Genomic DNA, 56,471 nt, shown 5'->3' on the forward strand with positions numbered 1-56,471 from the left:
CCTATGCCTGGCAGAGCCTGCTGGACGCAGATGCGCACCTCACCGGCGGATCGGATGCGCCGGTCGAGCAGGGCGATCCGCGGATCGAATACTATGCCGCCACGGCACGCGCCGACCTCTCCGGTTTCCAGGGTGCGAACTGGCATGCCGAGGAAGCCCTGTCGCGCAGCGATGCGCTGAAACTCTTCACGCTCTGGCCTGCCTATGCCTCCTTCCGCGAGGACGAGCTGGGCTCGATCGAGACCGGCAAGCGGGCCGATTTCACGGTCTTCTCCGCCGATATCATGACCATCCCCGAAGCGGAGATCCTCGAGGTCGAGCCGCTGATGACGGTGGTCGAGGGCGAGATTGTCTGGGAGCGCGCGGAGTAGGCGGCACAGACGGTCCTTCCCCTTGATGGGGAAGGTGTCCCGAACGGACGGAAGGGGTGAACCCCGGTGTCTGCCTTTTCAAAGGCCTCGCTCCCACCCCATCCACCACGCCTGCGGCGTGGTCCCCCTTCCCCATCAAGGGGAAGGATGGCTGCGTGGACCTACTCCGCCACCGCAAACGCCATCAGCAGGGTACGCTGGCGGTTGGAGAAATTGTCGTCGGAGATGATCAGGACCAGGGTCTCGCCGCCGCGTTCGATGACAGCGATGCCCTCGAAATTGTCGACGGGCAGGGGCGGGTCGATCCGGCCAAGCGTTTCCGGGGTGATCGCCGTCTGTGACCCGGCCTGCGGCACCGGGAAGGCGATGATGCCGATCCGGTTGCCGGTTGCGCGTGAATAAAAGCGCTCCACAGCGTAGATCGTGCCGTCGTGGGCGGCCATGCCGGTCAGCCCGAAAGAGGGGCGCGAGTGCACGCTGTGGCGCTGCCAGCCCGTGTCGCCGTCTACCCACAGGGCGTGACCCAGTCCCAGATCGGTCGGGTATTCCACGCCCATCATCAGGCGGCCCTCGTCTGTGCGAGCCAGGGATTCAAGGCCGCGATTGTCCGGCAGGCCGGACAGGGCTTCGGGGATATTCATTGTTTCGGGCAGGGCTCTGTCGCGGGCCGACCAGTCCTCGCCCAGCGTATAGGTCAGCACGCGGTGGCGGCGCTCGAAACTGACCGCGTAGCGGCCATCGCCCAGCGCCGTCAGGCCCTCGCTGTCGCCGGAACGGCCCTCGAAATGCCGGCCATCGCTGTCGCGCACGGGTGAGATGGAGAGGTCGCTGAAACCGGTCAGCGTATTTGTCGTATCGTCCCAGGCCAGCGTGCCGGTGACCCACCAGGCGCTGTCGGAGAGTGCGAGAAGGCGAGTGCCATCGGTCGAGACTTCCAGCGCTGACAGGCCCCCGAAGCGTTCATCGTCCGATGCCAGGACGAGCCCGCCGCGATAGGCCAGCCGGCCCAGCGCGGCCTGCTCTTCCGGGCCGGCTTGCAGCGGCAGGGCGGCCGCGGTCACCGACTGGGCATGGGATGCCGGCTGCAGCGCCAGAATGAGGACGGCTGCGAAAAGACTGGAACGCATCATGTGAAACTCCTCAGCGGCCGCCGGCCAGGGAGGCCCGGTCGCCGCGCTTCAGGCCCGATGTCGCGGTTTCACTCCGGCTGGAGAAACGCGCCCCCGGGCCGCCATCCTCTTCGAACAGGGAGGCTAGCTGGTCGGTCATGGCGCCGCCGAGCTGTTCGACGTCATTGATGGTAACCGCGCGGCGATACCAGCGTGTGACATCATGGCCGATACCGATGGCCAGCAGTTCGACTTCCGAACGGTTCTCGATCAGGGCGATGGTCTCGCGCAGATGGCGTTCCAGATAGCCCGGCGAATTGGCCGACTGGGTGCCGTCATCGACCGGCGCACCGTCGGAGATCACCATCATGATGCGGCGCTGTTCCGGCCGGGCGCCCATGCGCTTCCAGGCCCATAGCAGGGCTTCGCCGTCGATATTTTCCTTCAGGAGGCCCTCGCGCATCATCAGACCCAGATTGGTACGGGCGCGGCGCCAGGGCGTGTCGGCGGACTTGTAGATGATGTGGCGCAGATCGTTGAGCCGGCCCGGATGCGGCGGCTTGCCTTCGGCGAGCCATTGCTCCTTCGAGCGGCCGCCCTTCCAGGCCTTCGTGGTGAAGCCGAGAATTTCCGTCTTCACACCGACCCGCTCCAGCGTGCGGGCGAGAATGTCGGCGCAGGCGGCGGCGACCATGATCGGCCGGCCGCGCATGGAGCCGGAATTGTCCAGCAGCAGGGTGACGATCGTGTCGCGGAATTCGGTATCGCTCTCCTGCTTGTAGGACAGGGGCAGGGTGGGGTCGGCAATGACACGGGCCAGGCGCGAACCGTCCAGCACGCCTTCCTCGAGATCGAACTGCCAGGCGCGTTCCTGCTGCGCCATCAGGCGGCGCTGCAGGCGGTTGGCCAGGCGGCCGACAACCTGGTCGAGCCCTTTGAGGGCATTGTCGAGATATTTGCGAAGCCGTTCCAGCTCGTCCGCATCGCACAGATCCTGGGCCTGGATGACCTCGTCGAATTCGCGGGTGAAGACCTTGTAGGCCTTGGCATCGCCTTCGCCGGAAGGTTGCCAGTTGGGCCGCATCGCGGTCTGGGCGGCGCCTTCATCATCCATGGCGTCGACGCGTGTATCGGCGTCCTCGCCCTCGGCATTGATCTCTTCCTCGTCGCCGGCCGTGCCCGAGGCGTCCGGCGTGTCAGGCTGTTCGCCGTCCTTGCCGTCATCCTGCTCGTCCTCGCCGGTGCGCTGTTCGCGGTCGACGCCCTCATCGTCATCGTCCTGGTTTTCCGACTGTTCGGGATCACCGCCCAGCTCGTCGGCCAGGTCGAGATCCTCGATCACGGTGCGCAGGAGATCGGCAAAGGCCTGCTGGTCGCCGGCATTGCGCGCCAGGGCGTCGAGGGATTTGCCGGCAACGGTTTCCAGCTGGTCTCGCCACAACTTCATCAGCCCGTCGGCTTCCGGCGGGGTCGGCCGGCCGGTAATCCGCTCGCGGACCAGCATCGCCACGGCCTCTTCCATCGGTGCGGCCTGGCGGTCCTCCACGCGCTGCCAGCCCTTCTGACGGCAGCGGGCGATGAGGGCGGCGTCGAGATTGTTCGCCATGCCGCGCATATCGCGGGCGCCAAGGCTTTCCACGCGGGCCTGCTCGGCTGAATGGAAGATCGCGCGCGCCGTCGCGCCCGGCGGCAGGGCGCCGAGATGGGCCGCTTCGTCATGATGGGCCAGGCGCAGCGCCAGCGCATCGGCGCGGCCGCGCACGGCTGCTGCTGCGGCGGCCGATGGCTCGGGGCCGGGATTGGGCAGCACGATGCGTCCGCCCGACAGACCGGCAATCTCGCCGCCATAGCGGACGTCGAGATCCTTGTCGCCGGCGATGGCGCGGGTGGTGATGGCGAGGGCGCGCTTGAACGCGTCCGGGTCTCTGGGCGGCTGGCTCATAAGCGCAACCTAATCCATCCGCACGAAATTGCGAGGGCGGCAAAGCGTCCGCCTGCATGGCATTTCAGCGGAACCGGCACCGCCGCCACGCGTTTTCAGAGTACCGGTTGTTTCACAACCTGAAAGGAGGCCCGGTCATGACCACGGTTGATTTTGAAAAAGCCCTTCTGGACCCGGCAGGCACATTCGGCGAGCCGGAAAACGTCCTGCGTAGTGACACGCTCTCGCGCGAGCAGAAGAAGGAAATTCTCGAGCGCTGGCAGCATGATGCCGAGGAGCTGGTCGTCGCATCCGGCGAGGGCATGCCCGGCGGCGGCGAGAACCAGCTACGCAAGGTCGGCAAGGCGCTGGACGATGTTTGAGGCGGCATAATCCATGAGCAGGCCGGAAAGGAGTTGATAACCACATCACGGCATCATGGCCGGTGGAGGCCGGAAAAGCGGGCCCGACAGGTGGCGAGACAAAAGGCTGGATGACCTATTCGGTCCATTCCATGGCCAGTGTGAACTCTGCGCTGCAGCATATGGACATGCTGCAACGGGATAGTGTGAAAGTGCACACCCGTATCGCGACAGGGCTCAAGATTGGCAGCGCGAGCGATGGCGGCGCGATCTGGGCCCTGGCCCAGGGCATGCGCGCGTCCAATGGTGCGCGCGGCGAGGCGCTGACCTCGATGGATCTGGCCACCGGCGTCGTGGAAACGGCGCTCGCCGCCGCTGAAGGCATTTCCGATCTGATGGTTGAAATGCAGGGCAAGCTTGTCGCCGCCACCGACACTTCGCTCGACGAACAGGGCTGGCGCACCCTGATGAATGATTTTGTCGCCCTGGGTAATCAGGCCCAGCACCTCGTCGCCAACGCATCCTTCAATGATATCAACCTGCTCGAAGCCGGGGCTGCCGATATCTCGGTGCTGGTTTCGGAAAACCCCAACGCCCAGATGGCCATCGCCGCGGAAGATCTGAGTGATGGCGGCGGGATTTTCGACTCCACCCTGCCGGCCAGCCTGCCGCAAACCGATGCCAGCGGCCTCGCCACCCGGCCCGACGCATCCATGGTGGCAGATTTCGAAACCTCGATGAACGCGGTCAACGCCTCGATCTCGCGCCTGGGCGTCAGCCTGAAGACGCTGGAGATCCAGCGCACCCTCCTGGTCAAGCAGATCGACGTGACCGATGCCGGTATCGGCAGTCTGGTCGACGCAGATCTCGGCCGGGAATCGGCCAAGCTCAGGGCGCTGATGGTGCGCGAGGAGCTGGGCATGCAGGCGCTTGCGGTTGCCAATGAGGCACCGCGCACCATCCTGCGTTTCTTCCAGTAGGTTCTGCTAGCCGTCGACCCGGCCGCCCTGTGCATCGATCACGGGTGTGCCGTCTTCCAGCTCGAACGGGCCAGAAGGCCAGGTCTCCAGCAGGTCAAGCACGCTTGGGCTGGGCCGGCACAGACGCACACCGCGCGGGGTGCACACGATGGGCCGGTTCACCAGAACAGGATGTTCCAGCATGGCGTCGAGGATCAGTGCGTCGGACACGCCGGGCTCGAGCAGGCCCAGCTCCGCCGCCGGCGATTTGGTTTCCCGCAACGCCTGGCGCGGCGTCAGGCCGGCGGCTGCAAACAGGCCGAGCAGTTGCGGCCGCGTCCAGCCGGTTTGCAGATACTCGATCACGACCGGGTCTTCGCCCGCGGCCTTCACGATCGCGACGACATTGCGCGATGTGCCGCAGTCCGGATTGTGATGGATGACGATCATGGCGCGGGTGTCTCCGGTCCGGGGAAATGGCGGCGGGTACGGTTGGCGAAGGCGACCAGCGACAGCATGACCGGCACTTCCACCAGCACGCCGACGACAGTCGCCAGGGCTGCGCCGGAGTTCAGGCCGAACAGGCTGATCGCGACGGCCACGGCCAGTTCGAAGAAGTTGGATGTGCCGATCATCGCGCAGGGTGCGGCAACAGGGTGCGGCACGCGCCAGGCCCAGGCGGCGCCATAGGCGAGGGCGAAAATCCCGTAGGACTGGATCAGGATCGGTACGGCGATCAGCGCGATGAGGACCGGCCGCTCGACGATGACCTGGCCCTGGAAGCCGAACAGCAGGACCACTGTGCCCAGCAGGCCGAGGATCGAGGCCGGCTTGATGCGCGTGGTGAAGCGGTCGACGGCGGCCTCCCCGCCCTTGCGGACAAGCAGGGTGCGCATCGCGATGCCGGCAATCAGCGGGATCACGACATAGAGCGCGACCGACAGGATCAGTGTCTCCCAGGGTACGGCAATGTCGGTCACGCCCAGCAGCAGGGCAACGATCGGCGCGAAGGCGAACACCATGATCGCGTCATTCACACTGACCTGGGCGAGGGTGTAGGTGGCGTCGCCGCGCGTCAGTTGCGACCAGACGAAGACCATAGCCGTGCAAGGCGCCGCGCCCAGCAGGATCAGTCCGGCAATATAGCCGTCAGCCTCGGCGGGCGGGATCAGTCCGGCAAAGACGTGTTTGAAGAAGGCCACGCCGAGAAACGCCATGGTGAAGGGCTTGATCAGCCAGTTCACCACCAGGGTGATGACCAGGCCCTTGGGCCGCTCGCCCACGCGCTTGAGACTGCCGAAATCGACGGCGATCATCATCGGCCAGACCATCGCCCAGATCAGCACCGCCACGGCGAAATTCACATTGGCGTATTCCAGGGCCGCGAGGGCGGAAAACAGGCCGGGGACGATCTGTGCCAGCCCGATACCGGCCAGGATGCACAAGGCGACCCAGACGGACAGGTAGCGTTCAAACACACTCATTGCGGGCAGTTCTCCATTATCGGTGCAGCCCTCGCCGCAGCCATGGGCCCGGCAGGCAGATTGTCCGGACCGTATTCACCGGGAGGCCGGAAATGGCAAGTTTCAATTCTATAGTTCAACGATAATTGAAATGTTGAGGCGGGCAAGCCGGTTTTCAGACCGGCACGATCCCGCTGCAAACTCAGCCGGCGGGGGCCGTTCCCGGGCGCAGATAGGCGAACATGTGCGCCACATAATCGGCCTTGCCCAGCTCCACGCCTTCGCTGCGCAGGATCGTGTAGGCCGTCATCACGTGGAAGTAGAATTGCGGCAGGGCCCAGTCGCGCGCATAGCTTTCGCCATCTTCCAGGTCGAAGGCGATACCCATCGGCAATTCCAGCGCAAGCGGCTGGCCGGCGCCGTCGTCCAGCGCATCGGCTGCCAGGCTGTCGAGATAGGCGAGCGCTTCGTCGATCCGCGCAAGAGCGTCGGCCAATGTGCCGGGATTTTCGCCGCCCTGCCGGCCTTCGTTGAGCAATGTGTCCATCGCGTCGGGGAAGCTCTCGTGGCGCAGCCGGCGGCCGCCCTCATGGACTTGCAGGCAGGCAAAGCGGATCTGGGTCGACAGGGGAAACATGTCCGGTGCGAGACGCGCCGTCAGCAGGGCGTCGGCATTGCCCGTCTGTTCTTCGGCCTTGCGCAGCCAGGCCGCCAGCGCGGTGAGCATCTGCCGGTAGGTCGGCAACAAGAGATCGCTTAACGTCATGCTTGGCTCCCCGCCATTGTGATCAATAGCGGGGACCCTGCCTCCGGTGCGCGCCGGGCGTCAACAAGACCGTCAATGACTGCGGGGTCAGGCTGCCGAGCTTTCAGCCTTGATCGGCGCTTCCGGCAGGTCTTCGGCAAAGACGCGCTGATAGAATTCCGCGATGGTCGGACGTTCCAGCTCGTCGCACTTGTTCAGGAAGGTCAGGCGGAAGGCCGCGCCCAGATCGCCGAAGATCTCGTAATTCTCCGCCCAGGTCAGCACGGTCCTCGGGCTCATCACCGTGGAGATGTCGCCATTGATGAAGGCGTCGCGGGTGAGGTCGGCAACCTTCACCATGTCGGCGACCATCTTCTTGCCGTCCTCGCTGGCGGATAGTGTCTTCATCTTGGCCAGCACGATGGCATTCTCGGTTTCGCGCGGCAGGTAGTTCAGCGTGGAGACGATGGACCAGCGATCCATCTGGCCCTGATTGATCTGCTGGGTGCCGTGATAAAGGCCCGTCGTGTCGCCCAGCCCGATCGTGTTCGTCGTTGCGAACAGGCGGAAGAAGGGATGCGGCCGGATCACCTTGGTCTGGTCCAGCAGGGTCAGCGAGCCGGAGGCTTCCAGCACGCGCTGGATGACGAACATCACGTCCGGACGGCCGGCATCATATTCGTCGAACAGCAGGGCGACGGGGCGCTGCAGCGCCCAGGGCAGGATGCCTTCCTGGAATTCGGTGACCTGCTTGCCGTCGCGCAGCACGATGGCGTCCTTGCCCACCATGTCGATCCGGCTGACATGGCTGTCGAGATTAACCCGGACCATCGGCCAGTTCAGCCGCGCGGCAACCTGTTCGATATGGGTCGACTTGCCGGTGCCGTGATAGCCTTGCACCATCACGCGGCGATTATAGGCAAAGCCCGCCAGGATGGCCCGCGTGGTCGCCGGATCGAACACATAATCGGGGTCGGTTTTCGGCGTGTGTTCGTCCGCCTTGGAGAACATCGGCACGTCAAATCCGGCATCGAAGCCGAACAGGGCCTGTGTGTCAGCGGTCGTGTCGGGGGCAGCCAGGGGGAAGTCTTCGCTCATCGAACCGGTCTTTATCGTTGCGCGCCTCGGGGCAGGAGATGCCTGACGCCTGGATTTGATATTGACAGGTATTGCAAGGCCGCACCGGCTTCAAGTCAATGCGGCGAACACAGCCGGGGCGGCAAATTGCCCCGGTTGTCTGCCTCTTCCCACGCGTCGCGGGAACCGGTGCGCGCTTCACCGCCGCCTGAGTGTTCACGAGGTTAGGGTTCAGGCGATCTGGCGGGCGAGTTCCTCGACGCTGTGGGTCGAGCTTTCCACTTCGCGGGTGGCGGCGTCGATTTCATGGATCGCTTTGGAAATATCCGTTACGCCCTCGGCGACGTCCTGCATGTTGCGGGACATGTCCGAGGTGACCGATGTCTGCTCCTCGACGGCGGCGGCGACAGCGGTCGACATGCTCTCGACTTCGGAGATCGTGTTGCGGATCGAGGAGATGGCATCGGCGGCGCGTTGCGTTGCGCCCTGGACTTCGGCGACCTGCGCCGAGATTTCTCCGGTCGCCGCGGACGCCTGGTTGGCCAGGCCCTTCACTTCGGATGCAACGACGGCGAACCCCTTGCCGGCTTCGCCGGCGCGGGCCGCTTCGATGGTCGCATTGAGCGCAAGCAGGTTGGTCTGTTCGGCGATGGCGGTGATCAGGTTGACGATCTCGCCGATGCGCTGGGCGGCTTCGGAGAGGGTGCGGACCGTGGCGTCGGTCTTGTCGGCCTGTTCGACGGCTTCCCGGCTGACCTGGGACGCACGCGACATCTGCTGGCTGATCTCGGCGGCCGAAGCGGACAATTCCTCCGCCCCCGAAGCGATTGATTGCACACCGGTTGAGGCCTGCTGCGCGGCGGCGGCCACGCTGGCGGTCTGCGAGGAGGTGTTCGAGGCGGACCGGGAGATTTTCTGCAGATCCGCCGCGATCGAGCGCTGGGCGTCGGTGCGGCGATGCCGTTCGCTCACCTCGGCGGTGATATCGGTCGCGAACTTCACGACCTTGAACGGCTTGCCGTCCATGTCGAGAATCGGATTGTAGCTGGCCCGGATCCAGACATCGTGCCCGTCCTTGGCGACCCGGCGATACTCGGCGGCCTGGAACTCGCCGCGCGCCAGCCGGGCCCAGAAGTCCCGGTAGCCGGTGGTGTCGCGCTCGTCCTCGGCGACGAAAATCCGATGGTGCTGACCCTGGATCTCGTCGAGCGTATATCCAAGTGTCTTCAGAAAGTTGTCATTCGCCGTCAGGATCGTGCCGTCCAGATCAAACTCGATGATCGCCTGGGACTTGTCCAGTGCGGCCAGTTTTCCGTTCACTTCGGTATTGGCCAGTTTGCGCCGGGTGACATCGGTGGCGAACTTGACCACGGCATAAGTGCGTCCGGAGGCATCCTTCACCGGGTTATAGCTTGCCTGGATCCAGACGGGACGTCCGCCCTTGCCGACGCGCTTGTATTCGGCGGCCTGGAAGTCGCCGCGGGCCAGCTTCGCCCAGAAGTCCCGGTATTCCTGGCTGTTCGCGTCGCCGGGTTCTACGAACATTGAATGGTGTTTTCCCACAACCTCTTCCAGCTCGTAGCCCATGGCGTCGAGAAAATTCTGGTTGGCGGTGATGATCTTGCCCTCGGGCGTGAATTCGATCACGGCTTGGGACTGGGTAACGGCGTGGTAGTGATTGGCGACGCCGCCCTTGCCCTTTGCGAAGTTCCACATGTCGAGTCCTGCCCCTTGTGATCGCCGGCGCTGATATGTTCAGGGCACTGAACGGCTTTTTGAGATCAATTTGAGCGGATTTCGAATGAAGTCTGTGAACAAGGTGTTAATGAGAAAGTGAAAACAAGAAACGTATTTAATGGTAAAGCATTGGTTCGAGAAAATTTGTATTCAAAATCAACATATTGCGAGGGTTTTGGGGTGCTGGTGGCTGAAATGGCGTCGCTCTAATATTGTACTAGTATACTGGAAGTGATCCAAAAATATCTATTTGTGCAGGTTTTGAGGCGTGCTGCACCTTTAGATTAAAATGAGTCAAAAAAACGCGCCCGGCTCAGGCCATGCCCGCATTCTTGAGGATCTGGTAGGCGGCGATCACGCGGCCCAGCTGTTCCTCGCTCGAGCGGTCACCGCCATTGGCGTCCGGGTGAAAACGCTTCACCAGCTCGGCATAGCGCCGCCTCACCTTGGCCGGTTCGACATCGGCATCCAGCCCCATCGTCTCCAGTGCCTTGGACTGAAGACGGCCCATCGACTTCTCGCGCGGGGCTTCCTTGTGCGGATCTCGGCGGTCGCCGAACATGCCGAACGGGTCTGTGAAACCGTCGGCAAAGTCGCGGCTGGCGCGCTGGGCCTTCGAGCTTGCCGAATGCGTATTGCGCCAGCCCCAGGTCGGCCGGTGTCCATAGGCGGCGCTGTCGCGGAAGGACTGGGCCGCGTTTTCGCTCATGCCCTCGAAGAAATTCCAGGACTTGTTGTATTCCGAGGCGTGCGCCTGGCAGAACCAGTAGAAATCGTTCAGCCGGTCATTCGCCTTGGGCGCGCGGCTGTCGCCATGCTTGCGGCAGCCCGGCCACTCGCAGACACGCTCCTCCGGCGCCGGCTCGTCCTTGGGCGGCTTGATGCGGATATCCTTGAACCGCGGTTTGTAGTCGTAGGCGCCAGACATGAGGCCGATTATGGGCATGCGTCGGTAAAGCGGCAATGAAATGCCTGTTGAAATTTGCGTCAGCGCGCAGCCTGGCCGCTGCGAAAGGCGTTCACGCCAGATTGACAGGCGACAGGGGCTCGGCTCCGCTACGGTCCAGAGACCGGGTATCGTGATCCGGTGATCAGCGCCGGAGACCGCCATGACACTTCACGTCCCTTCCTTCCTGGCCGCCCTCGCGGCTGGCGGTCTCGGTCTGACCGGTTGTGCGACCCTGCAGCAGGCGGCTGACACCGCGGCCCTGTGCGCAGGCGATGGGGCAAGTCTTCACGCGGACTTCTCGACCGCTGGCCAGCATCGCTGTCTCGTGCGCCCGGACGGTGCCTTCATCGTGCGCACCGACCCGGAAGTCGCGATTGCGCCGCGCATCAATCCCAGCCCCTGGTTCGCTTTCGATATCGAGCGCGAGGAAGCGGGGTCCATGGAGATCGTGCTGGACTATGGCGGCTACAGCCATCGCTACGAGCCGCGCATCCTCCGTCCGGGCGAGGACTGGCAGAGGGTGGACCCGGCCCGGGTTGAGGTTCTTGCGGAGGATAATCGCGCGCGCCTGACGCTCGACCTGCCCGCCGGCCGCACGCGGATTTCCGCCCAGCCCACCTACACGCCGGATGATGTGGCCGGCTGGTCGGCGGCTTTTGCCGATGCGCATGGTTTCACCGCTGTCGAGTACGGCCGCTCGCTGGAAGGCCGGCCGCTGGAGGCGCTCGTCGCCGGACCCGCCGATGCCGGCCGCCTGCTGGTCGCGCTGACCCGCCAGCACCCGCCGGAATATTCCGGCGGCCGCGCCTTCGAGGCTTTCGCGACAACGATCGGCGAGGCCCATGACGGCGGCGCACTGGACGGCTATCGCCTGGTACTGGTGCCGCTGGCCAATCCTGACGGTATGGCGAACGGCCACTGGCGCCTCAACTCCGGCGGCATGGATCTCAATCGCGACTGGTTCGAGGCCGGCCAGCCCGAGATCGCTGCGCTTCAGGCCCTGATCCGCCGGGAGGCCGGGGGGCGCGATGTCGAGGTCTTCCTCGACTTCCACTCCACCCGCCGGACACTGGTCTACAACCCGCCCGCCGGCATTGCTGCGCGTGGCGACGGACTGATGGCCGAGATGGCGGCGCGCTTCGCAGCTGCGCTCGACCCGCAGCCGGACTGGGTCGAGGGTCATAATGCCGATGCCGGCACGTCCAAGGCCTGGTCGCTGCAGACCTTCGGTGTGGCAGGGTTGACGGTCGAGCTTGCCGACGAGGCCTCCGTCGAGGAGAGCCATACGGTCGGGCGGCTGGCCGCCGAAGCGGTTCTCGCAATCGCCGCGGGGCACTGAAGCCGTGCATGGCATGGAGGCGTGCCGCATGCTTATGCTCGGCCGCGTCCAGACTCGCGGAGTATTGCCATGTCCATGAAGGACACGATCAAGGCCCGGCTCGAAGCAGCCCTCTCGCCGCAACAGCTCGATGTGCGCGATGACAGTCATCTGCACGCGGGACATGCCGGCGCGCGGCCGGGCGGAGAAAGCCATTTCACCGTCGAGATCGTGGCGGAGGCCTTTGCCGGCCGCTCCCGGGTCGAGCGTCACCGCCTGGTCAATGAGGCCCTGGCCCGGGAGCTGGCCGGGCAGATCCACGCCCTTGTCATCCGCGCCCGCGCGCCCGGAGAATAATCGCGCCAGAGCGTTGAATTGACATGAGGGCGCGCTAGCTTGCCTGCCGGTAACCGGCAATAGCGAGGTCTCCTCTGCATGCGCATGTCCCGAGCGGTTTTTCCTGCAATCGGCGGGCTGGCTTTCCTGCTGGCCGGTTGCAGCACGGCTTTTGAAACTCCGACCACCCTGTCGAGCGATGCGCAGCTCGTGCCGGGCGAGCGCCGCCTGGTGCCGGTGATGGAATATGCTGACGGTGAAGCGCTGGCCGGGCTGTCGGCACTGCACTTGCCGCTGGTGGAAATCGCGCCCGGAGCCGAGGTCGATGGCGATCTGGACGGTGCGCGCCTTGATCGCCTGCGCGCGGTCCTGTCCAAGGAAATCTGCCAGCGTTTCGCGCGCGGCGGCTTTTCCGTGCTGCCGGAACCGGAAGAGGGCGCCGCAACGGCACGTTTGAGTGCAGCTGTGACGGGGCTACGTCGCAATAATGTGGCAACTACGGGGCTGTCACGGGTGATCGGCACAGCCGTTCCGGGGCCGCTCAATCCGCGCGTGCCGATCGGCATCGGCGCGCTGGGAGCGGAGGGCGAAATCCTCGCCGAGGACGGAACCCAGCTCGCCGCGATCCGCTGGGCATCCCAGAACCATCTCGCCTCCGGCGGCGGTTTCACCACCGTGCTCGACGGCCCCGCGGCCTTCGGCGATCTGGCCGACGCCAATGAACTCGCCAGCATCTTCGCCGATGCCTTCGGCGATCTCGTCGTCGAGGCAAGGGTCGGCTATGAGATCAGCGAAGGCGAGACACCGCGCGGCACGTGCGACGCCTATTTCGACCAGATCGGCCAGGAAGAAGGCGACGCTGCGGAGGCCGCCGGTTAAAGCGCGTCCAGCTCGTCCGGACTGACCGAGACCCGCAGCCTGGTGATCTGGTTGCGGCGGCGTTCGACGACTTCAAAGCGTGCACCGTGGAACTGGAAGACCTGGCCGCGTTCCGGGATCGTCTGGGCTTCGTGGATCACAAGGCCGGCGATGGTGACGGCTTCCTCGTCCGGAAGCTCCCAGTCCAGCGCGCGGTTGAGATCGCGGATCGGCACCGCCCCGTCGACCAGCCAGGAGCCGTTCTCATTGTCCGGCTGGATGCCTTCCACGGCGATGTCATGCTCGTCCTCGATGGCGCCGACAATCTCCTCGAGAATGTCTTCCAGCGTGACCAGCCCCATCAGCGCGCCATACTCGTCGACCACCAGGGCGAAGTGCTCGCGCTTTTCGCGGAAGGCGTTGAGCTGGTCGAGCACTTCGGTGGTTTCCGGCACGAACCAGGGCTCGCGGCGCAGCGCGTCGATATCGATCACCGAGGCATCGCCATCAGCTTCGTGCAGCGCGCGGGCAATGTCGCGCACATGCAGGATGCCGACGATATTCTCGGTGTCCTCGCGGTAGAGCGGCAGGCGGGTGTGCGGGCTGTGCAGCGCCTCGGTGACGATCTCTTCCGGCTTCTTGTCGGCATCGATCATCAGGATCGACTTGCGGTGGACCATGATGTCGTCGACCGTCAGCTCGCGCAGATCGAGCACGCCGCCCAGCATGTCACGGTCATCCTTCACCACGCCGCCTTCCTCATGGTGCAGGGCGATCGCGCCGCGCAGCTCGTCATGGGCAGAGAGGACCGGGCCTTCCACATTGGCGCCGAAGATGCGTAGCGTACCGCGCACCACGACCTGAACGGCCCGGACCACCGGCGCGAAGACTTTCACCGCCAGCAGGATCGGCCGCGCCACGGTGAGGGCGAAGCGGTCGGGATTGGACAGGGCGTAAGTCTTGGGCAGGACTTCCGCGAAGATCAGCACCGTGAAGGTCATGATCAGCGTCGCCCACAGCACCGAATTGCCGCCCAGCAGGTCCTCGAACAGCTGGCCGGCAATCATCGAGGCAGCGATATTCACGAGGTTGTTGCCCAGCAGGATCGAGCCGAGCAGGCTCTCCCCGTCGCCGATCAGCTTGTTCACCACGGCCGCGCCGGGATGCTTGTCGCGCTCCATCTGCAGCATGCGGGCCCGCGAGGTCGCGGTCAGCGAGGTTTCGGATCCGGAAAAGAAGGCGGACAGGCACAGAAGGCCGATAATCATCAGCACCGGGCCGATCAGGGTCCAGTCGAGGCTCATGAGAGCTGGGTCTCCACAAAGCGTTGCAGGTCGGTCTCGTCGGTATCGCGATCGATGAAGGCCTCGCCGATACCGCGCGCCAGGACGAGGGCGATACGCCCGTCCCGGTTCTTCTTGTCATCGCGCATGCGGTCGATCAAGCGTTCCGCATCCCAGCCGGTATGGGCCAGCGTTTTTGGACTGTCGGGCAGGCCCGCCGCGCGCAGGTGTGCCCGCACCCGGTCGGCATCCGCGGCCGGGCAAAGCCCTTTGTGAACCGAAAAGCCGAAGGCGAGGGCGAGGCCCGCGGCGACGGCTTCGCCATGGCGGATCTTGTCCTTGGGCGCTTCGGCCTCGAAAGCGTGGCCGAAAGTATGGCCGAGATTGAGCAGGGCGCGGGCACCGGCCTCGCGCTCGTCTTCGGCGACAATGCGCGCCTTGAACGCCACGGCCGCGGCGACGGCTTCACTCAATGCTGCGCCGTCGAGGGCGGCCTCGCCTGCTGCCTCCAGCCGGTCGAACAGCGGCCGGTCGCCGATCAGGGCAGCCTTGACGATCTCGGCATAGCCGGCGCGGCGTTCACGCAGGGGCAGGCTGGCCAGCAGGTCGGCATCGGCGATCACCAGGCGCGGCTGGTGGAAAGTACCGACGAAATTCTTGCCATGGCTGGTATTGATGCCGGTCTTGCCGCCGACCGAGCTGTCGACCTGCGAGAGCAGCGTTGTGGGGATCTGGATGAAGTCGACGCCGCGCTTGGCGATAGAGGCGGCAAAGCCGGTGAGGTCGCCGATCACGCCGCCGCCGAGTGCGATGACCGCCTCGGAGCGTTCGATATTGCGGTCGAGCAGGGTATCCACGAGGTGCTGCAGGCCGGCCCAGCTCTTCGTCGTCTCGCCCGGTTCCAGAACGATCGGATCAGCGCGCAGCCCGGCGCCTTCCAGCCAGTCGGACAGGGTTTTCAGGTGCAGGCCCGCAACCGTGCGGTCGGTCACCAGAATGGCGCGGCCACGCGGGAAATGCGCGGCGAGCCGTGATTGTGCGGCCCTCAGGGCGCCCGCTCCGACCAGCACGTCATAGCTGCGCTCGCCCAGCCCGACGGACACGGAAAGTATGTCGCTCACGCCTCGGCCTCCCGGGCGTCCAGTGCCCGCATGATCAGGTCCAGTGTCGTCTGATGCGATCCGGCGGATGCATCGACATGGATGTCCGCTTCTGCATACGCGGGTGTGCGGGCATCGAGCAAGCGCTGCAGAACGCTGTGCGGGTCCTGGTCGCGCAGGAGCGGGCGGGTGTCGCGCCGTGATACGCGTTTGACCAGCGTGTCGACATCGGCCTGAAGCCAGACCGACACGCCCTTTTCCTTGATGCGCGCGCGCGTGTCCGGATCGACGAAGGCGCCGCCGCCGAGGGCGATTACCATGGGCGGTTCGTCCAGCAGGCGGGCGATCACCTTGCGCTCGCCATCGCGGAAGGCGGTCTCGCCGAAATCGTCAAAAATCTCGGAAACCGAACGCCCTGCGGCGCGTTCGACTTCCTCGTCGGCATCCCGGAATTTCAGGCCGAGCGCCTTGGCCAGCCGGCGGCCGACCGTGGTCTTGCCGACCCCCATCAGGCCGATCAGCACGATGGGACGATCCGTTTCGAGAGTTCGCGTCATGCCTAGCGGTATAAACGGTCTGGAAATCGCCGCAATCACGGTTAGGCTCCGCACGGAGGTCCGGTGCAGCCAATCGCACCGGTTTCAAACATCATGGAGTAGGGCGAATGCGGGGTTTCCTGATTGGAGTGCTGGTTGTCGGCGTGCTGGTTCTGGCCGGCTTCGGGACACTGGCCGTGATCGCAAATGGGCTGGAACCCACCCGGGAGAGTGTACGTGTCGAGTTGGAAGACAATTTCCCGCGCTAGCCTGCTGGCAGCGCTGCTGGGCGGCACCGCCCTGGCTCAGGATCCGATCGAGGTGGAGCGCCTGGACGCGCTCGATCCGCTGGAAGTCGGCCTCCCCGGCGCTGCGATGAGCAACCGCCTGTGGGCGGGCACTGACCGTGCGATGGCGCAGGCCGTCCTGTCGCGGCTGCCGGCTGCCGAAGGAGAGGGCTATAGCAGCGAAACCCTGGCCGAGATCGCGCGCTCCGTGCTGGTATCGGGTGGCCGCCCGCCCGCCGGCGGACGCGGCGATGCCGAGCTTGCGGCATTGCGGATCGACCGGTTGCTCGCTGCCGCCGGTGCCGATGACACCTTCGACCTGCTCGAGCGCATACCGGGTGTAAACCGCGCACCGGCCCTGGCCCGCTGGCATGCCGAGCTGGCCTTTGCCACCGGCAATGCCGATCGCGCCTGCCGCACGGCCGACGCGATGACCCAGGGCCGCGAAGACGCCTACTGGCTGCGGGTGCGGGCCTACTGCCTGGCGCTCGACGGCCGCGATGGCGCAGCTGAGCTGACGGCCGAGCTCGCGCGCAGCCAGGAAGCCGATGCGGGTTTCGAGGCGCGCCTGTTCGCCATCATGCTCGATACCCCGCTGGATGCGGATGCGCCCGCTGCGGACAATGGTCTGGAATGGGCGATGAGCCGGGCCCTTCACACGCCGGGCGAACCGGCACCCGTCCTCGACCAGACCGCGCCGTCCTGGCTGCGCGAGCTCGCTCATCACGGCATGGAGCGGCGCTCGTCCTCCAGCGAAGATCCGATGGCGCTGTTTGTCGCCGCCGGTTCGATGGACGGCATGGAGCGCCACCATGCTCTCGAGGAGGTCATCGCCCAGGGCTATGACCGCGAGCTGGCCGGTCAGGCGTTGGGGCTGATGCTGGCGGATACGGGCGGCGGTGCCCGCTTTGTCCATGTCGCGCGCCATCACGGCCGCGAAATCGAGACCGTGCCGATCACACGCGTGACACTGGAACGCGGCTATGAGATCGCCCTCGCCGCGCTACTGGTCGGTGAGACCGGCCTGGCGCGCGAATGGCGTGATGCGCTGGTTAGTGGCCCCGCCCGTCCGCAGCCTGCGCCGGGTTTTGGTCCGGCCGGTCCCGACATGGACGGCAAGCCGTTTACCACTGGTGAGCCCGCGCCGATGTCGCTGCCGCCGCAACCGGAATGGACACCGCCCAGCCCGCGCCGCATGGTCGCGCTGGACATGGCGATCGCGATTGCCGGCGACGATCTGCGTGGTGGCACTTATGAGGCCGTGCAGGCGGCCTGGTTCGAAGCGCATGGCCCGGCCGTGGCGACCGACATGCTGGCCCTGACCCGTCTGGGCGCGCCGGTGCCGGAAGGTTTGCGCCCGATGCTTCTTGCGCAGGAAGCGGCGGCGACGCCGGCCGGTCTTGCAGCCATGGATGCCGCCGTACGGGCCGGCGCCCGGGGCGAGGCCGCCTTGCTGGCGATCTCTGTCCTGGCCGATCCGGCTACGGCCGGCAATGCCGACGCGACGGCGCGGGCGATTGCCGCACTCGATGCGGCCGGACTGCGCCGGGCGGCCTTGTCGGTCTTGCTGGAGCGGGTTGTCAGGTCGGCCCTGTGAGCGCCAACCGGGACATTGCGCTTTTCCTGGACATGATGGCCGCCGAACGCGGTGCTGCATTCAATACGCTGGAGGCCTATCGCCGCGATCTCGACGATATCGCGGACCGGCTGGCAGCCCGCGGCACAGCCCTGGCCGACGCCTCGACGGCGGACCTTGAAGCTATGCTGGCCGGGCTGGCCGCGGACGGGCTGTCGGCCTCCACCGCAGCGCGCCGTCTGTCGGCGATGAAACGCTTTTACCGGTTTCTCCTGTCAGACGGACGCCGGGGCGACGATCCGGCGGCGGCGCTCAAGGGGCCGAAGAAGGGCCGCAGCCTGCCCAAGGTGCTCAGCGAGGCAGATGTCGACGCGCTGTTCGATGCGGCCAGCCGTATCGACGGCGCGAATGGCGTGCGTACCCGCGCCCTGATGGAAATCCTTTATGCTGGTGGTTTGCGGGTCAGCGAACTGGTCTCGCTGCCGCTCAACGCCTTTGTGCGGGCCGAACGCTGTATCCATGTCACCGGCAAGGGCGGCCGCGATCGCCTCGTCCCCCTGACGCCGAATGCGCTGGAAGCCGTCGACGCCTACAGGGCGGTGCGCGAGACGCATCTGCCGCCCGATGCCGGCCGTGCCAAGCGGGCCCAGCGCTTCCTCTTCCCGTCCCGGACTGCAAAGAGCGGCCATATGACACGCGAGCGGTTCGCCCAGATTCTCGGCGATCTGGCGGTTGCGGCAGGGCTTGACCCGGCGAAAGTGTCGCCGCACGTGCTGCGACACGCCTTTGCCACGCACCTCCTGGCGCGCGGGGCCGATCTGCGCAGTGTGCAGATGCTGCTGGGGCATGCGGATGTCTCGACGACACAGATCTACACGCACGTGCTGGACGAGCGGTTGAAGACGCTGGTGCAGACAGCACACCCGCTGGCACGCGGCTCCGGCGGCGACTGACTGAGTTGACGTATGCGTAAGCACGGTCACGAAGGCTTGTGACCGTCTCACTAGCTGGCTAGGTTGCCGGCTCCTTTTTGCGTTCACAGGCGTTGGCAGGGCATGTCCGACCCCACACGTACCTATCTCGATTTCGAGCGGCCGCTGGCCGAACTGGAAGCCAAGATCGAAGAGCTGGAGTCGCTGGCCGGATCGTCCGGCGAGGATTCGCCCGACACGGCGGAAGAGACGGCGCGCCTGCGTCACAAGGCGAATGAACAGCTCGCTGCGCTCTATTCCAAGCTCGATCCCTGGCGCAAGACGCAGGTAGCCCGGCATCCGGAGCGCCCGCATTTCCGCGACTACCGCAAGGCGCTGATCGAGGATTTCGAGGAGCTGTGCGGTGACCGCCGTTTCTCCGAGGACGCGGCCATTGTCGGCGGCCTGGGCCGTTTCCGTGGCCGTTCGGTCGTGGTGATCGGTCACGAGAAGGGCCACGACACCGAAACCCGCATCAAGCACAATTTCGGCATGGCGCGCCCGGAAGGCTATCGCAAGGCGATCCGCCTGATGGATATGGCAGAGAAGTTCGACCTGCCTGTGCTGACCTTCGTCGACACGGCCGGTGCCTATCCGGGCCTCGGCGCGGAAGAGCGCGGCCAGTCCGAGGCGATTGCGCGTTCGACCGAGCGCTGTATCAATCTGGGCACGCCGCTGATCTCCACCGTCACCGGTGAGGGCGGGTCCGGCGGCGCCGTGGCGCTGGCCTCCGGCAATGTCGTGATGATGCTGGAACACTCGATCTATTCGGTGATCTCGCCGGAAGGCTGTGCCTCGATCCTGTGGAAGGATTCGGCGCGGGCCAGGGACGCCGCCGTCGCCATGAAAGTGACGGCGCCGGACCTTCTGGAGCTGAAGATTGTCGACGAGGTGATTCCCGAGCCGATCGGTGGCGCACACCGTCACCCGGCCGAGATCATGCGCGCGGTCGGCAATGCGATCGAGAAACACCTGATCGCACTCGACGGCCAGTCGCCGGAAGCCCTGCGCAAGCAGCGCCGCGAACGTTTCCTCGCCATCGGCCGCATGGAGAATGGCGGCTAAGTCGGAGCGATTGCTTCCCCCCAACTTGTCATCCCGGATGGATGCCCGGCCCTGGGGCGGGCGTAAGTCCGGGACCCATAATCCCGGTGCTTGTCCAGCTGTCGCTGATATCCAGCCTGCTTGCGGGCGGCATTGGCGCGTATGGGTCCCGGCTCCACGCCCCGCCTGCGCGGGGCATTTGGCCGGGATGACAATGAAGGACCTCAGGAAATCCGCTCGCCCTCGCCACGCCGGCTGACCCGCATCGGAACTTCATTGTCCGGCTGCAGGGTGATGCGCATGACCGGTCGTGGATCGCGCGGACCGTCGAATTCGAAGCGCACGCGCCGCAACAGGCAGGCGAGCACGATCACCATTTCCATCATCGCGAAACGCGCGCCGATACACACGCGCGGGCCCAGGCCGAAGGGCAGGTAGGCGTCGCGCGGGATCGCCTTGCCGGCCTCGCCCAGGAAGCGCTCGGGCCGGAAGCTGTCGGGCTCGGCCCAGATATCGCGCTGGCGGTGCAACAGCCAGGTCGAGACGAGCACGTCGGTCTTGGCGGGAACCGGCAGGCCGGCGACGATATCCCACTCCCGCGAGGTGCGCGCCAGCATCGGGGCGGACGGGTAAAGGCGCAGGCTTTCCTTGATGACAGCCTCGGTCCAGGGCAGCGCCCGCGACCATGTCGCCGGATCGGTATCGTCCAGCGCGGCGGCGTCGATCTCCGCCTCCAGCCGGTCGCGGACATCGGGCGCGCGCGATAGCAGATAGAGCGTCCAGGCCAGCGAACGGGCGGTCGTCTCATGTCCGGCTGCGAGGAAGGTCAGCAGATTGTCGGTCACGGCGGTATCGTCCAGCCCTGCGCCCAGCAGCAGGTCAAGGAAGTCCGGGGCGCGGCCGCTTTCCTCGGGCGAGGGGGCTGTCCGGCGCTGCGCGGCGACGGCGGCGACCTGGCGGCGCAGATCGGCGATGACCCGCCGCGACTTGCCCTGGCCGATCCGCGGGATCCAGCCGGGCAGGTGCGCGAGATCGAAAGGATGCGGAATGCCGCTGATCTCCAGCAATTGGTGGATGCCCGCCGTGAAGCGCGCCTTGTCCAAGGCCTCGTCGCCGGAGAACAGGGTCTCGATCAGCACGTCCAGCGTCAGGTCGACCATGGCGTCGGACACCGCAATGGTGCGCCCGTCGATCGCTTCGAACGCTGCGGCGGCGTCTTCGCACACCTGCCGGATCTGCGGCGCGAAGGCGTTGACTTTGCGCGGGGTGAAAACCGGTGAGACCGCCTTGCGCGCCTTGCTCCAGGTCTCGCCCTCGGCGGTCAGCAGCCCGTCGCGCAGGAAGGGTTTCAGCACCGCTTGTCGCAGCGGGTTCATGGTGAAATTGTCCGACCGCGTGACGAAGCAGTGATGGATGGCGTCCGGATCGTTGACGATCAGGCTGGAGCGCCCGAGGAAGCGGAAAGGGGCCATGCGAATGGAGAAATGGTGCTCGCCCCAAATCTCCAGCGGATTGCGCCGCATCGCCCGGAAATAGGTCCAGTAGTCCGACGGGCGCAGCTTGCCGACGCCGCTATAGACGGCATAGGGCGGTTTGGGCGGCTGGAAGACCTGGTTCATCGCGTTCTCGCCTGACATTGTCCTCAGTCTAGTGCGACAGGAGCGCGCCGCCCATGCGCGAAAGGTCGCGGCTTGCTACTGGCTGGCCCACACGATGCGCGCCATCCAGTCCAGCTCGGTCAGAGCCAGCTTACGGTCCGGCCGGGCGGGGTTGAGGGCGTGCAGCGTCAGCGCTTGCACGGTCTGGACGCCCAGCCTCCAGGCACAGATCGCCCCGCTGCGCTCGCGCACCACGACGCGGTCGCCTTCGCGCGGTGGATTGCCGGGTGTGACAACCAGGCGGTCACCCGCCCGATAGACCGGTTCCATCTCGTTGCCCTCGACGGTGAGTGCATAGGCCTTGTCGAAGGCCAGACCGGGGAAGGGGATGTGGGCCCAGCCCTCGCCGCGTGGCAGGCCGCCGGCATCGAAAGCGCCTGCACTGTCAGCCAGGCTGTGAGTTCTCAGATTGTCCGCCCGCGACCGGCCGGCCACCAGATCGGCAAAGCCGGAAAAGTCCATATGTGCGGCGGCGAGGGCCTTCGCGAGGCTCTCGGTCGAGGGCCAGCGCGGTTTCTCGCCATCGCGGGAAAAGCGCTTGGAGGGGTTGAAAGTGGTTGAGTCCAGCCCGGCGCGGCGCGCCAGCCCGGACGGGCTGGTCTGGGCGTGGGCCGCCAGGCGGTCGATCCCCCGCCAGATCTCTTCGTGCGTGAACATGGCCCGAGTTTAGTGCGGCGAGCGAGTTTGGGAAAACGCGAAGCGGCTTGCAACCGGAGAGCGCCTGCCCGGATTGATATACACGTAAAAGGTGCATTATATAATATATGTACGCAATCCGGGTGTTCGGGAGTGCTGATTGCGGATCGGTTTGAAGGTGAAAGCAGCAGCGCCGGGCCAGCGGCGCGCCCGGGGAGGATGGGCCACCCCGACCGAGGCGAGAGGCCTCGCCTTCAGATTGGAGTGATGTCATGTGGCCTATACCACTTAGCGTCACCTTGGAAACGAAAAAGACCCGGACGAGCTGGCACGTTCGAATCCGGGTCTTCATCATGATCTAAGGAAAGTGGGCGGGCCGTGAGGCTCGTCCGCACTCCAATTCCCAATTTAGCATCTGCGAACCGGATCGCAATTGCCGCCCGGCCTTGCCACGTCTGGCGGGCAGGGCTACCCCGTCAGGCATGATATCGAAAACCGCATACCGACTCGCCGTGCCCGAACGCTGGGCGGCCGTCATGATGGAGGGCGCCTTTTCCGGCGACCCCCACGACGTCGCTGACGGTTTCATCCACCTGTCTGCCGCCGACCAGGTCGAGGGCACGCTGGTCAAGCACTACAACGAGCATGAGCGCCTGCTCCTCGTCGAGATCGACCTGGAAGCACTCGGCGATACGGTGAAATGGGAAAAGTCGCGCGGCGGCGCGCTTTTCCCGCATGTCTATGGCGTTATTCCCGCCAGTGCGGTGCGGGGCCTGCGCCATGTGCGCCGCAATGATGAGGGCGACTGGGTGCTGCCCGCCGATCTGGAGCGAAACTGATGCTGCACGACAAGGCGACACACTGGCTGAAAGGGCTGGATCCGGAGCGTGCCCACAGGCTGGGCATTCTCGGTCTCAAGGCCGGGCTGGGGCCCCGGCAGCGCGGCACAGACGATCCGCGTCTGGCGACGCGTCTTGCGGGGATCGACCTGCCCAATCCGGTCGGTCTCGCGGCGGGGTTCGACAAGAATGCCGAAGCGCCGGATGCGCTGCTCGCCATGGGGTTCGGCTTTGTGGAATGCGGCGCTGTCACGCCGCGGCCGCAGGATGGCAAGCCGCGCCCGCGCATCTTCCGCCTCGAGGATGACCAGGCGGTGATCAATCGCATGGGCTTTCCCAATCAGGGGCTGGCCCGCTTTCGCGGTCATCTCGCCAGCCGCGCCCGCCGGGGCGGTGTCGTCGGCGTCAATATCGGCGCCAATCTCGATAGCGAGGACCGCATCCCCGACTTTGTGACCTGTTTGGAAGCCCTTCAGGGACTGGCGCAATTCTTCACGGTCAATGTCTCTTCGCCCAACACGCCCGGCCTGCGCACGCTGCAGTCGTCCGGCGCGCTGGACGACCTTCTTCATGCAGTGGCGGCCGTCGGCAGCTCGGCGCCGGTTTTCCTCAAAGTGGCGCCGGATATCGATGACAGCGAAGCCGGTGTGATGGTCGAGGCCGTCGCACGTCACGGTCTGGATGGCGTTATCGTCTCGAACACGTCCATCCTGCGTCCGGAAAGCCTGAAGAGTGCGAATATGGGCGAGGCCGGGGGATTGTCGGGCCCGCCAATCTTCGAGCGTTCGACGCAGCTGGTGCGGCTGTTCCGCGAGGCGGCGGGGCCGGACCTTGCGATCATTGGCGTAGGCGGTGTCGACAGTGCCGACGCCGCCTATGCGAAAATCCGCGCCGGCGCCAACGCGATCCAGCTCTATACCGGGCTTGTCTATCGCGGCCCCGGCCTGGTGCAGCAGATCAAGACCGGCTTGGCCGAGCGGCTTCAGGCCGACGGTTTTGCTTCGGTGTCCGAGGCTGTCGGCGCAGGCTGAAGCCGGCGTTCCAGCGCCGGATAGGCGGCGGCCAGAGCGGCGCCGCGCGCCACGTAGAATACCAGGAAGGCCGCCCAGACGCCGTGATTGGCGAACATTGGCGACAGGATCGCATCGGCAGCCAGGTAGACGGCAACGGCCGCAAGACCGGCGTTCCGCAGGATCTTGCCGCTTGTTGTGCCGATGAACACCCCGTCCATCAGCCAGGCGCCGGCGCCCAGGAAGGGCACGATGGCGCACCAGGGCAGATAGGCTTGGGCGGCGGCGCGTGTATCGGCATCGTCGATCACCAGGGCCAGCGCGTCGGCGCCGAACAGGAAGGTCAGGACTGCGAAGACCGCGCCCGCGGCGAACATGGGCTCGGCAGTCAGGCGCACGGCCCGGCGCAGGGCGGGCAGGGATTTGCGTCCGAAGGCACGCCCGGCCTCGGCTTCGGCGACGAAGGCGAAAGCATCGAGCACGAAGGCCCACAGCGAGATGATCTGCAGGAGCACGTGATTGCCGGCCAACGGCGCCGTGCCTTGGCGGGCGCCGGAATTGGCGAACCAGGTAAAGCCGATCACCAGTGACCAGGTGCGGATCATCAGATTGATGTTGACCTGGAACATCTCGCGCAGTGCGCCCGGCTCCATCAGCCGGGCACGGTCGGTTGCGCCATCGGCCCAGCCGCCCTGCTGCCGCAGCGCCAGCGCCACGAAAATCAGGCCCACGACAAGGCCGACCCATTCTGCGATCGCCGTCGCGGCGCCAACGCCGCCGGGACCATAGTCCAGGCCCAGGACGAACCACAAATCCAGTCCGATATTGGTCAGCGAGAAAACGACATAGAGGGTCAGTGTGGCGCCGTTGCGGCCCAGCCCGATCAGCCAGCCGGACAGCGCGAAGGCGCCCAGGGCCGCAGGCGCCCCCCAGGCGCGTGCAAGCAGGTAGTGTGCGCCTTTCTCCTCCACATCAGCCGTCCCCTGGAGAACGGCGAAGCCGCCCCAGGCAATCAGGTCGCGCAGGATGAGGAGTGCAAAGCCCAGCAGGCCGGCGATGGCGAAAGCCCGTATCAGGATGCGCTGTGTCTCGGCGGTATCGTCCGCGCCGTCGGCCTGGGCCGTCAGCCCGGTCGTGCCCATGCGCAGGAAATAGAAACTCCAGTAAAAGACCGAGAAGATTGCGCCGCCCAGCGCCACACCGCCCAGATCGGCCGTCTCACCGGACAGGCCGAGGACAAAGGTATCCGTAACGCCGGCCAGCGGCACGGCCGCATTGGCAAAGACCAGTGGCCAGGCGCGCTTGAGAACATCGGTACGGGTGAGGGGCGCGATCGACATGCCGGGCAACTAGCGCGTTTCCGGCGTGAGGGGAATTGTCTTCGGGCGTAGAGAAAGCGTTGCCCGGCCGGGAGGTGGCCGGGCAACGAGCGGGTCGCCTAGTGTTCGGAGCTGGCGACCTGGTTCTCGGCTGTGGCCAGGGTGGTGACGCCGCGGCGGGCGTCCAGTTGGGCCATGGCGTGTTCGGTGGTGGCTTCGATGCATTCCCGCAGTGTGTAAGCGCGCAGCGGGTCTGACATGACCTGTTGGCGGCAAACCTGTTCGGCGGCTTCGCTGATGCGGGTTTCGAGCCGGGCGAGGCGGGCTGCATCGTTCAGGTCGGCATCGGTGACCTGGACCGCGATGCTGTTGACCGGCTGCGATGCGAAGGCGGCGGGCGCTGCGAGGGTGATCGCAAGGGCGGCGATGGCGGTGCGGGTCATGGTGAAGCTCCAGTCGGGATAGCGTTATGCGCGAATGAATGGCCTTGACGTTAGTTACATTATGGCGCTTGAACCGATTGTCCACGGCGACGCAGCAAAAATTGCCGCAGTGCAGCAATTCAATAATGCATGATCGTTCAGTGGCTGCGGGGTGTGGGCGCGCAGAAGGTCCCCGAGAACATATCGCCGGCAGACACGCCTTACGATGCCGCGGGTCGGCGATAGCGGCGCTGGTGGCCTGTCCGTATCGCCGAGCTTGCGATGCTCGACTGTGATCTCGATTGATTGGGGCGGTCAGAGGGCGTGCGACGCGGGTGCTCAGAGCAGGGTCGGTACCATCGCGGTGGGAGAAACTCCAAGTGTTGAAGTCTCCATGAAAGTGACGTCCAGTTTCGAACGATCGCAGAGAAATTACAGGACAGGAAAGCTGAGTCCGGAGAGCCGCGGGTCTGTCGTGTTTGTGTTTCGTGTACGAAATCGTGTTTGAGTGCGCCGGGCGACGGTATCCCGTTCTTGTTTGTCTTTCGCCCAATTATGGATCGCGCAAATCCGTTACTGTACCCGGCAACGGACGGGTTACTGGTTGTCAATGGCCTCCGCGAACACGCGGTCTCCGGAACGCGGAGCCAGTTCAGCGATCGGATAGCCGAGCTGCATCTCGACATTTTCGCGGGCGTTGCGCTCGCATTGCTTCTCGCGAGTGAATGCTGCGAGCGTCCGCTGTCCACGCCTGTTGCAGATTGCGCGTATCTCGCGCTCCAGGCGGTCGTGCAGGGCCGAGCGATTATCGGGGGCGCCGAGTTCGTGGGCCTGGAAAGAGACGACGGTGGTCGGCGCTTCGCTTTCCTGCGCCTGGGCCGCAGCGGCAGCAATAAGTACTGCCGATGCTGAAATGAGTGTGCGAACAACCATGTTGGGGCCTCCCTTGGGTCGGCGGGCTCACACCTTGTGAGCCGCATGCCGCAGGAGGATGGTCGCAATTGTCATCTGACGGTGGCGTGGCCTGTATCCTAAACCTGTGAAAGCTCGCGTTCACAAACTGTCCTCGCGGTAATCAGCAGGTCAGTCGCACCACCAGAGAAAGGCAGCGGAGGCGGGCCGCGAAAGCAGCCCGCCTCCGGCGGTCGGATCAGTTAGCGGACGCTTCAGCGGCGGCCGGGCGCAGGGCCGGCGTAGCAGACTTGGCCCGGACCGAAGCGAGTGCGTCGGCGATGGTTTCAGCTTCGCAGCGGCGCTCGGCCTGGCGATCGGACAGGAGGCGCGAGTCCATTTCGCAGACGCGCTCGGCAGCGTCGGCGATGCGGGTTTCGAGCTCACGAATACCTTCCGGGCGGGTCAGGTCGCGCGCGTCATAGCGGACTTCGACGCGGCGGGCTTCGTTGGCGAAAGACGGGGCGGTGACGGCGGTCACGAGGGCGGCGGCGAGCAGAACGCGGATCATGTGGGGTCTCCAGAGCGGGGCGTTTCGGGGTCAGGCGCCAGCGTTTGCCGGTGCGGCGTCCTCTTCGCGTATCTGCGTCTCAGGGACGTGACAGATCGCACCTCACGCGTGCAGGCCCGCCATGCGGAAGCGCTGTGACCGCTGACACGGGGCCGTCATCGAAACCTGTCTTGTGTTTCCGGATGGTTCGGCCTCAGCGGGCGTGTGACCCAGGCTCACTGCTTTCCGGCGTGATCAGGAAGTGGCCGTGCAGGGTTGCGACCGGCGCGTCGGTGCGCCCCTGCCACGCCTCAGCGCGGACATTGGCAACCCGGCGGCCGGAGCGCGCGACGATCGCCCGGGCATAAACATCCTGGGCCCGCGCCGGGCGCAGATAGTCGATCGCGACATCAATGGGCTTGGGCAGTTTTTCGAGCGGTTGGCTCAGCAGCAGCGAGCCGGACGCCACGATTTCCAGAAAGGCCCCCACAGCGCCGCCATGCAGCGCCGGGATGAGCGGATTGCCGACCAGGTCATTGTCGAAGGGGAGGACACCGGTCAACTCGGTGCCTCTCACTTCCAGGCGTACGCCGAAACGGGCGACGTAGGGCGCTGTCATCAGCGTGTCGAGCAGAGCGCGGCTCACAGCGGGTGCTCCCCGCGCATCGTCTTCATCGCGCGCTCCTGGGCGGCCTTGGAAGCGCGCGTGATCATGAAGGCGGCCTGGGCGATGGCGACGGGATCGGCGATATCGCCGTCATGAGCCGTGGCGCGCACGAAGGCGACAAGCCCGTGCGACTTCAGACATTCCGCTTCGGCGTGGATGTCCAGACCCGGCTTGGCGGGCCGCATATAGTCGATCCGCAGGTCCAGCGTGGCGGGCGTATCCTTGGCGCCCAGCCCGCCGAAGGCGGCCAGGCCGCATACATGGTCCAGGAGGGCGGTGATGACACCGCCATGCAGCGTGCCCGTCTCCGGGTCGCCAATCAGGGCTTCGCTGTAGGGCGCGCTCATTGCGGCCTTGCCGGGCGTCAGACGATCGATGCGAAAGCCCAGCGCCACAGCGTGGGGAGACCCGTCGACGATCAGGGGCGCGATCGTGTCAAGACGGTGTTGAATGTCGTCGTCCATGGCGGTTCCGTATCCGGTTTATCCGGTGATACGGCAGGGGCGTCCGGTCTGCCAGACTTGTTTTCAGGACGGGATCGGGTGTGGCCGGGCCCCGGCGTCAGCGCTGCATCCGCTTGTCGACGACCTGTTCCAGGCCGGTCACGACGGGTTCGCGCAGCGGATTGCCGTCTTCTGCCATCCGCGTCAGCTGTGCCAGCGTGGCGCGGTGCATGTTGGCGACCTCGGCCTCGACGGAGGTATAGTCGCGGATATGGGAAATGAAGCGCTGCAGCGACCGGCCGACCCGAACAGCAAGCGGATCGCCGCTCAGCTGGGTCTCGTTGACGAGCGCCACGGCCGCTGCGCGCGCAGCCGCCATCGCACTCGTCAGGCCGGCTTCGACATCGGCGGTGCGCTTGTAGCTCGGGCCCGCGGCGTGACGCTTGCGCCGGCGCCGGTCCGGACCGTTGAAGCGCGGTGAGGCGACGAAGTCGCGCGGCTTGTCATAAAGCGAGCGGATGCGTGACTGCAGGGTGATCGGGGCAATCGGCGTAATGATGAACTCGGTGACGCCAGCGTCGCGCGCCATCTCGATTTCCCGCCGCGACCGGGGCTGCGAAATCATGATGATCGGCGTGCGGCGATAAAAGGCGCTCTCGCTCTCGCGGATACGGCGCACCAGGCGCAGCCGGTCCTCGCTGGTGTCCTCCTGATCGTTCCAGTCGGCAACGATCATGCTGGGCAGGTTCTGGTCCATCACGGTGAGCGCGCTGTCGGCGCAGCGTGCGACCATTACGTCCGGCGAACCGGCATCCCGCATCAGCGAAATCAGGATCGAGCGCAGAAAAGGATTGGACTGCAACAGAAGCGGCCGTCCACCCGAGGGCGGCGCGGCCGGTTCGCTCGACGTCGTATCGATGCCGGGAATATCGTGGGCTGCAGCGTTCATGCCCCGGTCCTAGCAACCCAATATTGCCAAGTCGCAAAACAAACCGGTTAACAAACGCTTGATTTCAGGAGGCTACTCGCGGCCGAGCGTGCGCAGAAGGCGGAACACGATCCAGATCGGAATGACCAGAACGGCGCCGAGCAGGAAGTATTCGATGGCCCAGCCGGCGCTCTCCGTGATGAAACGGATAAAGCGGCCCCAGCTCTCGGCCAGCGTGCCGAAAAAATCGACCCAAAGATCACGCGGGTTGACGTTGAGCGCTGCCAGCAGAAAGCCGGCGAGAACGCACAGGAAGACCAGGCGCAGGATGTCTGCGGTGGACATTCTGACAAGGCGCTGCAGGAAGCTGCGGCGCTGCGGTGTCGAATTCTCGCTCATGGGCTCACTCTACGTCCAAATGAGGCGCAATCGGGGCCGCATTGGCCCCGATTGCAAAGGACCGGTCAGTCTTTCTTCTCGACATTGACCTGATGCGGGTAAGGGATGGAGATGCCGTTCTTGTCGAAAGCTTCCTTGACGCTCTTCATGGCGTCGAAATGCACACCCCAATAGTCGCCGGTATTCACCCAGACACGCGTCACGATATCCACCGAGGATGAGCCATGCGCTGCAACCGCGGTGAAGATTTCGGGGTCCTTGTGGATGCGCGCATCGGCGTCCAGCGTCGACTTGATCACGTTCATCGCCTTGTCGATATCGTCGGAATAATCGATCGAGAAGGTGAAATCGACACGCCGGGTCGGATTGGCGGAATAGTTGGTGATGATATCGCCCCAGGCCTGGCCGTTGGGGATGATGATCTTCTTGTTATCGCCCGTTGCCAGAACGGTGGTGAAGAGGTTGACGTCCTTCACGGTGCCGGACACGCCAGCCACTTCCACCCAGTCGCCGATGGAGTAGGGGCGGAAGGCGATGATCATAACGCCTGCAGCAATGTTCGACAGCGTGCCCTGCAGGGCAAAGCCGATGGCCAGGGTGATCGCACCGAGTGCAGCGACCAGGCTGGCCGTTTGCACGCCGAAGCGCGCCAGCACCGCGATGAGCACTACGGCCACAACGGCATAATAGGCGATCGAGGAGAAGAAGCCTGCCAGCGTCGCGTCCATGCGGCTGGACCGCGAAACCGCCTTGCGTACGCCGCCCTTTACCATGCCGGCAACGATGAAGCCGATGATCAGGATCAGGATGGCCAGAACAAGGTTCGTGCCGGCGGCAATGGCCCGCTCGGCGAGAACCGCCATGGTTTCCGGGTTGAGGAATTCTTCGACGTTCATGCTCTCGCTCTCCGCTTGCAGGTCGTTCCGTACTCGCTCCTACCACCCTTGGGGGAAGAGGGGAATGCGGTTGCAGCGGGCGGAGCAGACGGATCAGCTGGCGGCGACGGCGGCAGTCGAAGCGGCCACAGCGGCGATCATCGCTGCCTGGGCAGCGAGGATGCCCGCGAGGTCGCGCGCCGCGGCGATCGGTGCCGTCTCACCGGTCTGGGCCTGGGCGAGGCGCATGGCCAGCTTGGCGGCGACATCGCCGGACGGTTTCGGCTTCAGCGCGCGCACGGCTTCGAAGCTTGCGACAAGGGCGTCGGCCGTGGCGCGGCCATCGCCATGAGCAGCCAGTACCGCCAGTCCGGTCTTGCCGACGCCATGGCGCAGGGCCGAGCGGCCGCGCACGGCGGTATTCAGCATGGTCCAGGCCGGGGCAATGGCGGCTGGATTGAAGTCGAAAAAGGCGATCTCGCAGGCGGCTGCTTCAGCATGGCTCTTCGGCACACCGGCGGTGCGCAGGGCTTCGCGGGCCGTATCCAGCCGCTCCAGCGCCTCGTGCGGCATCTCGCCCATCGCGGCAAAGATGGCCGCGACCATTTCCTCGCGCGCACTGTCGCGCCGCCACCAGGGTACGGCAATGGCTTCGAGAATGTCGTAGAAGGCGTCGACATGGTGCGGCAGGCCGCCGGCAGACACCAGGGCCAGCGCCGCACAGGAGCCGCCATGATTGAGGCCGCGTCCGCCGCGCTCCTTGCGGCGGCGGTTCAATGCACTGCGCGTGTCGAAAAAGTGCGGTGCCGTTCGTCCGGCCGCGGCCAGGGCCGCTGCGAAGACGAGACGCATCGATTTACCGGGCTCTTTCCAGGCTCCGAGGCCCGCATCGAGCTCGTCGCGGATGGTGATGGCACGGGAGACGAGGAATTCCGGCGGCGCGTCGCTCGACAGGCCCGAGAGGGCCGCAAAGCGTGCATACATACGTTCGCCGCGGCGCGCATGGTCGCAGAAGGCGCTGTCCAGCGCCACAAAGCGTTCGATGACGGAAGCCGTCATGGTCCCAATTCCCTCGCTGCACCACTCTACGCCTGCAAGCATGGCGAAAACGGGGCAGGCTTTGCAGAGGGACGCTGTTTGCGCCTGTCCCCCGTTCGTTCCGCCTCGCGGCTCGCGCGGGCGTCTGCAATGCGCTAGATCATCGATCCAGGAATCCGACGCCTCATATACCGTCATCCCGGCGAAAGCCGGGACCCAGGTCTCAAAGCTGAATCGGGCCAGGTTTGGCTCAAGCCAGCCTTGCGAACTGGGCCCTGACTTTCGTCAGGGTGACGGTTTGGGTGGTCGGCCGCATACACTTTGTCGCCCGAAGCGCCAGCGAACCCTCATGCCCGATACGCAAGGTCCCGTCCTCCTGCCGCCCCGCTTCGCCGACTGGTTCGCCAGCCGCGGCTGGGCAGCGCGTGCGCACCAGCTGGAGATGATCGCCGCCGCGCAGGCCGGCGAGGATGCGCTGCTGATTGCGCCGACCGGCGGGGGCAAGACGCTGGGCGGTTTCCTGCCCAGCCTGATCGAGCTGGCGGAGATCGTGTCCGAGCGGCCCGGCAGGCAGCGCCCGCATCGTCTGCACACGCTCTACATCTCCCCGCTGAAGGCGCTGTCGGTCGATGTCGCCCGCAATCTCATGACGCCGGTCAGCGAGATGGGGCTGGATATCCGCATCGAAACGCGCACCGGCGACACCTCGCCGTCCAAGCGCCAGCGCCAGCGCGCCCATCCGCCGGATATATTGCTCACCACGCCGGAACAGCTCGCCCTGTTCTGCGCCACGGCGAATGCCGAGGCTTTCTTCCGCGACCTCAAACGCATCGTCATCGACGAGATCCACGCCATCGCACCGCAAAAGCGCGGCGACCTCCTCAGCCTGGGCCTCGCCGCGATTGCACAGTGGGCGCCGGATGTGCGGCGGGCTGGGCTGTCCGCGACGGTGGCCGACGAGGGCGGGCTGGCCCGCTGGCTGACGCCGCAGACGGGAGAGGACGCCCGCTTTGCCCGCATCGTGCGCGGCCAGGCCGGTGCCCGGCCGCAGGTGGAGATCCTCGATCCCGGCGAACGCATTCCCTGGGCCGGTCATTCCGGCCGCCACGCCATGGCCGACGTCTACGACCGGATCAAGGCGTCGAACATGGCGCTGGTCTTCGTCAATACGCGCTCCCAGGCCGAGATGACCTTCCAGGAGCTCTGGAACATCAATGCCGACAACCTGCCCATCGCCTTGCACCATGGCTCCCTCTCGCCGGAACAGCGCCGCAAGGTCGAGGCGGCGATGGCGGCCGGCCGGCTGAAGGCGGTGGTGTGCACCTCCACCCTCGATCTCGGCATCGACTGGGGCGATGTGGATCTGGTCGTCCAGATGGGCGCACCGAAAGGCTCCTCGCGCCTGATCCAGCGTCTGGGCCGCTCCAACCACCGGCTCGATGCGCCGTCCAAAGCCCTGCTCGCGCCCACCAACCGGTTCGAGCATCTGGAATGCCAGGCCGCCCGCGAAGCGGTGGCGGCGAATGCGCTTGATGGCGAGCCTTTGAAGGCCGGCGCGCTGGACGTTCTGGCCCAGCACATCATGGGCCGCGGCTGCGGCGAACCTTTCGAGGAAGACGCGCTTTATGACGAGGTCCGCTCCGCCGCCCCCTATGCCGAGCTTGATCGCGAGACCTTCGACAAGCTGCTCGATTTCACCGCCACGGGCGGCTACGCGCTGAAGACCTATGAGCGCTTCCGCCGTCTCATCAGGCGCAAGGACGGGCGCTGGGGCGTGCGCACGCCGCAGATCGCCCAGCGCCACCGGCTCAATGTCGGCACCATTGTCGAGGCGCCCATGCTCGACGTGGTGGTCTCCTCGAAGGGCCGCGGCGGGTTCCGGCTCGGCCAGATCGAGGAATGGTTCATCGAACAGCTCGTCCCCGGCGACACCTTCCTCTTCGCCGGCCAGGTGCTGCGTTTCGAGGGCATCGAGGAGATGGCGGCGCGGGCCAGCCGCACCAGCGATGACGATCCGCGCATCCCCTCATATCAGGGCGGCAAATTCCCCCTCTCCACCTATCTCGCCGCCCGGGTGCGCGACATTGTGCAGGATCCCGGCAAGTGGCACGCCCTGCCCGAACAGGTGCGCGACTGGCTGGAGCTGCAAAAGCTTCGCTCGCGCCTGCCCCGGGCCGACGGCCTGCTGGTGGAAACCTTCCCGCGGTCCGCGCGCTATTATCTCGTCTGCTACCCGTTCGAGGGGCGGCTGGCGCACCAGACGCTGGGCATGCTCTTGACCCGCCGGCTGGAGCGCATGCGGATGCGGCCCATGGGCTTTGTCGCCAATGAATACGCGCTCTCGGTCTGGGGGCTCCGCGACATGTCCGGGGTCGATCTCGACGCCCTGTTCGACGAAGACATGATGGGCGACGATCTCGATGCCTGGCTGGCGGAAAGCCAGTTGATGATGCGCACCTTCCGCAATTGCGCCGTCATTGCCGGCCTGATCGAGCGCCGCTTTCCCGGCCAGGAAAAGACCGGCCGCCAGGTCACCATCTCCACCGACCTGATCTACAATGTTCTGCGTGAGCACGAGCCCGACCATATTCTCCTCAAGGCCGCCTGGGCCGATGCCGGATCGGGCCTCCTGGACATCCACCGTCTCGGCACCGCACTTGCTCGCATCAGGGGGCATATCGAACATGTCGATCTGGATCGGATTTCCCCGCTCGCCGTGCCCGTCATGCTCGAGATCGGCAAGGAACCGGTCTATGGCGAGGGCCATGAAAGCATCCTGGAAGACGTCGCCTCGGAGGATTTGATCGCGGAGGCGATGCGGCTGGATTGATGGCGGATGGCGGTGTCTCCCCCCTCATCCGCCCCTTCGGGGCACCTTCTCCCCGAGGAGAAGGGGTGTTCTTCGTGACACGCACATGCGGACCTCCCTCTCCCATGGGAGAGGGCCGGGGAGAGGGGGAAGACACGGTCATGGGCCGCTCTTCCCAGCTGTTTTGGACCGCTTCCACCGCCGTGCCGTTTGAGAAATAACCACAGCCATGAACGCCCCACCGCCCCCGCCGGCCGACCTGCTGAAAACCGCCATTGCCGGCGTCACCGTCCTGGTCGATCCGGCCGGCCTGCTCGTCGTGCCCGACGCCGGGCTTCTCGTTGTCTCAGACCTGCATTTCGAGAAGGGCTCGGCCTGGGCGGCCGGCGGGCAGCTGATGCCGCCCTATGACACCCGCGCCACGCTGAAACGCCTCGCTGCCGGCATCGCCCGCCACACGCCTTCCACCGTCATCGCCCTGGGCGACAGCTTTCACGATCTGCGCGCTGGCGATCGCATGCACGACGACGACACTGCAGCGCTTGCCGCCCTGGTGGCGTCGGTGCCGCGCTGGATCTGGGTCGAGGGCAATCACGACCCCGCCCCGCCGCCGCAATTCGGTGGTGAAGTCCACGAGACCGTCGAACTCGCCGGCCTCGTCTTCCGCCATGAACCCACAGAGGGTGAGGCCAGGGGCGAAATCGCCGGCCACCTTCACCCCGCCGCCAAGGTCCGCCGCAATGGCCGCGCGCTGAGGCGGAGATGTTTCGCGACGGACGGCACGAGGCTGGTCATGCCGGCTTTCGGCGCTTTCACCGGCGGGCTGAATGTCTGCGACGCTGCCTTCGCGCGATGCTTCGGGCGAGTGCCGGATGCGCTGGTGATGGGCCGGGAAAAGGTGTGGCCGGTGTCGGGCGGCAAGTGTGTAGGGGATGGATAACCCCTGGATGCCGAATTAGCCCTCCGTTTTTCCCGGCCGGATGCCCGGCGAAGGCCGGGCGGAGTGCCGGGACCTGCGGGAAGCTCATCGTTTGAGATGATCTCCGGTCGGTCCCGGATCTGCAGCCTGCCTGCGCAGGCTGAGGCCTGCGCCCGCGAAAGCGGGTGGCCGGGAGAAATGGTGAGCTGAAGCCGCAATAGACACCGTCACCCTGACGAAAGTCAGGGCCCAGTTCATAGAGCGCGGTGGCCGCGATCTCGCACTTATCCCGCAAACCGTCACCGCTCAGGCCGAGCCCCTCTAGCCCAAATCTCCCTTTACGATCTGGGTCCTGACTTTCGTCAGGATGACGGCTTGTGGGGGCGGGTATCCGAAACTTATCCCCACCCTCTCGACTGCGCGTATGCTCGTCAGCGGTTTCCGGGATGGGAGGCATGAGCTCAGTCCCTTGTGCCCGGGAGCGTGCGGAGCTCGTCCGCGCCTGGTGGGTGACAGCATCAGGCTCCGGCGTGGCCATCTGCGGGGACACCGGCAAAAAGCTCGACCGGCCCGTGCCTGCAGGTTTCGAGACGGGGCCCGCAAGGGACCCGGGTAAATCTCCGCGTGCGGGATGCCTCGGGCATCACCACCAAACCTTCAAATCCGGACACGATGTCCGCCGTGCATCCCGCACCCCTCTCATCGCTCCAGGGCGCAAGCCCGTGGAGGATTTCGTGATGGGTGCCTTTCCTCCCCATGGAATGGGAGGTGGATCGCCGCCAGGCGGCGAGACGGAGGGGCGCCGCGTCAGCGGCGATGTGTCAGCGACAGGCTCCACCGCCCCCGGCGCTCGCGCGCCGGCCCCTTCGCCCCCTCCTTCGCCAAGGCTGTGGAGGGCCCACTTCCCCACGGCGTGGGGAAGAAAGCGGCGTTTCAGGCTCGGGCTCAATCGGGCCCTGGCACGGGGCCGGGGGAGGTGGATTTTGTGCGGGGGAGAAAGACAGAGCGATGCCACGCCCGCCTAGCGCCGGTTGAAGGCCAGATAGGCGACATAGCCGGCGAGGACGGCCAGCACGACGCAGAACAGGCCGTAGAGCCAGGGCCAGTCATGAGCGAATTCGTAGACGAAGCGCTCCAGGCCGGCCTTTTCCACGCGCAGGCTGGCCGATCGGCTGGCCACGGCGCGGCCGTCGCGGAAGAGATAGACTTCGGCGACATAATTGCCGACCGGCGTCAGGGGCGGCAGGGAGATGGTGGCGCGGAACAGGCCGCCATCAAGGACTTCAACGCCGCGCTGGGCCTCGGCATAGAGATTGCTGCGGCTGCCGGCGCGGGCGATCGCGTCGAGATAGGGGCGGATATCACGCTCGGTTTCCGCAGCGGTCGGTGCGGCGCGGATGGCGAGGGTGGCGGGCAGGCCGATGCCCGATCCGGCCAGGCTTTCCGGCGTCGCGATTTCCTCCAGCGGCAGCGAGGTCGCGATGGCGTAATAGCTGGGAATGTTCTCGAATTCGAGCGGCGCGGAATTGATCCAGATACCGAAGGTGCGCTGCTTTTCCATCACCCGCAGGTCGCGTGCCGGACCGCGCAGCACGACGACGATCTCGTCCTGGATGGTCATGCCGCGCGTCGCACCATAGAGCACGAGCTCCTGGCCGGAGAAGTCTTCGCGGATTTCGACGGTCTCGTGGGTCAGCGCCGCCACGATGCTGGGCGGTTCGCTCGCCAGCAGCGTGGGCTGGCCCTGCAGGGCGAGTGAGAAGAGGAGAGCGCCGATCATGTCAGTGCGCACCTCCGTCCTGGCCCAGGACCTCGAACAGGTCGGCGGGGGTCACGATAAGGTCCCAGCCCAGCTTCAGGCAGACCGCGAGCACCATGAAGGCGAGCAGGGCCCGCAATTCCTCGGCCTTGATATGACGGCCGGCGCGGGCGCCGAACTGGGCGCCGATCACGCCGCCGACGGTGAGCAGCATGGCCAGCACGATGTCGACCGTCTGGTTCTGGCCGGCCTGCAGCACGGTGGTCAGGGCGGTGACGAACAGGATCTGGAACAGCGACGTCCCCACGACGACATTGGTCGGCATGCGCAGGATGTAGATCATCGCCGGAACCATCACGAAGCCGCCGCCCACGCCCATGATGGCGGCCAGCGTGCCGACGAAGAAGCCGATCGCGACGGGCGGGATGACCGAGATATAGAGGCCCGATGTGGGGAAGCGCATCTTGAAAGGCAGGCGGTCGATCCAGGAGCGTCTGCGCCGTCCCGCACCCGCGCCAGAACGGCGCTGGCCGTTGCGGGTGCGGCGCCAGATGGCACGGGCACTTTCGAAGAACATCAGCCCGCCGACAATGCCGAGGAAGCCGACATAGGACAGCGAGATAATCAGGTCGATCTGGCCCAGACTGCGCAGGAAGGCAAACAGCTGCACACCGAAGATCGAACCGGAGGCGCCACCGACGAGCAGGAGCAGCCCCATTTTTGCGTCGAGCGTCCTGCGGCGCCAGTGCGCCAGGGCCCCGGAGGCCGAGGAGGCGACGATCTGGTTGGCTTCGGTCGACACGGCAACGGCCGGCGGAATGCCGATGAAAAAGAGAAGCGGCGTCATCAGGAAGCCGCCGCCCACGCCGAACATGCCCGACAGGAATCCCACACCGGCCCCGAGGCCGAGCAGCACAAAGACGTTGACCGAAATTTCCGCGATCGGGAGGTAGATCTGCACCGCCGGACTAGCCCGCGGCCGCACGCTCGAGCCGTTCGATCAGAACGGCATCGATGCGTCCGGTGCGGGGCAGACCCTGATCGGCTTCGAAAGCCATGATGGCGTCGCGGGTGCGGCCGCCCATCTCACCATCGATCGGCCCCGGCGCATAGCCGAGCACCGACAGGAAGCCCTGGGCGCGACGGACCTGGGCGGTATCCGTGGTCACCGTGCGGTCCCAGGGCAGATTGTTGTAGAGCCCGTTGGCCTCGGCATCGAGCGGGCGCGGCGTGAAACCGGCGGCTGTCGCCCGGGCCTCGGCCAGGGCCGCCGGGTCGAGCTGTTCGGACACGGCACGGGCGCGCTCGCCGGCAGTCGGGTCGCTGTCCGTCATCGACGCGATGGTGAACCAGGCATAGGCATCCGGCAGGCTCAACGGCACGCCGTCGCCCGACTCATAGAGCAGGGCAAGATTGAACTGGGAATCCCGCAGCCCAAGCAAGGCGGCCTCCTGGAACCAGCGCGCCGCAGTCTCGATATTCTCCGCAACGCCGGTGCCATAATAGTACATCACACCCAGATTGTGCATGGCGCGGCGATGACCGGCATTGGCAGCGCGTTCGGTCCAGCGGCGGGCGTCTTCCAGGTCCTGCTCAACGCCTTCGCCGGTTTCCAGCAGTTTGGCGTAGCGGTATTGGGCCGCCGGAACACCCTGTTCGGCGGCACGGCGCAGCAGGATGGCGGCGGTTTCGGCATCGCCGCTTTCCAGCGCTTGCAGGCCCAGCTGGTAGCGGGCGACGGGATGGCCTTCCGAGGCGGCGCTTTCCAGCGTCATCCGGCCGGTGGCGCTGCCCGCTGAAGGGGCGGCGGCCGGTTCCGGCGCGCTCACCGGCGCGCTGGCGGGCATGACAGTGCCGGAGGCATCGGCAACCGCATTCGCCGGCGGCGTCGCCGGTTCACTAGAAGCAGGCTCACGGGCGGGCGGCTCGTTGGCGACAGGCGCTTCGGCCGGCGGCGAGACGGCTTCGGACGCGTCAGCGGATTGGGTCGCGGCGGGCGGGGTGTCGGCCTGCTCCGGCCCCGTTGCAGCCGTGACGGTACCCGCCTCGCTGGAGAAGCCGGCCTCGACCTGGGCGATGAAGTCGCGTTCGACCGCAGCATTGGCCGTCTCGCGCTCACTGTCACCCTGCATCGCTTCCCAGACCAGGATCACACCGGCGCCGGTGAGCATGACCAGGGCGATCACGGGCAGGGCATAGAGTGCCAGACGGCCCATGCGGGACTGGCGCTGTGGCATGCCGGTGCCCGGATGATAGGCGGCCGAGTGGGTGCGTTCGCGGGCCGCGGCGAGGAAGTCGGCATCGGCCGTGGCGCCGAGGCGTCCGGATGGGCGCGGACGGCGGGCCGGCGGCTGTTGCGGCTGGACCGGAGCCGGCTGGGCAAGTGCGGCGTCTGCGGGTGCAGCTTCCGCACGGGCGCGGCGGCGGTGTGGGCGTTCCGGTTGCGGCTGCGGCTGCGGCTGCGGCTCGGCCGGCCGCTGCGGGCGCGGTGCCGGCTGGGCATTCATCTCGGCCAGGAAAGGATCGTTTTCGCTATCTTCGAAGTCGCCGGCCGGCGTTTCGGCCTGCGGCGGCGGGCCGAGCGGCGTGTCGAAGTCGATGTCCTCGCCTGCATGGTCGGCGTCGTCGGCGTCGCCGGCGGGAGCGGTCTCGGGCTGCGGCGCCTGGCGGCCCTCAATGGCTTCGAGGCGGTCGGCGAGGGCCGACATTGCGCGCTGGACCGGCGAGAGGGCTTCCTCGGTTTCCGAGCGCACGGATGCCATGCGTTCCTGGACACTGCCCAGCGCATCCTCGATCCGCTTGGCGGTGCGCTCTTCGGACTGGCGCAGCCGGTCCTCGAGATCTTCCTCGCGGGCGGTGCGGTGAGTGTCGAACTTCTCGATCATTTCCGCCATGCGGTCGGTCGCCGTCTCGACGACCGTGTTGGCGCGGCGTTCAGACTGCTCGATCCGGTCCGCCAGCGAACGGCCCAGACGGGTGACGTCCTCGCCCATCTGCTTGATCGCGTCGCGGCTCTCCTGGCGCACCGCGTCGAGGCGGCGGTCCAGCTTGCTCTCGGACTGGCTGTCGCGCAGCGCTTCAGCAGAGCGGCGCTCGCTGTCGCTGAGGCGGCGATCGATGGCGCCGGCCAGCTTGGTGATCTCGCGGCCCAGCCGGGACATATTGTCACCCTGGCGGCGCTCGGCTTCATCCATCCGGGTCATCGCCCGGGTGAGGGCATCCTCCAGACGGTCGATCCGCGGCTCGGAGGCCGCGCCCGACACAGCCTGGGCGACCTGGTTGCGAGTTTCGGCGATGATCCGCGCGACATCATCGGACAGGCGTTCGAAGCGGCGTTCCAGTTCGACCGTGTCGCCGGAATTGCGGGTTTCCAGGTGACGCATGCGATCGTCGAGACGGGCGACCGAGCTCTCCAGAGCACGCGCGGCGTCATTGGTGATGCGTTCGGCGCCTTCGACACGGGCCTTGAGCGTCTCGGTGACAGTGCGCAGGCCGTTGATCGTGTGGGCGGTCTCGTCGTCGCGCTTGCGATTGCGGTCGACTGTGTCCTCAGCGCGCGCTTCCAGCCGGGCGAGGCGCGTTTCCAGTGTTTCGGAGACGGAGCGGGTGTCCTCGTCGACGGCGTGCAGCCGCGCGGCGGTATCGTTCTCGTGCTCATAGAGCCGGCGCGCCAGCTTCATGATCGTGGTCTCGACCGCGCGCACATCCTCGTTGGAACCGGAGCCCGTCGGCGTGCTTTCCAGCGAGCGGACGCGATCGCCCAGCTCGTCCTGGCCCTTGCGGACGCGTTCGAGGCTTTCCTGGGCCGCGGCCAGCTCGGCGCTGTAGCGCTCGCCGTTTTTGCTGATCTTGTCAGCCAGCTGCGTGATCGCCTTGTCGATGCCGGACAGGGTGCGGGCGGAAAGTTTTTCGGAGGATTCAACGCGCTCGGTAAGGCGATTGACCATGGCGCGCAGGAGACGGTCGTCCTCTTCGCTGAGAGCCGAGCCGCCGCCGAAGCCAGGATAGGCCTCCAGCGCATCATCCCATTGCGGGTTGGACGGGTCGGAACCGTCGAGAATCACACGGTTGATCCATTCGCCCAGCGTCAGGCCCTCGCGCCGCGCCGCGGTTTTCGCGCGCGCCCGGGCGCGGGGATCGATCCCTTTCACGCTCCAAGGACCACTGGACGACATTCCGAATCGCTCGCTCAACCCAACCGCTCCACGCTATTCTGCGGTTAATATTGTGTAAACCGAGGCTCGGGGCCCAAGATGTAGTGTTTCCACACCGAATCTCCGACTTTGACCCGCAAGCCAATTTCCTGAGTCAACACAAGGCTCTGACTCGGTTAACGCGCCGTAAAATGTGTGGATTACCGTATTAACGCTGTTCGGCTGGGCCGAAGAAACCGGGCGCAAGTGTCCGCAATTGTTCCTGCATTGCCGTCGCCTCCCGTGTGATGGCGAGCGGGTCGTCGGCGGGCAGGGCGCGGGCGAGGTCGAACAGGAGCCAGGCGGATTCGATGTCGCCGGCGCCTGCGGCATAACGGCCGGCATGCCAGTAGGTCAGCGGTGCGTGGGGGTCGTTCAAGGCACTGTCGGCGAACAGGGCGAGCGGATCGAGGTCGGATGCCGCTTCGCCATCCGTTGTGCGCAAGGCTGCCACCGTCTGGGCGGCAAGTACGTGGGCAGCCGCACCGGCAAAGGCGTCGCGATGCAGATGAGTGCGGAATGTGTCGAGGGCCGCCGCCGGGGTGCTGTTCATGGCGGCAATCGCCGAGGACAGGGTCTCGAACTCGGCGTTGCCTATGCCGGCGGCCGTGATCTGGCTGAAGCGGTTGCACAGCGGCCGGGGCGAACGGGGCTGGCAGGGGCCGGAATGGTGGCTGGACTGATAGAGCGCGAGATAGGCGCCGGCCATGTCGGCGCGGCGCTGGGCGGCCTGGGATGCGGCGATGAAGGTGGAATCGGTTGGCCGTGTTGCCGCCGGTGCGCGCATGGCTTCGAGCCCCGCAGCCAGCAGGCGCGTCGTCGCCGGATTGGCGGCCTCATAGCCCTCCGCCGGGGCGGGCGGGACATTCTCGGGCCAGGGAAAGGCGGCTTCGCCTGTGCTGGCATTGAGCCGGGTCCAGGTCTCCCGGCGGCCCGCCGGGCTGGACGGGCTGAACACGACAAAGCTGAAACGTTCCGGGATGCCAAACTCCGGATCGAGCTTGGACAGGGCGTCGGGGTGAATTGCGAGCACGTGGCGCATCCAGGCGCGGAACAGTTCGGCCTGTTCCCGCGAACCGGTATCGTCGGTGTCGAAGCCGAAAATCTCGCTGCCCAGTGCCGAGCGCTTCACACCGGTGTGGCCTTCATCATCGATATTGACCAGCAGGTCGACACCGGACAGGCGCACGCCCGTCGCGGCCTCGATCCAGAAGCGCTCGAACTGGATGCCGCCGGGGCCGGTAACCTCGTCCAGTTCACCGCCATGGGTGAAGGCGGTGAAGATATCCATCTGGCGGTGCACGTGGGCCACGATGGGAGTGTTGCGCATCACGGGTCCATCGAGAGATTGGATCCGGGTCAGCGTGCGCCCGGTCGCAAAGTCCTGGACCGTGCGGTCGTCGCTCGACCCCGGTTCCGTAGCGTATCCGTCACCGATAATGATTTCGCGCTGTTCGGTGCCGATGGGTTCGCCCTCGACCGAGACGGTTTCGACCCGCCAGCGTGTTCGGATCACAGTGTCGCTGCGATTGCCGCGCGCCTGGAGATAGTGCTCGCGATCCAGCCAGGGCCCCGCAATGGTGGCCTGCCCGGCTGCCGGGGCATCGTCTGTAGCGGGACCCGCTGCTTCGTCCGCTTCTGCATCCGGATCGGGTTCTGCATCCGGATCGGGTTCTGCATCCGGATCGAGAATGGAAAAACCCGTTTCCGGCCGGGGTTCACCGGTCTGCAAAGCCAGCCCGGGCGGGGTGGCGGCGAGCAGGGTGGACAGGGCCCCGAGGACATATACGAAAGAACGATCAAGGACAGGCATGGCGCGACTTTGCCGTGAGTGGCGGTGCGATGGAAGGGCAAAGGCGGGTCTGCCACAGAATTGCCCGATGTCATAGATCTGACGTTGACGTTCGCGTAAGTTTGTGAACACCATTCACTCCATGGTCAAACCGGTCGCCCCCGATTCCGAATTCACCATCCGCGAGCTCGCTCACGAGTTCGGCGTGACCCCGCGCACCCTTCGCTTCTACGAACAGAAGGGGATGATCAATCCGGACCGTCGCGGCGCGGCGCGGATCTATTCCGCCGCGGACCGGGCCCGGATCGAACTCATCCTGCGTGGCAAGCGCGTCGGCTTCGCCCTCGACGAGATCAAGGAAATCCTCGATCTCGAGGCGATCGACCGCGGCGGCCGCGAGCGCCTGGAGCCGGCGATCGACCGATTTGTCGGCCGTATCGAAGTGCTCAAGCGCCAGCGCGAGGATGTCGAGCGCGCCATTGCCGAGCTTCAGGCCGGCCTCGACTGGATGCGCGAGCGTCTGGAAGACCGTACACCGCCGGATGATGTCCGCCGCCGCGCCCGCGCCTTCGAGGCGCTGGCCCAGGCCCGGCTTGAACCCTGGTCGGGGATGAGCGCCGGCTGACCCGAACAACACCCCGTTCCGAGAACCACACAACGCCCTTCGGAGACTTTGATCCATGACTGCCTCCTATCGCGCCCCGGTCCGTGACCAGCGTTTTATCCTGCACGATGTGCTCGAAATTGCTCAGTATTCCAACCTGCCCGGCTTTGCCGATGCCGACACCGACACGGTCGACGCCATCCTCGAGGAAGGCGCGAAGTTCACCGAAGGTGTGCTCGCGCCGCTGAGCAAGATCGGCGATGTGGAAGGCTGCAAGCGCGATGCAGACGGCAATGTGAAGACGCCTGCCGGCTTCAAGGATGCATTCAAGCAGATGTCCGAAGGCGGCTGGACGGCGCTGTCGTCCGATCCGGAATATGGCGGGCAGGGCCTGCCGCACGTGCTCAACCTCGCCTTCAACGAGATGGTGTCCTCGGCCAACATGGCCTTCGGCATGTATCCCGGCCTGACCCTGGGTGCCGCTGCGGCGCTGCACACGGCCGGCACGGACGAGCAGAAGCAGCTTTACCTGCCCAAGATGATCTCCTGCCAGTGGGGTGGGACGATGAACCTGACCGAGCCGCATTGCGGCACCGATCTGGGCCTTCTGCGCACCAAGGCCGCGCCGCAGGCCGACGGGTCCTACAAGATCACCGGCCAGAAGATCTGGATCTCCTCCGGCGAGCACGACATGGCGGAGAATATCGTCCACCTCGTGCTGGCCCGGATCGAGGGCGCGCCGGATGGTGTGAAGGGGATCTCGCTCTTTGTCGTGCCGAAATTCATTCCCGACGAAAACGGCGATCCCGGCACACGCAACACGCTGAAGTGTGGCGGCCTGGAAGAAAAAATGGGCATTCACGGCAATGCCACCTGCGTCATGGACTATGACGAGGCAACCGGCTGGCTCGTGGGCGAGGAAAACAAGGGCCTCAAAGTCATGTTCGTCATGATGAACGAGGCTCGGCTCGGCGTCGGCCTGCAGGGCTATGCCCTCGCGGAAGCCGCCTATCAGCAATCGCTGGCCTTCGCGAAAGACCGCCTGCAGGGCCGCTCCCTGACCGGACCGAAGAACGAGGATGGCCCGGCCGATCCGATCATCGTGCATCCGGACGTCCGGCGCATGCTGATGGACCAGAAGAGTTTCGTCGAAGCGGCCCGCTGTTTTGCGCTGTGGACCGCTCTGCACGGCGATCTGGAGGAAAAGTCCGACGACGCGGCCACGCGTGAGAAGGGCGGCGACTACATGGCGCTGCTGACGCCGATCGTGAAGTCCTACCTGACCGGCAAGGGCTACGACATGGTCTCCAATGGCCTGCAGATCCATGGCGGCTCCGGCTTCACCGAGGAGTGGGGCGCGTCCCAGCTGCTGCGCGATGCCCGCATCACGCTCATCTATGAAGGCACGAACGGCATCCAGGCGCTCGACCTGGTCGGCCGCAAGCTGGCGATGAACGGCATGCGCCCGATCACCACCTTCTTCGCCGAGATCGACGCTTTTGTCGCCGAAGGCGGCAATGACGACACGCAGGCCTTTGTCGATGCCGTCGCCGGCTGCAAGGGCAAGCTGAAGCAGGCTACCGACTGGCTGATGAATAATGCGCTGAACAATTTCGATCATGCCGGCGCAGGCAGCCACGACTATCTCAACCTCTTCGGCCTGACCTGCCTGACCTATATGTGGGCCAAGATGGCCAAGGTCGCTTCGGCGAAGATCGCGGCGGGCGACAGCGATCCGCTGTACGACGCCAAGCTGAAGACCGGCCGCTACTTCCTCGACCGCTGGGTTCCGGAAGCGGCCATGCATCTGGCCAAGGTCGAAGCCGGCGCCGACTCGATGATGGCGCTGGAAGAAGAGGCTTTCTAGCCAAACGGCTGACCGGGCGGGACCGTTCAAGAAGAAACGGCCCGCCTGTCGCGCCGCCGATACGCGGCGCCGGCATAAAACAAGGACAAGAATGACCCCTGGGGAGGATGGTTGATGTTTCAGGACCCGCTCAACGTACCGCGGCCGGATTTTCTCGAACGCGAGGATGTACGCATCTTCGAGGACGCCGTGCGCGGCTTCATGGCGCGCGAATGCGTACCCAATGCCGAGGCCTGGGAAAAGGCCGGCATGGTCGACCGGGAGATCTGGACCAAGGCCGGCGAGGCGGGGATCCTCTGCCCCTCCGTGCCCGAGGAATACGGCGGGGCCGGCGGCGACTGGGGCCATGAATACGTCTTCCACACGGCGGGCGCCGAAGTCGGCGCGTCCGGCTGGGGCGTCGGCCTGCACAATTCCATCATTGCGCCCTACGTCATCCATTACGGATCGCACGAGCAGAAAGCGTCCATCCTGCCGCGCATGGTCTCCGGCGAGCTGATCGGTGCCATCGCGATGAGCGAGCCGGGCACCGGCTCGGACCTGCAGAACGTCAAGACGACGGCCGTCAAGGACGGCAACGGCTATCGCATCAACGGCTCCAAGACCTTCATCACCAATGGCGGCTCGGCGAATTTCGTGATCGTCGTCGCCAAGACCGATACCTCCAAGGGGTTCGACGGTGTTTCGCTCTTCATGGTGGAGACCGACAAGGTCGAGGGTTTCAAGCGCGGCCGCCTCTTGGACAAGGTCGGTATGAAGGCCCAGGACACGGCCGAGCTCTTCTTCGAGGACATGTGGGTGCCGGCGGACGCCCTGCTGGGGCCGGAAGAAGGCCAGGGCTTCATCCAGCTGATGCAGCAATTGCCGCAGGAACGTCTGCAGATCGCGGTGCAGGGCGTCGGCGCCATGAAGCGCGCGCTCCATGAGACGATCAATTACGTCAAGGAACGTGAGGCGTTCGGCCGGCCGGTCCTGAAATTCCAGAACACCCAGTTCAAGCTCGCCGAATGCAAGACCAAGGCGACCCTCGCCGAAGTCTTCGTCCATCACTGTTCGGAACGCCTGATGAAGGGCGAGCTTGATGCCGCCACCGCCTCGATGGCCAAATACTGGGTTTCCGACGCCCAGAACGAGGTGATCGACGAATGCGTGCAGCTGCACGGCGGCTATGGCTACATGAATGAATACGCCATCGCCCGCATGTGGCGCGACAGCCGCGTCCAGCGCATCTATGGCGGCACCAACGAGATCATGAAACTCCTCATCGCGAGGACGCTGTAGGTATGAAACGCGCAGCCGCCTTTTCCTCCCCATTTCATGGGGAGGGGGACCCGCGAAGCGGGGGAGGGGTCGCCGCGGCACGCGGCGGAATGTCCGTGCCGGGCTTGATCGCTTTTCGCGGCCTTTGGCCGCGACCCCTTCGACCCGATGCTCCGCATCGGCCCACTTCCCCACTTGCGTGGGGAAGAAGGATGGAGCCGGAGTCCGTCTGATGTACATCCCGCCCGCCTTCCGCATGACCGATGAGTCCGAGATGCGCTCGGTGATGCGCACCTATGACTTTGCGCTGATGCTGGTGCCGGGCATGCCGGACCTGGCGGCGACGCATATACCGCTGAAGCTGGCGGATGAGCGCCAGGTGCTGATCGGCCACGTCGCGGCGGCCAATCCGATGGCCGAGGCGATCCGCCAGGGCAGGGAGGCGATCGCTGTCTTCTCCGGCCCGCACGCCTATGTCTCGCCGACCTGGTACGCCAACCCGTCGGTCAATGTGCCGACCTGGAATTATGTGGCCGTGCATGCTTTTGGTACGCTCGTCGCCCTCGATGGCGAGGAGGCCGAGCGTTCGCTGTCCTCGCAGATCGCCGATTTCGAGGCAGAGTGGCGGATCACCGATATCGATCCCAAGCGCCGGGCCCGCCTCGAGGCCGGGATCCAGGCCTTCGAGTTCGAGATCAACCGTCTGGAGGGCAAGGCCAAGCTCTCCCAGAACAAGCCCGTCGAGGAGCGCCTGCGCCTGGCGCACGCCCTCAACGAACGCGGCGAACACGCCGTCGCCTTCCACATGGTCGAAGACCAGGAGGACGATGAGGATGAGTGAGCCGCAGGTACATTTTCCTCCCCATTTCATGGGGAGGGGGACCCGCGAAGCGGGGGAGGGGCCGCCGCGGCACGCGGCGGAACGGCGGAGCGAGGCTCTGCTGTCCTCCGGCGCTTCGCGCCGCCCCTTCGACCCGATGCTGCGCATCGGCCCACTTCCCCACTGGCGTGGGGAAGAAAGGCTGAGCTTGGGCGAACCCGGTCAGGACAAGTATCGTACCATGACGCGGGCGCGGCGTCTGCGGAGGTCGATGACCGATGCGGAAATGATCCTCTGGTCACGCATTCGCCGTTGCCAGGTCGAAGGGTTCAGGATCCGGCGCCAGCACCCGATCGGTTGCTACATTGCCGATTTTGCCTGCCCTGAGGCGAAGCTGGTGATCGAAGTGGACGGTGAAACCCATGGCAGCCCCGAGGAGTTGGTCCACGATCTCAGGAGAACCCGCTTCATGGAGGCGCGGGGCTGGCAAGTGATCCGCTGCTACAATGTCGAGGTCTATCGCAATCTCGATGGTGTCCTGATCCAGATCGCAGAGGCACTGAATGCTCGCGCCACACCCCCGCTCCACGGGGGCAGAAAAAGTAGAAGTCGATAAAGGAAACCAGCCCGCAAAGGGAAAGGAAGCCAAGATGACCGAAGCCTATATCTACGACGCCACGCGAACCCCGCGGGGCAAGAAGAAAAACGGAGCGCTCAACGAGATCACCGCGCTGCAGCTGGCCACCCAGCAGCTCGAGGCGATCCGCGACCGGAACAATCTCGACACCGCCCTGGTCGACGATGTGATCATGGGTGTTGTCTCGCCGGTCGGCGAGCAGGGCGCGAACATCTCGCGCTCCGCCGTGATCAACGCCAATTATGCCGAGACGGCCGCCGGCTATCAGCTGAACCGGTTCTGCGCCTCGGGCCTGGAAGCGGTGAATGTCGCGGCGGCCAAGGTGATGTCCGGCGAGGCCGATTTCGCCATCGGCGGCGGCGTGGAAGCCATGTCCCGCGTGCCGATGGGGTCCGATGGCGGTGCGATGGGCTCCGATCCGGAGATTTCCTTCGACCACTATATCGTGCCGCAGGGCGTCTCGGCCGATCTGATCGCCACCAAGTACGGCTTCTCCCGCGACGATGTCGATGCCTATGCCGTGGAAAGCCAGAAGCGCGCGGCGCGCGCCTGGGCCGAGAAGCGGTTTGCCAAATCGGTCGTGCCGGTGAAGGACCAGCTCGGTGTCACCATTCTCGACCATGACGAGCACATGCGTCCGGACACCGACATGCAGGGTCTGGGTTCGCTGAAGTCGGCCTTCAAGGACCTGTCCGATTTCGTCGGCTTCGAAGCTGTTGCCACCCAGCGCTATCCGGAAGTGGAATACCTCAACTGGGTTCACACGGGCGGCAATTCCTCCGGCATCGTCGACGGCTCCGGCATGGTGCTGGTCGGCTCGAAGGAAGCCGGCGAGAAGGCGGGCCTCAAGCCGCGCGCCCGCATCCGCGCCATGGCGTCGATCGGTTCGGAACCGACCATCATGCTGACCGGCCCGGTCCCGGTGACCGAGAAAGTGCTCAAGAAAGCCGGCATGAACGCGTCTGACATCGATTTGTGGGAGCTCAATGAGGCCTTCGCGGCCGTCGTGCTGCGCCTGATGCAGGCCTATGAGATCGACCATTCCAAGATGAATGTGAATGGCGGCGCCATTGCCATGGGTCACCCGCTGGGCGCCACCGGCGCGATGATCCTGGGCACCGTGCTCGACGAGCTGGAACGCTCCGGCAAGTCCACCGCGCTCACCACGCTCTGCGTCGGCGGCGGCATGGGCACCGCGACGATCATCGAGCGGGTGTAGGGCTTTGCTGGCGTCCTTTGCGATATCTTTGGTGCTTCAGACGACCGAGCAGGCCCCATGCCCGTCCGATGCGTTCTTCTGCGATTGGTCACTAGAGACCGTGTCTGCAGAAGAAGTCGGGATCGACTTTCCTTCGATCTACGACGCGGAGCAGGGTGCTGAAGGGGTCACTTTCTCTGAAGTGTGCGGCGAATATCGTGTCCGGCGCCACTTGTCCGAACCGAACACGTACTTGGTCGTTTGCCAGTCAAACTGGGCCTTAGAATTTTCTAGCGACCACTATCTCAACACGATTTTCTTCCCACCAATGGGGAACTGACATGAAAAACTTCACCATCGAAACCGACAATGACGGCATTGCCCTGGTCACCTTCGACAGCCCGGGCAAGTCGATGAATGTCATCTCCGCCGAAGTCATGGACGACTTCGACGCGCTGACGAAACAGATCATCGAGGACGACAACATCAAGGGCGTCGTCATCACCTCCGGCAAGGACGCGTTCTGCGCCGGCGCCGACCTGTCCGAGCTGGGCGGCGCCAATGACGAGCTGGCCAAGCTGCCGGAAGAGGAGATGAAGCAGAAACTGTTCGAGCAGTGCTTCCGCCTCAACAAGACCTTCCGCGCCCTGGAAACCTGCGGCAAGCCGATTGCCGCGGCGATCAACGGCCTCGCCCTGGGCGGCGGGTTCGAGATCGCGCTGGCCTGCCATTACCGGGTCATGCCGTCCGACAATCCCAAGGCCAAGCTGGGCCTGCCGGAAGCGATGGTCGGTGTGCTGCCGGGCGGCGGCGGCACCCAGCGCTTGCCGCGCCTCGTCGGCGTGATGAATGCCGCACCGGTCCTGCTGCAGGGCCAGCAGCTTGATGCGGCCAAGGCTCAGGGTTTCGGTATTGCCGATGCCGTCGTGCCGCTGGCCGAGCTGGTCGCGAAGGCCAAGGAGATCGTCAAGGAAGACCCCAAGGGTGCGAAACAGCCCTGGGATGGCGACAAGTTCAAATTCCCCGGCGGCGGCCCCTACCATCCCGCCGGCGCCCAGGTCTTCGGTGCCGCCTCGCCGATGCTGCGCAAGAACACCTACGGCAACTATCCCGCCCAGCGCTATATCCTGTCCTGCGTCTATGAAGGCTCCCAGGTCTCCATGGACCAGGCGATCCGCATCGAGAGCCGGTATTTCACCAAGCTTTTGCTGCGCCCGGAAAGCCGCAACATGATCCGCTCCATCTTTCTGTCCAAGCAGGATCTGGACAAGGGCGGCCGCCGTCCGGCCAGTCAGTCCAAGGCGGATATCAAGAAGATCGCCATTATCGGCGCCGGCTTCATGGGTGCGGGCATCGCCACGGTCTCGGCCCAGGCGGGTATCGAGATCGTGCTGATCGACGCCACCCAGGAAGGCGCCGAAAAGGGCAAGAAGCACTGCACCGATCATTTCGGGAAAGGTGTCGCGCGCGGCAAGCTGACCCAGGACAAGGCCGACGCCCTGGCAGCCCTGATCACGCCGACCACCGACTACACCCTGATCAAGGATGTCGACCTGGTCGTCGAGGCCGTGTTCGAGAATTCCGAACTCAAGGCCAAGATCACCAAGATGGCCGAGGAACAGATCGGCGAGACGGCCGTGTTCGGCTCGAACACCTCGTCCATTCCGATCACCGATCTGGCCAAGGCCTCGGCCCGTCCGGCCAACTTCATCGGCATCCACTTCTTCTCGCCGGTCGAGAAGATGAATCTGGTCGAGATCATCATGGGCGGCGAAACCGGCGATTATGCCCTGTCCCGGGCCATCGATTTTGTCACCAAGATCAAGAAGACGCCGATCGTCGTGGCCGATACGCGCGGCTTCTACGCCAATCGCTGCGTCATGCGCTATGTCGGTGAAGGCCTGAAAATGCTGGGTGAGGGCGTCAAGCCGGCCCTGATCGAGAATGCGGCCAAGATGGCCGGCATGCCGGTCGGCCCGCTCTCCCTGCAGGACGAGGTCGCGCTGGATCTCGGCGTGAAGCTGATCAAGCAGACCCAGGCCGATCTGGGCGATGACTACAAGCCGTCGGGCACCGAGCCGATTCTGTTCAAGATGGTCGAGGAGTATGACCGTCTGGGCCGCAAGAATGGCAAGGGCTTCTACGACTACCCGTCCGAGAAGGGCCAACCGAAACGCCTGTGGCCGGAGCTGGAGCAGTTTGCGCCGGGTGGTGCCTATGCCGCCGAACAGCCGACGGCCGACGAGGTCAAGGACCGTATCCTCTACGCCCAGGCGCTCGAAGCCGCGCGCTGCATGGAAGAGGAGATCGTCGCCGATCCGCGCGAGGCCGATGTCGGCTCGATCCTCGGCTGGGGCTTTGCGCCCTACACCGGCGGCACGCTGTCCTTCATCGACACGGTGGGCGCCAAGGCCTTCGTGACGCGCGCCGAAGAACTCGAAGCCCGGTATGGCGACCAGTTCACCGTGCCCGCCCTCCTCAAGGAGATGGCCGAGAAGGGTGAGACCTTCTACGGCCGCTTCGGCACGAAGGGAGCTGCAGCCGCCTAGGGTATGGCAGCGCCAGGACTGCAAAAGCCGGTGCAATGCGAGTTGCGCCGGCTTTTCTTTGCCGCTATTCCGGGCGTGTTTTCGGGGTGTTGGAAGTTTTCACCAGCATATCCACAGAAGGCCGAAACTTTTCCACCCTGAGCGCGAACTTGTCCACGAAACGGGATGTTTCGTGCGTTGCCGGGTCCGCGGCGGGGTGGTCTACTTGATCCATCGACAGCGACCGAAGCGGGCCTCCGGGCCCGGGGATCGCCGGAAAAGAAGGCTCCAGGGGAGACGGTCCGCGAGGACCGGCGACCGGACGAGCGGGCCAGAACAAGTCCGAAAGGGCGGGTTCCCCCAGGCCGGGCCGAGAGTCAGGATCCGCAAGGACCTCCGGCTTGAAAGCCCTTCCGCACCGGAGAGACTGATCCGCCTGCAAGGGCGGTGACCAGGAAGCCGCGATTACAGCCGGCCCTCTCGGGGTTCGCTGGCCCCGGTCCGCCGATCGGGGTGCGCTAAAGGACAGGGTGTCAAAACCCGACCGGAAGCAACACGGCCGCCCGCCTCCCTGCTCCTTGCGAGCCGGGGACGGGCGGTTGGTGCTTCTGGGCGATGCGCGCAGGCCGGCGGTGCCGGACAGGCAGGCTCAGACGTACTTCATGAAGAATTCGCCTTGTGGGAGAGCGGTGCGTCCTTAGCGTGCATAATCTATAAAACAGACGCAAGCTCCTGTTTCCGGGCGTGAAAGGCGAGCGTTAAGGGGTCTGAAGACAGGGTTAATAGAATATTCGGTGCGTTAACCCTGCCGGGCGTCACTATGGCCCCCAACAGGCGCTTGGGGCGCTGCGGGGCAGGACTACACCCGATGTTTCAAAGAACCGAATACTCTTGGCCGACGCGGATGCGTTCGGTCGCTCTGGCGATCTGGGCTGTCGCATTCGCACTGACGGGCATGCTCGGCTGGGCCGCCTGGTCCAGCTATCAAACCGCATCGGAAGCGGCCGACTATGTTGCCTGGCGGCAGGAAGCCGGGCTGATGATTCCGGTGATCAAGACGATCAGCAAGGACGGCGACACCGCCCGCTGAGCATGTCCGGCACACGAGCCGCGCGTGTCCTGTGGTGAAACTGTGGTTCAATCGGCAGCGCACGGGGCTATTCTCGCTTCCCTCAACGGGGAGACAGGCATGTCCTACACACTGATCGGCGCGGCGGTTTCACTCTATACCGGCAAGGTGCGCGGCTATCTGCGCTGGAAGAATGTGCCGTTTCGCGAAGAGATGTCGACGCGCGAGGTCTACAAGCGCGAGATCCTGCCGCGGGTCGGCTGGCCGGTCATTCCGGTCGTTGTGCACCATGACGGCTCGGATACGGGCGTCACCCTGCAGGACACGACAGACATCATCGACTATGTCGAGCAGCACGAGGCGGGGCCCTCGGTGTATCCGGACGGTGTGCGCCAGCGCCTGGCCGCCCTGATCCTCGAGCTCTTCGGAGACGAGTGGCTGGTAATCCCGGCCATGCATTATCGCTGGGCCTATAGTCGCGACTTCGCCCATGGCGAGTTCGGGGCGTTTTCCTTCCCGGACCTGCCACCGGAGGAGCAAAGGGAGCGCGTACGCAAGCCGGTTGAATACTTCTCCGGCGCCCTGCCCGTGCTGGGCATCAATCCGGACAGCGTCCAGGCAGTGGAAGCGGCCTTCGAGGCGTTCCTGGCGGCGTTCGATACCCATCTGGCCCGGCATGATTTTCTGCTCGGTTCCCGGCCCTCGATTGCCGATTATGGGTTTCTCGGACCGCTCTATGCGCATTTGCTGCGCGATCCGGCGTCTGGCGAGATCATGCGCCGCCTGGCGCCGCGCGTTGCCGACTGGGCGCTGCGCTGCCACGCGCCGCAGCACGCGCTGACGGGTGATTTCCTGCCGGCGGACGGTGATTTGCCGGAGACCCTGCTTCCCATGCTGCGCATGTTTGCTGCGCAGCAATTGCCCGTTCTCATCGATACGGCGGGCCGCTTTGCGGCCTGGGCTGACGAGAACCCGGACATGGCGGAAGTGCCGCGTATGCTGGGCTTCCACAAGGCCAGGATCGGTCATGGCGACACGGTGGTCGAGACCGACCGGGCCGTCATTCCCTATCCGTTGTGGATGCTGCAGCGCGTGACCGATTTCCTGGCCTCACTGGACGGTGAGGCGCGGTTGCAGGCGGAAGACTTGCTGCGCAGCATCGGTGCGCAGCAATTGCTCGATTTCGACATGCCCGTCCGGCTCGAACGCCGCCACTTCCGCCTCTGCGTCCAGGGGCGCTAGCCGCGAGACGACCCCCGGTTCTGGTCGGCATACACCTGATAGGCATAGGTATCGACAATGCCTTCGATATTCCTGAACATGTCGAAATCGCCGAACTTGGTCCAGCTCTGCTCGTTCATCCACTGACGGATGTCGCGATTGCGCAGCGACACCGTGTTGAGTGTGGAAATACGTGTGACGACCGCCGCGAAAACCATGGCGGTGATCACCAGGAATGCATCGCCCGACATCAGGTTGCCGCCGGAGTGAAGTATGTCCGCCAGCGCCAAGCCGAGCAGGCCTTCGGCGGCAAGCATTACGAGAATGGCCGAAACATTGCCGATAATGCCGCTGCCATTGCGGAAGGCGCGGATGTTCTGCATTTCCAGCTGAAAGAAGCGGTCCATGTAGTCGACCCGCTTGGGAAGCCACAGGGCAACCCGGGTGAGCCATTTGGCTTGCTCGATCCAGTCTCGTTCATTGGAATCATAGGTGCTGCGTGCATTGCCAGCATCATTGCAGACCTGGGCGAAGCGCGTGTTCAGGGCGGCGGTCTTCGAGTTCAGCGTTGCGCCGAGCGTGGTCGAGGCCGACTGCAATCGGGCCCGGTAGTTTTCCGTGAGCGATCGTATGCTGCCAAACATGATCAGCGCGACGATTGCCCCAAGCGTGCCCGCAATGGCCAGCAGTGCCCCCGGCGAGGAGGGGAAGACCGCGAACAGGCTGGAGATGGCAGGCAGGTTCAGCACGACGAGGCTGAAGAAGGCGATGGCGATGATCTGGGCCACGCGTTTCCACAGGATGTGCAGCCATTGAAACGACTTCAGGATCAGCTTGAAGGCCGTGATGTAGTCACGCACGCCGGCATCGGCGGGAAACTTGTTTTCGATCACATAGATGTTGATGTCGGAATGATTCACCCAGGTGCGGAAGTTCAGCACCGTCTCGCGGTGGAAATGGATCAGTTCATGCTTGAAGCCGGTGTAGCAGTCGATCTGCGGCGCATATTCGGCACGTGTGTACTCTGCCGGCTCCGGACGGATCATGTGACTGGAATTATCTTTGTAGGCCAACGGTACGAAGGGGCCACGCCGCAGCAGCAGGTTCAGCGCGCGGTCGCGCCGGTGCGAATGCTGGAATTTCTTGATCTCCTTGGGCCGGGCCTGCTCGATGTCTGGCGGCAATTCCGACACGGTCGCTTGTTCCAGCTCCGCGCGCACTTCCTCAACGGCTTCCGCTCTTACCGCGGCCTTGTCGGCCTCCGGCAATACTGTATCACTGTCAGACATGTAACCTCCCCCTAGGTTGTGTTCGACCTTAGTCGTTGAAGCCGGTTTGATCCAGACTTGATCCGGTGTTGTTGGCCGGTTTTTGTGGTGCAAACCGCCAGATATCCATCGCCAGGGCGCTGCGGCTCCAGGAGGTGTGGATCAGTTCTGCGGCGTCCGGTCCCGCCGCGGCCATCGTCACAAGCAGTGGCCGGAAATGTTCCGGCGTTGGGTGGTTGAAGCCGGCCAGCGGCGCGTCCTGCCAGCCGGTCAGCGCATCAACCTCACCGCTGGCGATTTTCGGCACAATCCAGTCGCGGAAAGCCTGCGCGCCGGGATGGGGCGGTGCGGCCTCGGCCGCGGCGAGCGATGCGCGCAGTGAATGTGTCAGCGAACCCGATCCGATGATCTGGACGCCGCGGTCTGCGAGGGGCGCCAGCGCCCGTCCGAGCGCGATGGCGGCCGTGTCGCTGCCGGGCAGGCTGATCTGGAAGACCGGGATATCGGCTTCCGGCCGCATCAGGGCGAGCGGGATCCAGGCACCGTGATCGCGCCCGCGCCGGCGGTCGGCCTCGGCCTCGATGCCGGCTTCGCGCAGGAGATCCAGCGTGATCGCGGCAAGGCTGGGCGATCCGGGGGCGGCATAGACCGCGCGCTCCAGACCCGGTCCAAAGCCGTGGAAGTCGTGGATCGTCTCCGGCGTCGCGGCCGACTGCACCAGCACGGGCGCTTCGGCCTCCCAGTGCGCCGAGACAATAGCGACAGCGCGGGTCTGCGGCGCCAGGCCGAGTGTTTTCAGGGCGTCATGAGCAGGCGAGGACACAGTCAGCACGTCGGGGGCGCCGTGCGA

The 56,471-nt window shown here is 65.4% G+C and carries 52 protein-coding genes (2 of these 52 only partly in view); 23 read left to right on the forward strand and 29 right to left on the reverse strand.

Translation table 11 applies throughout. The annotated features are described in order from the left end of the window. Nucleotides 1-371, forward strand: partial view of an amidohydrolase gene (locus tag ACXAJV_RS03760; RefSeq protein WP_475082073.1) — the 3' portion only. Its footprint begins 1,378 nt before the window's first position; only the last 371 of its 1,749 coding nucleotides appear in the window; its start codon lies beyond the left edge, outside the window; its stop codon occupies nt 369-371. 161 nt (nt 372-532) lie between these two features. Here ACXAJV_RS03760 and ACXAJV_RS03765 read toward each other — a convergent pair whose 3' ends face one another. Together ACXAJV_RS03765 and cobT are read right to left on the reverse strand one after the other, a co-directional pair. Further along, nucleotides 533-1,501 carry an esterase-like activity of phytase family protein gene (locus tag ACXAJV_RS03765; protein ID WP_475082074.1) on the reverse strand — a complete coding sequence of 323 codons (969 nt, stop codon included), beginning with the start codon at nt 1,499-1,501 and terminating at the stop codon, nt 533-535. 10 nt (nt 1,502-1,511) lie between these two features. Continuing rightward, on the reverse strand, nt 1,512-3,422 hold the full coding sequence (cobT, locus tag ACXAJV_RS03770) for a cobaltochelatase subunit CobT (RefSeq protein ID WP_475082077.1): 1,911 nt from the start codon (nt 3,420-3,422) through the stop codon (nt 1,512-1,514). A 137-nt stretch (nt 3,423-3,559) separates the two neighbouring features. On the opposite strand from cobT, the gene ACXAJV_RS03775 reads away from it, so the two are divergent. Both ACXAJV_RS03775 and ACXAJV_RS03780 read left to right on the forward strand, forming a co-directional pair. Further along, nucleotides 3,560-3,784 (forward strand): hypothetical protein, encoded by a 225-nt coding sequence (locus tag ACXAJV_RS03775; protein WP_475082079.1) that lies wholly within the window; start codon nt 3,560-3,562, stop codon nt 3,782-3,784. Nucleotides 3,785-3,894: 110 nt separating this feature from the next. Beyond that, the gene (locus tag ACXAJV_RS03780) at nt 3,895-4,743 is read left to right on the forward strand and encodes a flagellin (RefSeq protein ID WP_475082080.1); all 849 of its coding nucleotides are present in this window, start codon (nt 3,895-3,897) and stop codon (nt 4,741-4,743) included. Between the two features lie 6 nt (nt 4,744-4,749). On the opposite strand, the gene ACXAJV_RS03785 is transcribed toward ACXAJV_RS03780, so the two are convergent. The 6 genes from ACXAJV_RS03785 to ACXAJV_RS03810 all read right to left on the reverse strand — a co-directional run bounded on the left by ACXAJV_RS03785 (nt 4,750) and on the right by ACXAJV_RS03810 (nt 10,672). Beyond that, the gene (locus tag ACXAJV_RS03785; RefSeq protein WP_475082082.1) at nt 4,750-5,172 is read right to left on the reverse strand and encodes an arsenate reductase family protein; all 423 of its coding nucleotides are present in this window, start codon (nt 5,170-5,172) and stop codon (nt 4,750-4,752) included. Continuing rightward, a complete protein-coding gene (gene arsB / locus ACXAJV_RS03790; RefSeq protein ID WP_475082083.1) occupies nt 5,169-6,206 on the reverse strand; it encodes an ACR3 family arsenite efflux transporter in 1,038 nt (345 codons plus the stop codon). Before arsB ends, ACXAJV_RS03785 begins: the two co-directional genes overlap by 4 nt. 181 nt (nt 6,207-6,387) lie before the next feature. Continuing rightward, the gene (locus ACXAJV_RS03795; RefSeq protein WP_475082085.1) at nt 6,388-6,951 is read right to left on the reverse strand and encodes a DUF1993 domain-containing protein; all 564 of its coding nucleotides are present in this window, start codon (nt 6,949-6,951) and stop codon (nt 6,388-6,390) included. A gap of 87 nt (nt 6,952-7,038) precedes the next feature. Then, the gene (gene cobS / locus ACXAJV_RS03800) at nt 7,039-8,028 is read right to left on the reverse strand and encodes a cobaltochelatase subunit CobS (RefSeq protein ID WP_475082086.1); all 990 of its coding nucleotides are present in this window, start codon (nt 8,026-8,028) and stop codon (nt 7,039-7,041) included. 210 nt (nt 8,029-8,238) lie between these two features. Then, nucleotides 8,239-9,723 carry a methyl-accepting chemotaxis protein gene (locus ACXAJV_RS03805; RefSeq protein ID WP_475082087.1) on the reverse strand — a complete coding sequence of 495 codons (1,485 nt, stop codon included), beginning with the start codon at nt 9,721-9,723 and terminating at the stop codon, nt 8,239-8,241. Between the two features lie 334 nt (nt 9,724-10,057). Beyond that, nucleotides 10,058-10,672, reverse strand: coding sequence for a J domain-containing protein (locus tag ACXAJV_RS03810; RefSeq protein WP_475082089.1), 615 nt, complete (start codon nt 10,670-10,672; stop codon nt 10,058-10,060). A 181-nt stretch (nt 10,673-10,853) separates the two neighbouring features. On the opposite strand from ACXAJV_RS03810, the gene ACXAJV_RS03815 reads away from it, so the two are divergent. The 3 genes from ACXAJV_RS03815 (at nt 10,854) to ACXAJV_RS03825 (ending at nt 13,226) form a co-directional block, all read left to right on the forward strand. Beyond that, nucleotides 10,854-12,032, forward strand: coding sequence for a M14 family zinc carboxypeptidase (locus ACXAJV_RS03815; protein WP_475082091.1), 1,179 nt, complete (start codon nt 10,854-10,856; stop codon nt 12,030-12,032). A 69-nt stretch (nt 12,033-12,101) separates the two neighbouring features. Beyond that, nucleotides 12,102-12,368, forward strand: a complete 267-nt coding sequence (locus tag ACXAJV_RS03820; protein WP_475082093.1) for a BolA family protein — start codon at nt 12,102-12,104, stop codon at nt 12,366-12,368. A gap of 78 nt (nt 12,369-12,446) precedes the next feature. Next, nucleotides 12,447-13,226, forward strand: a complete 780-nt coding sequence (locus ACXAJV_RS03825; RefSeq protein WP_475082096.1) for a DUF3313 domain-containing protein — start codon at nt 12,447-12,449, stop codon at nt 13,224-13,226. On the opposite strand, the gene ACXAJV_RS03830 is transcribed toward ACXAJV_RS03825, so the two are convergent. From ACXAJV_RS03830 to ACXAJV_RS03840, 3 genes are read right to left on the reverse strand one after another with little or no spacing between them, the layout of a single operon-like run. Then, nucleotides 13,223-14,509 (reverse strand): HlyC/CorC family transporter, encoded by a 1,287-nt coding sequence (locus ACXAJV_RS03830; protein WP_271186445.1) that lies wholly within the window; start codon nt 14,507-14,509, stop codon nt 13,223-13,225. The two genes, ACXAJV_RS03825 and ACXAJV_RS03830, sit on opposite strands and share 4 nt — an antisense overlap. Continuing rightward, entirely contained in the window at nt 14,506-15,609 is a 1,104-nt protein-coding gene (gene aroB, locus ACXAJV_RS03835) for a 3-dehydroquinate synthase (RefSeq protein ID WP_475082099.1), read from the reverse strand. Before aroB ends, ACXAJV_RS03830 begins: the two co-directional genes overlap by 4 nt. Beyond that, complete coding sequence (locus ACXAJV_RS03840; protein ID WP_475082101.1) at nt 15,606-16,145, reverse strand: shikimate kinase; 540 nt, start codon at nt 16,143-16,145, stop codon at nt 15,606-15,608. Before ACXAJV_RS03840 ends, aroB begins: the two co-directional genes overlap by 4 nt. Before the next feature lie 107 nt (nt 16,146-16,252). On the opposite strand from ACXAJV_RS03840, the gene ACXAJV_RS03845 reads away from it, so the two are divergent. From ACXAJV_RS03845 to ACXAJV_RS03860, 4 genes are all read left to right on the forward strand, one after another. Next, nucleotides 16,253-16,393 (forward strand): hypothetical protein, encoded by a 141-nt coding sequence (locus tag ACXAJV_RS03845; RefSeq protein ID WP_271186448.1) that lies wholly within the window; start codon nt 16,253-16,255, stop codon nt 16,391-16,393. Then, the gene (locus tag ACXAJV_RS03850) at nt 16,362-18,008 is read left to right on the forward strand and encodes a hypothetical protein (RefSeq protein WP_475082104.1); all 1,647 of its coding nucleotides are present in this window, start codon (nt 16,362-16,364) and stop codon (nt 18,006-18,008) included. Before ACXAJV_RS03845 ends, ACXAJV_RS03850 begins: the two co-directional genes overlap by 32 nt. Beyond that, nucleotides 18,005-18,940, forward strand: a complete 936-nt coding sequence (locus tag ACXAJV_RS03855) for a site-specific tyrosine recombinase XerD (RefSeq protein WP_475082107.1) — start codon at nt 18,005-18,007, stop codon at nt 18,938-18,940. Before ACXAJV_RS03850 ends, ACXAJV_RS03855 begins: the two co-directional genes overlap by 4 nt. Before the next feature lie 102 nt (nt 18,941-19,042). After that, nucleotides 19,043-20,023, forward strand: a complete 981-nt coding sequence (locus ACXAJV_RS03860) for an acetyl-CoA carboxylase carboxyltransferase subunit alpha (RefSeq protein WP_475082109.1) — start codon at nt 19,043-19,045, stop codon at nt 20,021-20,023. A gap of 203 nt (nt 20,024-20,226) precedes the next feature. On the opposite strand, the gene ACXAJV_RS03865 is transcribed toward ACXAJV_RS03860, so the two are convergent. Beyond that, on the reverse strand, nt 20,227-21,639 hold the full coding sequence (locus ACXAJV_RS03865) for a cytochrome P450 (protein WP_475082112.1): 1,413 nt from the start codon (nt 21,637-21,639) through the stop codon (nt 20,227-20,229). Nucleotides 21,640-21,696: 57 nt separating this feature from the next. Then, nucleotides 21,697-22,317: a S24 family peptidase gene (locus tag ACXAJV_RS03870; protein WP_475082115.1), complete on the reverse strand. Its 621-nt coding sequence runs from the start codon at nt 22,315-22,317 to the stop codon at nt 21,697-21,699. 461 nt (nt 22,318-22,778) lie between these two features. Between ACXAJV_RS03870 and ACXAJV_RS03875 the strand changes: the two genes are divergently transcribed. Continuing rightward, on the forward strand, nt 22,779-23,135 hold the full coding sequence (locus ACXAJV_RS03875) for a DUF952 domain-containing protein (protein WP_475082117.1): 357 nt from the start codon (nt 22,779-22,781) through the stop codon (nt 23,133-23,135). After that, nucleotides 23,132-24,166 carry a quinone-dependent dihydroorotate dehydrogenase gene (locus ACXAJV_RS03880; protein ID WP_475083282.1) on the forward strand — a complete coding sequence of 345 codons (1,035 nt, stop codon included), beginning with the start codon at nt 23,132-23,134 and terminating at the stop codon, nt 24,164-24,166. Before ACXAJV_RS03875 ends, ACXAJV_RS03880 begins: the two co-directional genes overlap by 4 nt. On the opposite strand, the gene ACXAJV_RS03885 is transcribed toward ACXAJV_RS03880, so the two are convergent. The 10 genes from ACXAJV_RS03885 to ACXAJV_RS03930 form a co-directional block, all read right to left on the reverse strand. Next, complete coding sequence (locus ACXAJV_RS03885; RefSeq protein ID WP_475082120.1) at nt 24,118-25,485, reverse strand: MATE family efflux transporter; 1,368 nt, start codon at nt 25,483-25,485, stop codon at nt 24,118-24,120. The two genes, ACXAJV_RS03880 and ACXAJV_RS03885, sit on opposite strands and share 49 nt — an antisense overlap. 98 nt (nt 25,486-25,583) lie before the next feature. Further along, nucleotides 25,584-25,907, reverse strand: coding sequence for a UrcA family protein (locus ACXAJV_RS03890; protein WP_475082123.1), 324 nt, complete (start codon nt 25,905-25,907; stop codon nt 25,584-25,586). 576 nt (nt 25,908-26,483) lie between these two features. Continuing rightward, nucleotides 26,484-26,819, reverse strand: coding sequence for a UrcA family protein (locus ACXAJV_RS03895; protein ID WP_475082125.1), 336 nt, complete (start codon nt 26,817-26,819; stop codon nt 26,484-26,486). A 217-nt stretch (nt 26,820-27,036) separates the two neighbouring features. Then, entirely contained in the window at nt 27,037-27,348 is a 312-nt protein-coding gene (locus tag ACXAJV_RS03900) for a UrcA family protein (protein WP_475082128.1), read from the reverse strand. 193 nt (nt 27,349-27,541) lie between these two features. Beyond that, nucleotides 27,542-27,973, reverse strand: a complete 432-nt coding sequence (locus ACXAJV_RS03905) for a PaaI family thioesterase (RefSeq protein ID WP_475082131.1) — start codon at nt 27,971-27,973, stop codon at nt 27,542-27,544. Beyond that, nucleotides 27,970-28,458 (reverse strand): PaaI family thioesterase, encoded by a 489-nt coding sequence (locus ACXAJV_RS03910; protein ID WP_475082135.1) that lies wholly within the window; start codon nt 28,456-28,458, stop codon nt 27,970-27,972. Before ACXAJV_RS03910 ends, ACXAJV_RS03905 begins: the two co-directional genes overlap by 4 nt. Before the next feature lie 97 nt (nt 28,459-28,555). Next, complete coding sequence (locus ACXAJV_RS03915) at nt 28,556-29,386, reverse strand: response regulator (protein ID WP_475082138.1); 831 nt, start codon at nt 29,384-29,386, stop codon at nt 28,556-28,558. Nucleotides 29,387-29,458: 72 nt separating this feature from the next. Beyond that, nucleotides 29,459-29,764, reverse strand: coding sequence for a DUF6460 domain-containing protein (locus tag ACXAJV_RS03920; RefSeq protein WP_475082140.1), 306 nt, complete (start codon nt 29,762-29,764; stop codon nt 29,459-29,461). A gap of 65 nt (nt 29,765-29,829) precedes the next feature. Then, on the reverse strand, nt 29,830-30,660 hold the full coding sequence (locus ACXAJV_RS03925; RefSeq protein ID WP_475082142.1) for a mechanosensitive ion channel family protein: 831 nt from the start codon (nt 30,658-30,660) through the stop codon (nt 29,830-29,832). Between the two features lie 93 nt (nt 30,661-30,753). After that, nucleotides 30,754-31,698 carry a hypothetical protein gene (locus ACXAJV_RS03930; RefSeq protein ID WP_475082145.1) on the reverse strand — a complete coding sequence of 315 codons (945 nt, stop codon included), beginning with the start codon at nt 31,696-31,698 and terminating at the stop codon, nt 30,754-30,756. Between the two features lie 328 nt (nt 31,699-32,026). On the opposite strand from ACXAJV_RS03930, the gene ACXAJV_RS03935 reads away from it, so the two are divergent. Together ACXAJV_RS03935 and pdeM are read left to right on the forward strand one after the other, a co-directional pair. After that, a complete protein-coding gene (locus tag ACXAJV_RS03935) occupies nt 32,027-34,507 on the forward strand; it encodes a ligase-associated DNA damage response DEXH box helicase (protein ID WP_475082147.1) in 2,481 nt (826 codons plus the stop codon). Nucleotides 34,508-34,715: 208 nt separating this feature from the next. Continuing rightward, nucleotides 34,716-35,426 (forward strand): ligase-associated DNA damage response endonuclease PdeM, encoded by a 711-nt coding sequence (pdeM, locus tag ACXAJV_RS03940; protein WP_475082150.1) that lies wholly within the window; start codon nt 34,716-34,718, stop codon nt 35,424-35,426. 1,000 nt (nt 35,427-36,426) lie between these two features. On the opposite strand, the gene ACXAJV_RS03945 is transcribed toward pdeM, so the two are convergent. The 4 genes from ACXAJV_RS03945 to ACXAJV_RS03960 form a co-directional block, all read right to left on the reverse strand. Further along, on the reverse strand, nt 36,427-37,185 hold the full coding sequence (locus ACXAJV_RS03945) for a TIGR02186 family protein (RefSeq protein ID WP_475082152.1): 759 nt from the start codon (nt 37,183-37,185) through the stop codon (nt 36,427-36,429). A gap of 1 nt (nt 37,186) precedes the next feature. Then, on the reverse strand, nt 37,187-38,125 hold the full coding sequence (locus tag ACXAJV_RS03950; protein ID WP_475082155.1) for a sulfite exporter TauE/SafE family protein: 939 nt from the start codon (nt 38,123-38,125) through the stop codon (nt 37,187-37,189). A 7-nt stretch (nt 38,126-38,132) separates the two neighbouring features. Beyond that, a complete protein-coding gene (locus ACXAJV_RS03955) occupies nt 38,133-41,339 on the reverse strand; it encodes a peptidoglycan-binding protein (RefSeq protein ID WP_475082158.1) in 3,207 nt (1,068 codons plus the stop codon). Nucleotides 41,340-41,526: 187 nt separating this feature from the next. Next, nucleotides 41,527-43,170, reverse strand: coding sequence for a hypothetical protein (locus ACXAJV_RS03960; protein ID WP_475082160.1), 1,644 nt, complete (start codon nt 43,168-43,170; stop codon nt 41,527-41,529). A 121-nt stretch (nt 43,171-43,291) separates the two neighbouring features. Between ACXAJV_RS03960 and ACXAJV_RS03965 the strand changes: the two genes are divergently transcribed. The 9 genes from ACXAJV_RS03965 to ACXAJV_RS04005 all read left to right on the forward strand — a co-directional run bounded on the left by ACXAJV_RS03965 (nt 43,292) and on the right by ACXAJV_RS04005 (nt 54,374). Beyond that, nucleotides 43,292-43,774, forward strand: a complete 483-nt coding sequence (locus ACXAJV_RS03965; RefSeq protein WP_475082162.1) for a MerR family transcriptional regulator — start codon at nt 43,292-43,294, stop codon at nt 43,772-43,774. 55 nt (nt 43,775-43,829) lie between these two features. Continuing rightward, nucleotides 43,830-45,620, forward strand: coding sequence for an acyl-CoA dehydrogenase C-terminal domain-containing protein (locus tag ACXAJV_RS03970; protein WP_475082165.1), 1,791 nt, complete (start codon nt 43,830-43,832; stop codon nt 45,618-45,620). 114 nt (nt 45,621-45,734) lie between these two features. Further along, nucleotides 45,735-46,901, forward strand: coding sequence for an acyl-CoA dehydrogenase family protein (locus ACXAJV_RS03975; protein ID WP_475082168.1), 1,167 nt, complete (start codon nt 45,735-45,737; stop codon nt 46,899-46,901). A 211-nt stretch (nt 46,902-47,112) separates the two neighbouring features. After that, complete coding sequence (locus ACXAJV_RS03980; RefSeq protein ID WP_475082170.1) at nt 47,113-47,721, forward strand: FMN-binding negative transcriptional regulator; 609 nt, start codon at nt 47,113-47,115, stop codon at nt 47,719-47,721. Continuing rightward, complete coding sequence (locus ACXAJV_RS03985) at nt 47,714-48,316, forward strand: endonuclease domain-containing protein (protein WP_475082172.1); 603 nt, start codon at nt 47,714-47,716, stop codon at nt 48,314-48,316. The genes ACXAJV_RS03980 and ACXAJV_RS03985 overlap by 8 nt, the downstream gene beginning before the upstream one ends. A gap of 34 nt (nt 48,317-48,350) precedes the next feature. Next, complete coding sequence (locus tag ACXAJV_RS03990) at nt 48,351-49,556, forward strand: acetyl-CoA C-acetyltransferase (RefSeq protein ID WP_475082174.1); 1,206 nt, start codon at nt 48,351-48,353, stop codon at nt 49,554-49,556. A 320-nt stretch (nt 49,557-49,876) separates the two neighbouring features. Then, nucleotides 49,877-52,084 (forward strand): 3-hydroxyacyl-CoA dehydrogenase NAD-binding domain-containing protein, encoded by a 2,208-nt coding sequence (locus ACXAJV_RS03995; RefSeq protein WP_475082176.1) that lies wholly within the window; start codon nt 49,877-49,879, stop codon nt 52,082-52,084. Between the two features lie 847 nt (nt 52,085-52,931). Beyond that, nucleotides 52,932-53,153, forward strand: coding sequence for a hypothetical protein (locus ACXAJV_RS04000; RefSeq protein WP_475082178.1), 222 nt, complete (start codon nt 52,932-52,934; stop codon nt 53,151-53,153). Nucleotides 53,154-53,252: 99 nt separating this feature from the next. Beyond that, nucleotides 53,253-54,374, forward strand: coding sequence for a glutathione S-transferase (locus ACXAJV_RS04005; protein WP_475082181.1), 1,122 nt, complete (start codon nt 53,253-53,255; stop codon nt 54,372-54,374). Here ACXAJV_RS04005 and ACXAJV_RS04010 read toward each other — a convergent pair. Beyond that, the gene (locus tag ACXAJV_RS04010; protein WP_475082184.1) at nt 54,371-55,642 is read right to left on the reverse strand and encodes a hypothetical protein; all 1,272 of its coding nucleotides are present in this window, start codon (nt 55,640-55,642) and stop codon (nt 54,371-54,373) included. The two genes, ACXAJV_RS04005 and ACXAJV_RS04010, sit on opposite strands and share 4 nt — an antisense overlap. 28 nt (nt 55,643-55,670) lie before the next feature. Then, nucleotides 55,671-56,471: the 3' portion of a DODA-type extradiol aromatic ring-opening family dioxygenase gene (locus ACXAJV_RS04015; protein ID WP_475082187.1), read on the reverse strand. It continues 24 nt past the right edge of the window; 801 of the gene's 825 nt are visible here — the last part of the coding sequence; the start codon falls outside the window, past its right edge; the stop codon is at nt 55,671-55,673.

It is taken from the genome of Maricaulis sp. ABE4_448 (genome assembly GCF_056160825.1).

Coding starts and splice junctions, on each gene's coding strand:
- ACXAJV_RS03970 (WP_475082165.1), top strand. CDS start 43,830: ATGACTGCCTCCTATCGCGCCCCGGTCCGTGACCAGCGTTTTATCCTG.
- ACXAJV_RS03890 (WP_475082123.1), bottom strand. CDS start 25,907: ATGACCCGCACCGCCATCGCCGCCCTTGCGATCACCCTCGCAGCGCCC.
- ACXAJV_RS03885 (WP_475082120.1), bottom strand. CDS start 25,485: ATGTCGATCGCGCCCCTCACCCGTACCGATGTTCTCAAGCGCGCCTGG.
- ACXAJV_RS03840 (WP_475082101.1), bottom strand. CDS start 16,145: ATGACGCGAACTCTCGAAACGGATCGTCCCATCGTGCTGATCGGCCTG.
- ACXAJV_RS03915 (WP_475082138.1), bottom strand. CDS start 29,386: ATGAACGCTGCAGCCCACGATATTCCCGGCATCGATACGACGTCGAGC.
- cobS (WP_475082086.1), bottom strand. CDS start 8,028: ATGAGCGAAGACTTCCCCCTGGCTGCCCCCGACACGACCGCTGACACA.
- ACXAJV_RS03975 (WP_475082168.1), top strand. CDS start 45,735: ATGTTTCAGGACCCGCTCAACGTACCGCGGCCGGATTTTCTCGAACGC.
- ACXAJV_RS03865 (WP_475082112.1), bottom strand. CDS start 21,639: ATGTCAGGCGAGAACGCGATGAACCAGGTCTTCCAGCCGCCCAAACCG.
- ACXAJV_RS03780 (WP_475082080.1), top strand. CDS start 3,895: ATGACCTATTCGGTCCATTCCATGGCCAGTGTGAACTCTGCGCTGCAG.
- ACXAJV_RS03925 (WP_475082142.1), bottom strand. CDS start 30,660: ATGAACGTCGAAGAATTCCTCAACCCGGAAACCATGGCGGTTCTCGCC.
- ACXAJV_RS03910 (WP_475082135.1), bottom strand. CDS start 28,458: ATGGACGACGACATTCAACACCGTCTTGACACGATCGCGCCCCTGATC.
- ACXAJV_RS03845 (WP_271186448.1), top strand. CDS start 16,253: ATGCGGGGTTTCCTGATTGGAGTGCTGGTTGTCGGCGTGCTGGTTCTG.
- ACXAJV_RS03980 (WP_475082170.1), top strand. CDS start 47,113: ATGTACATCCCGCCCGCCTTCCGCATGACCGATGAGTCCGAGATGCGC.
- ACXAJV_RS04010 (WP_475082184.1), bottom strand. CDS start 55,642: ATGTCTGACAGTGATACAGTATTGCCGGAGGCCGACAAGGCCGCGGTA.
- ACXAJV_RS03895 (WP_475082125.1), bottom strand. CDS start 26,819: ATGGTTGTTCGCACACTCATTTCAGCATCGGCAGTACTTATTGCTGCC.
- ACXAJV_RS03775 (WP_475082079.1), top strand. CDS start 3,560: ATGACCACGGTTGATTTTGAAAAAGCCCTTCTGGACCCGGCAGGCACA.
- pdeM (WP_475082150.1), top strand. CDS start 34,716: ATGAACGCCCCACCGCCCCCGCCGGCCGACCTGCTGAAAACCGCCATT.
- arsB (WP_475082083.1), bottom strand. CDS start 6,206: ATGAGTGTGTTTGAACGCTACCTGTCCGTCTGGGTCGCCTTGTGCATC.
- ACXAJV_RS03935 (WP_475082147.1), top strand. CDS start 32,027: ATGCCCGATACGCAAGGTCCCGTCCTCCTGCCGCCCCGCTTCGCCGAC.
- ACXAJV_RS03820 (WP_475082093.1), top strand. CDS start 12,102: ATGTCCATGAAGGACACGATCAAGGCCCGGCTCGAAGCAGCCCTCTCG.
- ACXAJV_RS03900 (WP_475082128.1), bottom strand. CDS start 27,348: ATGATCCGCGTTCTGCTCGCCGCCGCCCTCGTGACCGCCGTCACCGCC.
- ACXAJV_RS03870 (WP_475082115.1), bottom strand. CDS start 22,317: ATGTTCACGCACGAAGAGATCTGGCGGGGGATCGACCGCCTGGCGGCC.
- ACXAJV_RS03830 (WP_271186445.1), bottom strand. CDS start 14,509: ATGAGCCTCGACTGGACCCTGATCGGCCCGGTGCTGATGATTATCGGC.
- ACXAJV_RS03990 (WP_475082174.1), top strand. CDS start 48,351: ATGACCGAAGCCTATATCTACGACGCCACGCGAACCCCGCGGGGCAAG.
- ACXAJV_RS03860 (WP_475082109.1), top strand. CDS start 19,043: ATGTCCGACCCCACACGTACCTATCTCGATTTCGAGCGGCCGCTGGCC.
- ACXAJV_RS03875 (WP_475082117.1), top strand. CDS start 22,779: ATGATATCGAAAACCGCATACCGACTCGCCGTGCCCGAACGCTGGGCG.
- ACXAJV_RS03785 (WP_475082082.1), bottom strand. CDS start 5,172: ATGATCGTCATCCATCACAATCCGGACTGCGGCACATCGCGCAATGTC.
- ACXAJV_RS03965 (WP_475082162.1), top strand. CDS start 43,292: ATGGTCAAACCGGTCGCCCCCGATTCCGAATTCACCATCCGCGAGCTC.
- cobT (WP_475082077.1), bottom strand. CDS start 3,422: ATGAGCCAGCCGCCCAGAGACCCGGACGCGTTCAAGCGCGCCCTCGCC.
- ACXAJV_RS03995 (WP_475082176.1), top strand. CDS start 49,877: ATGAAAAACTTCACCATCGAAACCGACAATGACGGCATTGCCCTGGTC.
- ACXAJV_RS03765 (WP_475082074.1), bottom strand. CDS start 1,501: ATGATGCGTTCCAGTCTTTTCGCAGCCGTCCTCATTCTGGCGCTGCAG.
- ACXAJV_RS03930 (WP_475082145.1), bottom strand. CDS start 31,698: ATGACGGCTTCCGTCATCGAACGCTTTGTGGCGCTGGACAGCGCCTTC.
- ACXAJV_RS03815 (WP_475082091.1), top strand. CDS start 10,854: ATGACACTTCACGTCCCTTCCTTCCTGGCCGCCCTCGCGGCTGGCGGT.
- ACXAJV_RS04000 (WP_475082178.1), top strand. CDS start 52,932: ATGTTTCAAAGAACCGAATACTCTTGGCCGACGCGGATGCGTTCGGTC.
- ACXAJV_RS03805 (WP_475082087.1), bottom strand. CDS start 9,723: ATGTGGAACTTCGCAAAGGGCAAGGGCGGCGTCGCCAATCACTACCAC.
- ACXAJV_RS03985 (WP_475082172.1), top strand. CDS start 47,714: ATGAGTGAGCCGCAGGTACATTTTCCTCCCCATTTCATGGGGAGGGGG.
- ACXAJV_RS03795 (WP_475082085.1), bottom strand. CDS start 6,951: ATGACGTTAAGCGATCTCTTGTTGCCGACCTACCGGCAGATGCTCACC.
- ACXAJV_RS03960 (WP_475082160.1), bottom strand. CDS start 43,170: ATGCCTGTCCTTGATCGTTCTTTCGTATATGTCCTCGGGGCCCTGTCC.
- ACXAJV_RS03825 (WP_475082096.1), top strand. CDS start 12,447: ATGCGCATGTCCCGAGCGGTTTTTCCTGCAATCGGCGGGCTGGCTTTC.
- ACXAJV_RS03810 (WP_475082089.1), bottom strand. CDS start 10,672: ATGTCTGGCGCCTACGACTACAAACCGCGGTTCAAGGATATCCGCATC.
- ACXAJV_RS03920 (WP_475082140.1), bottom strand. CDS start 29,764: ATGAGCGAGAATTCGACACCGCAGCGCCGCAGCTTCCTGCAGCGCCTT.
- ACXAJV_RS04005 (WP_475082181.1), top strand. CDS start 53,253: ATGTCCTACACACTGATCGGCGCGGCGGTTTCACTCTATACCGGCAAG.
- ACXAJV_RS03955 (WP_475082158.1), bottom strand. CDS start 41,339: ATGTCGTCCAGTGGTCCTTGGAGCGTGAAAGGGATCGATCCCCGCGCC.
- ACXAJV_RS03945 (WP_475082152.1), bottom strand. CDS start 37,185: ATGATCGGCGCTCTCCTCTTCTCACTCGCCCTGCAGGGCCAGCCCACG.